At 68.4% G+C, this 55,776-nt stretch carries 58 protein-coding genes and 2 pseudogenes (1 of these 60 only partly in view); 20 read left to right on the top strand and 40 right to left on the bottom strand.

Annotation, left to right across the window (positions count from 1 at the left end; translation table 11 throughout):
- Window positions 1-38: the 5' portion of a glycosyltransferase gene (locus AWC16_RS04630; protein ID WP_085263618.1), read on the bottom strand. 1,135 nt of this gene lie to the left of the window's left edge; the window shows 38 of its 1,173 coding nt (coding positions 1-38); it begins with the start codon at window positions 36-38; its stop codon lies beyond the left edge, outside the window.
- Between the two features lie 42 nt (window positions 39-80).
- Between AWC16_RS04630 and AWC16_RS04625 the strand changes: the two genes are divergently transcribed.
- On the top strand, window positions 81-527 hold the full coding sequence (locus AWC16_RS04625; protein ID WP_085263617.1) for a limonene-1,2-epoxide hydrolase family protein: 447 nt from the start codon (window positions 81-83) through the stop codon (window positions 525-527).
- A 10-nt stretch (window positions 528-537) separates the two neighbouring features.
- Window positions 538-945, top strand: coding sequence for a DUF5313 domain-containing protein (locus tag AWC16_RS04620; RefSeq protein ID WP_085263616.1), 408 nt, complete (start codon window positions 538-540; stop codon window positions 943-945).
- Here AWC16_RS04620 and pspM read toward each other — a convergent pair.
- The 4 genes from pspM to pgsA all read right to left on the bottom strand — a co-directional run bounded on the left by pspM (window position 942) and on the right by pgsA (window position 3,835).
- The gene (gene pspM / locus AWC16_RS04615) at window positions 942-1,772 is read right to left on the bottom strand and encodes a phage shock envelope stress response protein PspM (protein WP_085263615.1); all 831 of its coding nucleotides are present in this window, start codon (window positions 1,770-1,772) and stop codon (window positions 942-944) included. The two genes, AWC16_RS04620 and pspM, sit on opposite strands and share 4 nt — an antisense overlap.
- A gap of 9 nt (window positions 1,773-1,781) precedes the next feature.
- Window positions 1,782-2,600: a phage shock protein PspA gene (gene pspA, locus AWC16_RS04610; protein ID WP_085263614.1), complete on the bottom strand. Its 819-nt coding sequence runs from the start codon at window positions 2,598-2,600 to the stop codon at window positions 1,782-1,784.
- Window positions 2,601-2,703: 103 nt separating this feature from the next.
- The gene (clgR, locus tag AWC16_RS04605) at window positions 2,704-3,036 is read right to left on the bottom strand and encodes a transcriptional regulator ClgR (RefSeq protein ID WP_085263613.1); all 333 of its coding nucleotides are present in this window, start codon (window positions 3,034-3,036) and stop codon (window positions 2,704-2,706) included.
- Between the two features lie 202 nt (window positions 3,037-3,238).
- Complete coding sequence (gene pgsA, locus AWC16_RS04600) at window positions 3,239-3,835, bottom strand: CDP-diacylglycerol--glycerol-3-phosphate 3-phosphatidyltransferase (RefSeq protein ID WP_085263612.1); 597 nt, start codon at window positions 3,833-3,835, stop codon at window positions 3,239-3,241.
- A 55-nt stretch (window positions 3,836-3,890) separates the two neighbouring features.
- Here pgsA and AWC16_RS04595 point away from each other — a divergent pair, with 55 nt between their 5' ends.
- Window positions 3,891-4,415, top strand: a complete 525-nt coding sequence (locus AWC16_RS04595; protein WP_234812131.1) for an amino-acid N-acetyltransferase — start codon at window positions 3,891-3,893, stop codon at window positions 4,413-4,415.
- Here the strand turns inward: AWC16_RS04595 and AWC16_RS04590 are convergent.
- Entirely contained in the window at window positions 4,412-4,933 is a 522-nt protein-coding gene (locus AWC16_RS04590) for a DUF421 domain-containing protein (protein WP_085263610.1), read from the bottom strand. The genes AWC16_RS04595 and AWC16_RS04590 overlap by 4 nt on opposite strands.
- A gap of 179 nt (window positions 4,934-5,112) precedes the next feature.
- Between AWC16_RS04590 and AWC16_RS04585 the strand changes: the two genes are divergently transcribed.
- Entirely contained in the window at window positions 5,113-6,480 is a 1,368-nt protein-coding gene (locus AWC16_RS04585; protein WP_085263609.1) for a wax ester/triacylglycerol synthase family O-acyltransferase, read from the top strand.
- Window positions 6,481-6,741: 261 nt separating this feature from the next.
- Window positions 6,742-10,035: a hypothetical protein gene (locus AWC16_RS25495; RefSeq protein ID WP_165759160.1), complete on the top strand. Its 3,294-nt coding sequence runs from the start codon at window positions 6,742-6,744 to the stop codon at window positions 10,033-10,035.
- 6 nt (window positions 10,036-10,041) lie between these two features.
- Here AWC16_RS25495 and AWC16_RS04570 read toward each other — a convergent pair whose 3' ends face one another.
- A complete protein-coding gene (locus tag AWC16_RS04570) occupies window positions 10,042-12,567 on the bottom strand; it encodes a DNA translocase FtsK (protein WP_085263608.1) in 2,526 nt (841 codons plus the stop codon).
- Window positions 12,568-12,700: 133 nt separating this feature from the next.
- Here AWC16_RS04570 and AWC16_RS04565 point away from each other — a divergent pair, with 133 nt between their 5' ends.
- Genes AWC16_RS04565 through AWC16_RS04555 form a run of 3 tightly spaced genes read left to right on the top strand, consistent with a single transcriptional unit; the run spans window position 12,701 to window position 14,718 of the window.
- Window positions 12,701-13,015: a putative quinol monooxygenase gene (locus tag AWC16_RS04565; RefSeq protein WP_085263607.1), complete on the top strand. Its 315-nt coding sequence runs from the start codon at window positions 12,701-12,703 to the stop codon at window positions 13,013-13,015.
- A complete protein-coding gene (locus AWC16_RS04560; protein WP_085263606.1) occupies window positions 13,012-13,845 on the top strand; it encodes a mycofactocin-coupled SDR family oxidoreductase in 834 nt (277 codons plus the stop codon). The genes AWC16_RS04565 and AWC16_RS04560 overlap by 4 nt, the downstream gene beginning before the upstream one ends.
- Before the next feature lie 3 nt (window positions 13,846-13,848).
- Window positions 13,849-14,718 carry an SAM-dependent methyltransferase gene (locus AWC16_RS04555; protein ID WP_085263605.1) on the top strand — a complete coding sequence of 290 codons (870 nt, stop codon included), beginning with the start codon at window positions 13,849-13,851 and terminating at the stop codon, window positions 14,716-14,718.
- A gap of 23 nt (window positions 14,719-14,741) precedes the next feature.
- Here the strand turns inward: AWC16_RS04555 and AWC16_RS04550 are convergent, their stop codons facing one another.
- The 4 genes from AWC16_RS04550 to AWC16_RS04535 are packed head-to-tail and all read right to left on the bottom strand — an operon-like array spanning window position 14,742 to window position 18,750.
- Entirely contained in the window at window positions 14,742-16,418 is a 1,677-nt protein-coding gene (locus AWC16_RS04550) for a ribonuclease J (RefSeq protein WP_085263873.1), read from the bottom strand.
- 7 nt (window positions 16,419-16,425) lie between these two features.
- Window positions 16,426-17,328: a 4-hydroxy-tetrahydrodipicolinate synthase gene (gene dapA / locus AWC16_RS04545; RefSeq protein ID WP_085263875.1), complete on the bottom strand. Its 903-nt coding sequence runs from the start codon at window positions 17,326-17,328 to the stop codon at window positions 16,426-16,428.
- Window positions 17,329-17,360: 32 nt separating this feature from the next.
- Entirely contained in the window at window positions 17,361-18,113 is a 753-nt protein-coding gene (gene thyX / locus AWC16_RS04540) for an FAD-dependent thymidylate synthase (RefSeq protein WP_085263874.1), read from the bottom strand.
- A 31-nt stretch (window positions 18,114-18,144) separates the two neighbouring features.
- Window positions 18,145-18,750: a sensor domain-containing protein gene (locus AWC16_RS04535; protein WP_234812130.1), complete on the bottom strand. Its 606-nt coding sequence runs from the start codon at window positions 18,748-18,750 to the stop codon at window positions 18,145-18,147.
- 289 nt (window positions 18,751-19,039) lie between these two features.
- Here AWC16_RS04535 and mbp1 point away from each other — a divergent pair, with 289 nt between their 5' ends.
- Window positions 19,040-19,282: a microaggregate-binding protein 1 gene (gene mbp1, locus AWC16_RS04530; RefSeq protein ID WP_085263604.1), complete on the top strand. Its 243-nt coding sequence runs from the start codon at window positions 19,040-19,042 to the stop codon at window positions 19,280-19,282.
- Between the two features lie 20 nt (window positions 19,283-19,302).
- Window positions 19,303-19,995, top strand: a complete 693-nt coding sequence (locus tag AWC16_RS04525) for a DoxX family protein (RefSeq protein ID WP_085263871.1) — start codon at window positions 19,303-19,305, stop codon at window positions 19,993-19,995.
- On the opposite strand, the gene AWC16_RS04520 is transcribed toward AWC16_RS04525, so the two are convergent.
- From AWC16_RS04520 to AWC16_RS04510, 3 genes are read right to left on the bottom strand one after another with little or no spacing between them, the layout of a single operon-like run.
- A complete protein-coding gene (locus tag AWC16_RS04520) occupies window positions 19,992-21,215 on the bottom strand; it encodes a winged helix-turn-helix domain-containing protein (RefSeq protein WP_085263603.1) in 1,224 nt (407 codons plus the stop codon). The two genes, AWC16_RS04525 and AWC16_RS04520, sit on opposite strands and share 4 nt — an antisense overlap.
- Entirely contained in the window at window positions 21,203-21,700 is a 498-nt protein-coding gene (locus AWC16_RS04515; protein WP_085263602.1) for a dihydrofolate reductase, read from the bottom strand. The genes AWC16_RS04520 and AWC16_RS04515 overlap by 13 nt, the downstream gene beginning before the upstream one ends.
- Complete coding sequence (locus AWC16_RS04510; protein WP_085263601.1) at window positions 21,697-22,497, bottom strand: thymidylate synthase; 801 nt, start codon at window positions 22,495-22,497, stop codon at window positions 21,697-21,699. Before AWC16_RS04510 ends, AWC16_RS04515 begins: the two co-directional genes overlap by 4 nt.
- Before the next feature lie 31 nt (window positions 22,498-22,528).
- On the opposite strand from AWC16_RS04510, the gene AWC16_RS04505 reads away from it, so the two are divergent.
- Complete coding sequence (locus tag AWC16_RS04505) at window positions 22,529-23,269, top strand: dienelactone hydrolase family protein (protein ID WP_085263600.1); 741 nt, start codon at window positions 22,529-22,531, stop codon at window positions 23,267-23,269.
- 7 nt (window positions 23,270-23,276) lie between these two features.
- On the opposite strand, the gene AWC16_RS04500 is transcribed toward AWC16_RS04505, so the two are convergent.
- The 10 genes and pseudogenes from AWC16_RS04500 to AWC16_RS04455 form a co-directional block, all read right to left on the bottom strand.
- Complete coding sequence (locus tag AWC16_RS04500; protein WP_085263869.1) at window positions 23,277-24,551, bottom strand: MFS transporter; 1,275 nt, start codon at window positions 24,549-24,551, stop codon at window positions 23,277-23,279.
- A 75-nt stretch (window positions 24,552-24,626) separates the two neighbouring features.
- The gene (locus AWC16_RS04495; protein WP_109561280.1) at window positions 24,627-25,655 is read right to left on the bottom strand and encodes a phosphotransferase family protein; all 1,029 of its coding nucleotides are present in this window, start codon (window positions 25,653-25,655) and stop codon (window positions 24,627-24,629) included.
- The gene (locus tag AWC16_RS04490) at window positions 25,652-26,434 is read right to left on the bottom strand and encodes an SDR family oxidoreductase (RefSeq protein WP_085263599.1); all 783 of its coding nucleotides are present in this window, start codon (window positions 26,432-26,434) and stop codon (window positions 25,652-25,654) included. The genes AWC16_RS04495 and AWC16_RS04490 overlap by 4 nt, the downstream gene beginning before the upstream one ends.
- Window positions 26,431-27,657: an acyl-CoA dehydrogenase family protein gene (locus AWC16_RS04485; RefSeq protein ID WP_085263598.1), complete on the bottom strand. Its 1,227-nt coding sequence runs from the start codon at window positions 27,655-27,657 to the stop codon at window positions 26,431-26,433. Before AWC16_RS04485 ends, AWC16_RS04490 begins: the two co-directional genes overlap by 4 nt.
- A gap of 22 nt (window positions 27,658-27,679) precedes the next feature.
- Entirely contained in the window at window positions 27,680-28,492 is an 813-nt protein-coding gene (locus tag AWC16_RS04480) for an SDR family oxidoreductase (protein WP_085263597.1), read from the bottom strand.
- A gap of 55 nt (window positions 28,493-28,547) precedes the next feature.
- On the bottom strand, window positions 28,548-29,198 hold the full coding sequence (locus tag AWC16_RS04475) for a TetR/AcrR family transcriptional regulator (RefSeq protein WP_085263596.1): 651 nt from the start codon (window positions 29,196-29,198) through the stop codon (window positions 28,548-28,550).
- A gap of 9 nt (window positions 29,199-29,207) precedes the next feature.
- Window positions 29,208-30,455 (bottom strand): DNA recombination protein RmuC, encoded by a 1,248-nt coding sequence (locus AWC16_RS04470; protein ID WP_085263595.1) that lies wholly within the window; start codon window positions 30,453-30,455, stop codon window positions 29,208-29,210.
- Window positions 30,456-30,491: 36 nt separating this feature from the next.
- Window positions 30,492-32,018 (bottom strand): class I adenylate-forming enzyme family protein, encoded by a 1,527-nt coding sequence (locus AWC16_RS04465; RefSeq protein WP_207572257.1) that lies wholly within the window; start codon window positions 32,016-32,018, stop codon window positions 30,492-30,494.
- Window positions 32,015-32,463 (bottom strand): annotated as a pseudogene (locus AWC16_RS04460) (hypothetical protein). The gene AWC16_RS04465 and the pseudogene AWC16_RS04460 overlap by 4 nt, the downstream one beginning before the upstream one ends.
- Before the next feature lie 54 nt (window positions 32,464-32,517).
- The gene (locus tag AWC16_RS04455; protein ID WP_085263594.1) at window positions 32,518-32,946 is read right to left on the bottom strand and encodes a VOC family protein; all 429 of its coding nucleotides are present in this window, start codon (window positions 32,944-32,946) and stop codon (window positions 32,518-32,520) included.
- A 61-nt stretch (window positions 32,947-33,007) separates the two neighbouring features.
- Between AWC16_RS04455 and AWC16_RS04450 the strand changes: the two genes are divergently transcribed.
- The gene (locus tag AWC16_RS04450) at window positions 33,008-34,519 is read left to right on the top strand and encodes an HNH endonuclease signature motif containing protein (RefSeq protein WP_085263593.1); all 1,512 of its coding nucleotides are present in this window, start codon (window positions 33,008-33,010) and stop codon (window positions 34,517-34,519) included.
- A 1-nt stretch (window position 34,520) separates the two neighbouring features.
- Here the strand turns inward: AWC16_RS04450 and AWC16_RS04445 are convergent, their stop codons facing one another.
- Window positions 34,521-34,730: a hypothetical protein gene (locus AWC16_RS04445; RefSeq protein ID WP_133055908.1), complete on the bottom strand. Its 210-nt coding sequence runs from the start codon at window positions 34,728-34,730 to the stop codon at window positions 34,521-34,523.
- 123 nt (window positions 34,731-34,853) lie between these two features.
- On the opposite strand from AWC16_RS04445, the gene AWC16_RS04440 reads away from it, so the two are divergent.
- A complete protein-coding gene (locus tag AWC16_RS04440) occupies window positions 34,854-35,159 on the top strand; it encodes a CDGP domain-containing protein (protein WP_085263591.1) in 306 nt (101 codons plus the stop codon).
- A gap of 98 nt (window positions 35,160-35,257) precedes the next feature.
- Here the strand turns inward: AWC16_RS04440 and AWC16_RS04435 are convergent, their stop codons facing one another.
- The 10 genes and pseudogenes from AWC16_RS04435 to AWC16_RS04390 all read right to left on the bottom strand — a co-directional run bounded on the left by AWC16_RS04435 (window position 35,258) and on the right by AWC16_RS04390 (window position 43,273).
- Window positions 35,258-36,244: a DUF4238 domain-containing protein gene (locus AWC16_RS04435; RefSeq protein ID WP_085263590.1), complete on the bottom strand. Its 987-nt coding sequence runs from the start codon at window positions 36,242-36,244 to the stop codon at window positions 35,258-35,260.
- 5 nt (window positions 36,245-36,249) lie between these two features.
- Complete coding sequence (locus AWC16_RS04430; protein WP_085263589.1) at window positions 36,250-36,705, bottom strand: flavodoxin family protein; 456 nt, start codon at window positions 36,703-36,705, stop codon at window positions 36,250-36,252.
- A 9-nt stretch (window positions 36,706-36,714) separates the two neighbouring features.
- The gene (locus AWC16_RS04425) at window positions 36,715-37,638 is read right to left on the bottom strand and encodes a restriction endonuclease (protein WP_085263588.1); all 924 of its coding nucleotides are present in this window, start codon (window positions 37,636-37,638) and stop codon (window positions 36,715-36,717) included.
- Window positions 37,639-37,681: 43 nt separating this feature from the next.
- Window positions 37,682-37,921, bottom strand: a pseudogene (locus tag AWC16_RS04420) (flavodoxin family protein); the annotation flags it as partial.
- Complete coding sequence (locus AWC16_RS04415; protein ID WP_276062374.1) at window positions 37,918-38,334, bottom strand: tetratricopeptide repeat protein; 417 nt, start codon at window positions 38,332-38,334, stop codon at window positions 37,918-37,920. The pseudogene AWC16_RS04420 and the gene AWC16_RS04415, both read right to left, overlap by 4 nt.
- A gap of 50 nt (window positions 38,335-38,384) precedes the next feature.
- Window positions 38,385-39,122, bottom strand: a complete 738-nt coding sequence (gene dapB, locus AWC16_RS04410; protein ID WP_085263586.1) for a 4-hydroxy-tetrahydrodipicolinate reductase — start codon at window positions 39,120-39,122, stop codon at window positions 38,385-38,387.
- Between the two features lie 105 nt (window positions 39,123-39,227).
- Entirely contained in the window at window positions 39,228-40,244 is a 1,017-nt protein-coding gene (locus AWC16_RS04405; protein WP_085263585.1) for an alpha/beta hydrolase, read from the bottom strand.
- An 87-nt stretch (window positions 40,245-40,331) separates the two neighbouring features.
- Window positions 40,332-41,408 carry a PDR/VanB family oxidoreductase gene (locus AWC16_RS04400; RefSeq protein WP_085263584.1) on the bottom strand — a complete coding sequence of 359 codons (1,077 nt, stop codon included), beginning with the start codon at window positions 41,406-41,408 and terminating at the stop codon, window positions 40,332-40,334.
- Between the two features lies 1 nt (window position 41,409).
- Complete coding sequence (locus AWC16_RS04395) at window positions 41,410-42,330, bottom strand: alpha/beta fold hydrolase (protein WP_085263866.1); 921 nt, start codon at window positions 42,328-42,330, stop codon at window positions 41,410-41,412.
- Window positions 42,331-42,364: 34 nt separating this feature from the next.
- A complete protein-coding gene (locus AWC16_RS04390; RefSeq protein WP_085263583.1) occupies window positions 42,365-43,273 on the bottom strand; it encodes a metal-dependent hydrolase in 909 nt (302 codons plus the stop codon).
- 303 nt (window positions 43,274-43,576) lie between these two features.
- Here AWC16_RS04390 and AWC16_RS04385 point away from each other — a divergent pair, with 303 nt between their 5' ends.
- The 5 genes from AWC16_RS04385 (at window position 43,577) to glnA (ending at window position 47,253) form a co-directional block, all read left to right on the top strand.
- Window positions 43,577-43,876, top strand: a complete 300-nt coding sequence (locus AWC16_RS04385) for a PE family protein (RefSeq protein ID WP_085263582.1) — start codon at window positions 43,577-43,579, stop codon at window positions 43,874-43,876.
- A gap of 31 nt (window positions 43,877-43,907) precedes the next feature.
- Window positions 43,908-45,068: a PPE family protein gene (locus AWC16_RS04380; RefSeq protein ID WP_085263581.1), complete on the top strand. Its 1,161-nt coding sequence runs from the start codon at window positions 43,908-43,910 to the stop codon at window positions 45,066-45,068.
- Between the two features lie 65 nt (window positions 45,069-45,133).
- Window positions 45,134-45,430: a WXG100 family type VII secretion target gene (locus AWC16_RS04375; RefSeq protein ID WP_085263580.1), complete on the top strand. Its 297-nt coding sequence runs from the start codon at window positions 45,134-45,136 to the stop codon at window positions 45,428-45,430.
- A 16-nt stretch (window positions 45,431-45,446) separates the two neighbouring features.
- Window positions 45,447-45,731: a WXG100 family type VII secretion target gene (locus AWC16_RS04370; protein ID WP_085262916.1), complete on the top strand. Its 285-nt coding sequence runs from the start codon at window positions 45,447-45,449 to the stop codon at window positions 45,729-45,731.
- A gap of 85 nt (window positions 45,732-45,816) precedes the next feature.
- Window positions 45,817-47,253 carry a type I glutamate--ammonia ligase gene (glnA, locus tag AWC16_RS04365; RefSeq protein ID WP_085263579.1) on the top strand — a complete coding sequence of 479 codons (1,437 nt, stop codon included), beginning with the start codon at window positions 45,817-45,819 and terminating at the stop codon, window positions 47,251-47,253.
- A 6-nt stretch (window positions 47,254-47,259) separates the two neighbouring features.
- Here the strand turns inward: glnA and AWC16_RS04360 are convergent, their stop codons facing one another.
- The 5 genes from AWC16_RS04360 to AWC16_RS04340 form a co-directional block, all read right to left on the bottom strand.
- Window positions 47,260-48,285 carry a nitronate monooxygenase gene (locus AWC16_RS04360; RefSeq protein ID WP_085263578.1) on the bottom strand — a complete coding sequence of 342 codons (1,026 nt, stop codon included), beginning with the start codon at window positions 48,283-48,285 and terminating at the stop codon, window positions 47,260-47,262.
- A 4-nt stretch (window positions 48,286-48,289) separates the two neighbouring features.
- Window positions 48,290-49,612 (bottom strand): M16 family metallopeptidase, encoded by a 1,323-nt coding sequence (locus AWC16_RS04355; RefSeq protein WP_085263577.1) that lies wholly within the window; start codon window positions 49,610-49,612, stop codon window positions 48,290-48,292.
- A complete protein-coding gene (locus AWC16_RS04350; RefSeq protein WP_085263576.1) occupies window positions 49,590-51,860 on the bottom strand; it encodes a polyribonucleotide nucleotidyltransferase in 2,271 nt (756 codons plus the stop codon). Before AWC16_RS04350 ends, AWC16_RS04355 begins: the two co-directional genes overlap by 23 nt.
- A 306-nt stretch (window positions 51,861-52,166) precedes the next feature.
- On the bottom strand, window positions 52,167-52,436 hold the full coding sequence (gene rpsO / locus AWC16_RS04345) for a 30S ribosomal protein S15 (RefSeq protein ID WP_085263575.1): 270 nt from the start codon (window positions 52,434-52,436) through the stop codon (window positions 52,167-52,169).
- Window positions 52,437-52,552: 116 nt separating this feature from the next.
- A complete protein-coding gene (locus tag AWC16_RS04340; RefSeq protein WP_085263865.1) occupies window positions 52,553-53,530 on the bottom strand; it encodes a bifunctional riboflavin kinase/FAD synthetase in 978 nt (325 codons plus the stop codon).
- A 24-nt stretch (window positions 53,531-53,554) separates the two neighbouring features.
- Here AWC16_RS04340 and mntR point away from each other — a divergent pair, with 24 nt between their 5' ends.
- The gene (mntR, locus tag AWC16_RS04335; RefSeq protein WP_085263574.1) at window positions 53,555-54,253 is read left to right on the top strand and encodes a manganese-binding transcriptional regulator MntR; all 699 of its coding nucleotides are present in this window, start codon (window positions 53,555-53,557) and stop codon (window positions 54,251-54,253) included.
- A gap of 141 nt (window positions 54,254-54,394) precedes the next feature.
- The coding region (locus tag AWC16_RS25490) for a PGRS repeat-containing protein (protein ID WP_337339132.1) at window positions 54,395-55,776 on the top strand (1,382 nt) is incomplete at its 3' end.

Raw genomic sequence — 55,776 nt, 5'->3', positions numbered from 1 at the left:
TGACCGGGATCCGGGCCGGCTACCACCACCACTCGCATCGGCCTACCGTGCCACAGCCCCTCGGGCCTAGGGTGTGAGGCATGACCGAATCGAGTGCCCCGCAGACCGCCATCGAGCTGGCCGAGAACATCCGCATCGTGGAAAGCTTCCTTGAGGCGCTCGCAGACGAGGATCTCGACACGGCAGCCGCCGCGCTCGCCGACGACGTGGTGTATCAGAACGTCGGGATGCCGACCATCTACGGCCGCAGCGCCACCATCAGAGTGTTCCGCCGCCTGGCCGGCCGGGGAACCTTCGACGTGAAGACCCACCGCATCGCCGCCGACGGCTCGGCGGTGCTCACCGAGCGCACCGACGCACTGACGTTCGGGCCGCTGCGCCTGCAGTTCTGGGTGTGCGGGGTCTTCGAGGTGCACCACGGGCGAATCACGTTGTGGCGCGACTACTTCGACTTCTTCGACATGTTCAAAGCGACGTTGCGGGCGGTGGCGGCAACCGTGTTCCCGGCGCTGCGGCCGACCTTTTAGAGCCGCGACCGTGCGTCAGCGGCCGAACCCGATCCAATACATCCGCTACTGCTACGGGCGCCCGTTACCGCCGGAGCTGCTGGACTGGGTCCGTAACGACCTGGCCGGCCGGGGTGCCACCATCCGGATGATCATGCGCGCCGTCGTGCCGACGACGCTGATCCTGATCCCGTTCTGGTTCATGCCGGCGGACTTCATGACGCATTTCACCATGACGTTTCCGATCTGGTTCATGGTGATTCTGTTCGCGCACGCGCTCAACAAGGTGTGGCGCAAGCACATGCTGCGGATGCACGGACTGGACCCGGAACTGGCCGACGAACGCACCCGCCAGCGTGATGCCCATATTCATCGGGCCTACGTCGAACGCTACGGTCCGCGGCCGGAGTCCGCCCCGCAGCGCAGCGACGATATCTAGACCACCCGGGGCAGCTCGGCGAGTTCGTCGAACGCCTGCGCCCAGCCCAGCATCCGGTCGGTCGCGCCGACCAGCTCTTCGCGGTAGCGCCGCTGGGACATCGGAGAGTTCGCCGGATCGCCGGCTGACATCGCCGACCGGTCGTTGGCTGAGGCCACCAGTTGCGCTGCGGCGGTGACCATTTCGTTGTATTGACGAACGCCGGCACTGAGCTGAGCGGTGAACGCGTTGATGGTCGGAACCAGGTACTCCCGCGACTGGGCGCTGTGTTGCACGGCGCGCTCCATCGAGACCACCTCGGCCGCGGTGGCCGCCATGGTCGAGGCGGCGCGGTTGACCGCGGCCGTCAGCTCGGTGATCTCGCCGTCCGGCAACAGCCGGCCGCGCTGCAACACACCCAGCAGCGACAGCATCCCGCGCTCGGAGGCGCCCAGCGCGTACATCGCCGGCCGTGCCGCCGAGCCGGGCGGCGGCAGGCGACGCGTGGCGGTGGGCCGTGCGGCCGGCAGCGGCGTCGAGCGCAGCCAGCGGTACCGCAGCAACAGCAGCGTCGCCGGCGCCGCCGCCCCCGCGGCGATCGACCCGGTGATCAGCAGGACCCACACCGGCGTGGACCACGACGCCAGCATGGCCGTCACCAGCATCCAGAAACCCGATGCGACACCGAAGAACAGGCCCAGGCGCAGCGCACACCGGCGCTTGCGCAGCATCCTGGCCCGCGGGTCGGCGATGGCGCCCAGCTTGTCGGCAAGGATGTCAGCGACCTCGCTGGCGCGGTCCACGGCGCGCTGCAGCACGGCCCGCCGCGTGCCGCCTCCGAGTGTCATGGCTGCCTGCTACCGGCCCAGCGGATTCTCGGGGGTCGGATTGGACTGCGGAGTTGCCGGAGTGGCCTGGCCCGGGGTGGTGGTGGCCCCACCGGCCGGCAACGACTCGCCCCGCATCGACGCCCGGATCTGCTCCAGCCGGGAATGGCCGGCCATCTGCACGCCGGCCTGCTCGACCTCGAGCATCCGGCCCTGCACCGACCCCTGCGCCAGCTCGGCCGCCCCGATCGCGTTGGCGTAGCGCCGTTCGATCTTGTCGCGCACCTCGTCGAGGCTGGGAGTGGTTCCAGGAGCGGCGATCTCGCTCATCGACCGCAGCGACGCGCTGACCTGCTCCTGCATCTTGGCCTGTTCGAGCTGGCTGAGCAGCTTGGTGCGCTCGGCGATCTTCTGCTGCAACACCATGGCGTTCTGCTCGACGGCCTTCTTGGCCTGCATGGCCGCCGACAGCGCCTGATCATGCAGCGTCTTGAGGTCTTCCACGTTCTGTTCGGCGGTGACCAGCTGGGCCGCGAACGCCTCGGCGGCGTTGTTGTACTCGGTGGCCTTGGCGGCGTCACCGGCGGCGGTGGCCTGGTCGGCCAGGGTCAGGGCCTGACGCACGTTCACCTGAAGCTTCTCGATGTCGGCCAGCTGCCGGTTGAGCCGCATCTCCAGTTGACGCTGGTTGCCGATCACCTGCGCGGCCTGCTGGGTCAGGGCCTGGTGCTGGCGCTGTGCCTCTTCGATCGCCTGCTGGATCTGCACCTTGGGATCGGCGTGCTCGTCGATCTTCGAGTTGAACAGCGCCATCAGGTACTTCCACGCCTTGACGAACGGGTTGGCCATCAGTCAGCTCCGTCTGCTTGTTCGAATGTTGTCGCTCTACCGGGATACCGGTGACCAATTTATCGGGTCAGCGGGCATCGGGTCGATGTTCAGGCTGGGCGCGTCACGCCGAGGCCATGGCCCGGATCGGCGGGATCACGACCTTGGTGCCGGCATCGATACGAGTCACGGTGGCGTTCAGCGCGGCCCGCTCGACCCGCTCGGCCCGCGCCAACCGGGTCCCGGCGTCGAAGAGCACCCTCGACAACGGGACCTCCAAAGCCGCGCAGATCGCGTTGAGCAGCTCGCTGGACGCCTCCTTGCGGCCCCGTTCGACCTCCGAGAGGTAGCCGAGGCTGACCCGTGCCGAGTCCGACACCTCACGCAGCGTGCGACCCTGCGCCGTCCGGGCCTGGCGTAGCACCTCGCCCACCGACTCCCGCAGCAATGTCGTCATCGCGCACTCCCCCTTACCGGGTCAACGAAGAAAACCGACAGTCACCAAGGTCAACGCGCGCGAGGCCCGTCCGAGTTCCCGGGTTCAGATTCGGCGGTCCCAGCTTCGCCTCTCCTCCGTCGAGCCTCGCTGAACCGCCGGGTTCAGATTCGGCGGTCCCAGCTTCGCCTCTCCTCCGTCGAGCCTCGCTGAACCGCCGGGTTCAGCTTCGGCCGGGTCCGCCGCGAAGATCGGTCACCGCCGAAACGACGTAGTCCAGGCCGGTCACCACGGTCAGAATCACCGCCACGGCCATCACCGCCCAGGCCGTCACCAGCCACGGGCCGTTCAGCGGCAGGATGAGCAGCCCGATACCGACGGCCTGCACCAGTGTCTTGAGTTTTCCGCCGCGGCTGGCCGGGATCACACCGCGGTGCAGCACGGCGAACCGAAGCAGGGTGATCCCGATCTCCCGGACCAGGATCAGCACCGTCACCCACCACCACAGGTCGCCGAGCATGGACAGCCCGATCAGCGCTGCGCCGATCAGCGCCTTGTCGGCGATCGGGTCGGCCAGGGTGCCGAACTCGGTGACCATCCCGTAGTTGCGCGCCAGGGCGCCGTCCAGCCGGTCGGTGATGATGGCGACCGCGAAGATGACGAACGCCGCGATACGGGTCTTGGCGTCGTGGCCGTGCTCGGCGAATAACGCCAGCAGAAAAACGGGAACCAGCATCAACCGCAGGACGGTCAGCGCGTTGGCGAGATTGACCACGGGGACGTGCGTCACCGCAGGACCGGTTTTAGGCTGCCCCGTCACGGCAGTCAGAATATCGGTTACCCAGCCCGAAATGAGAAACCGATACTGTGCAGCTGTGAATCTTGCGGCGGATGAACCGGCCGGGCGGCCCCTGATCCGTCGCGCGCGCACGTCCGACGTGCCGGCGATCAAGAAGCTGGTGGACGTCTACGCCGGCAGGATCCTGCTGGAGAAGAACCTGGTGACGCTGTATGAGGCGGTCCAGGAATTCTGGGTTGCCGAGGACGCCGACCGGCAGGTGGTGGGCTGCGGCGCCCTGCACGTGTTGTGGGCGGACCTCGGCGAAGTGCGCACCATCGCGGTGGACCCCACATGGACCGGTCGCGGTATCGGACACGCGATCGTCGACCGGCTGTTGCAGGTCGCCCGGGAACTGCAGCTGCAGCGACTGTTCGTGCTGACCTTCGAGACCGAGTTCTTCGCCCGGCACGGCTTCACCGAGATCGACGGAACACCCGTCACCGCCGAGGTGTTCGAGGAGATGCAACGCTCCTACGACGTCGGCGTCGCCGAATTCCTGGACCTGAGCTACGTCAAGCCGAACACCCTGGGCAACACCCGGATGCTGCTGGTCCTCTAATCCGGGAACAATCCGCGCTCAAATTCGGGGGCCCGACGAATCGCGCCGATCAGGAAGCTGAACTGCCCGTCGGATTCCATCCGCCCCTCACGGACCACCGCAAGGTCCGCTATGCCCTGTTTGCGGGCCTGCTCGCGGACCTGTTCCTCGGTGATCATCTCTTTGCGCATATTGCCGTGCAGGAATTGACCGTCATGAATCACCAGCAGCGGCCCCGGCCGCAGGATCCTCGCCATCCCGACCCAGCGATGCGCCATCCAGTTCAGCAGGTATGACCAGCCGATGATCACCCCCACGAGCATGATGCCGTCGCTGATCGATCGGTAGCCGCCGGCCATTCCGTTCTGCGCCGCGTCGGCGATCAGCACCACCACGATCAGATCCGTCATGCCGTTGGTGCCGGCCTCACGTTTCAACACCACCCGCAGCAACGCGTAAATCGCTATATAGATGACGGTCCCGCGGATAAAGATCTCCGAAGGCGGCGTATCGAAAGCGAAAAGTCGTGCCCAATCCACGAGGCGAGATTACGCGCCCACCGGCCCCCGATAACCGCGGGTGTCCGGTCCGTATCCGGTACGTGTCCGGTGCGTGTCTCATGAGGGCCCAAGGCGCCGAATCGGGGACTTCCGGCCCTGCCGCGAGCAGCCCGGACACGCGATAGTGGTACTGACAGTTGCAGTAACTGGAGGTAGCCATGGCCGAGCACCTGACCCCCTTGGACGCGGGTTTTCTGGGCGTCGAGGACTCCGACCACAACGTCAGCATGGCCACCGGCACCTTGGCGGTGCTTGACGGACCCATCCCCGACCACTCGGAGGTGGTGGCGACACTGGCTGAGCGGCTGCGCGGGTGCCCCCGGTTCGGGCAGCGGCTGGTGCGCCACGCCTTGGATCTGGGCGCACCGGAATGGGTGGACGACCCCCACTTCGACATCGCCCACCACATCGGCCGGGTCGCGGTGCCCGCTCCGGGCGGAGACGCTGAACTACACGGCGTGGTCGCCGACGTGATGTCCTGGCGGCTGGACCGTGACCGTCCGCTGTGGGAGATCTGGGTGATCGGTGGGCTCAGTGGCGACCGCTGGGCGCTGCTGATGAAGGTCCACCACTGCATCGCCGACGCCAACGCAACCGCACACATGCTGAAGGGCCTGTCGGACAACGGCTTTGCCCGCGGTGCGGCCCACGGCCCGCCGAACGCCGCCGAGGTTCCGCACGATGCGCCGCGGTCGGCGCGACCGTTGCTGGACCTCAACCCCGTGCATTGGCTGTACAACCTGCGCGGCGTCGTCGAGTTCGCGGCCGGCGTGCTGCAACCAGCCGCGTCGTCCCTCAACGGGCCGATCACCAGCCGGCGCCGCTACAGCGCCGCGCGGGTCTCGCTCGATGACGTCCAGCAGGTCTGCCAGGTGTTCGGCGTGACCGTCAACGACGTGGTGTTGGCGGCCCTGACCGACAGTTATCGCGACTTCATGATCCGGCGCGGCGAAGTGCCCCAACCCGATTCGCTCCGCACCCTGGTGCCGGTATCGATGGGGTCGGCAGAGCCGCAGGACAGTGACAACCGGGTTTCGCTGCTGTTGCCGAGCCTGCCGATCGAGGAGTCGAACCCGGTTCAGCGGCTGTTGACCGTGCGCTATCGGCTGTCGCAGGCGAAGGCCGGCGGGCAACGGCACGCCGGACGCGCGGTGATGTCGGCAGCTGGTCTGCTGCCGGTCGCGTGGTCATCCTGGGCGGCGCGGTTGCTCGGGCGGCTCCCCCAGCGTGGCGTCGTGGCGTTGGCGACCAGTGTCCCCGGCCCCGTGGAGCCATTGCAGATCATGGGTTGCGACGTGGTTCAGGTGCTGCCGGTGCCACCGATCGCGATGCAGCTTCGCACCGGCGTGTCGATTCTCAGTTACGCCGGGAACCTGTTCATCGGGGTGCTGGCCGACTTCGAGTTCGCCGGCGTCGACGAACTGGCCCGAGGACTGGAATCCGCGGTGGCTCGGTTGGTGGCGCGCAGCAAACGACGCAAGCCGCTGCGGGACTGGCATGGGCTCACCCTGGTGCACAGCGCGTAGCTGCCTTACGCCCAGGCGCGGCCAAGGCGCCAGAATCACATCCGTCACTCGCGCCCCGAATCTCGGGGGCCGTTCGGTGTTGGAAAACGCTAACGGCAGCGATATCACGTCGTGTACTGCCGCCAACGGCTTGGCTACGGCGGTCACCCCGGTCTACAGACCCCAGAAATCCAGGGAAATCCCTGTATCCCTGCCGTCGTCACAGTGGTTAGCTTCCACACAGGAAACCACTGGGTTTTGACTTGGGAGGACTCAGGAACCATGGCTGCTGATCGGGTTCGCGAACGCAAGGGCACTTCGGGCAGTCGTGGGGTGCGGGTGGTGGGCGCCGGCGCGGCGGTGGGGGCATTGGTGGCACTCGGGCTGACGCCGGTCATCTCGGCACCGGCGGCACGGGCCGACTTCGGTTTCGAGGACCTATTCGATCCGGGCTTCTGGGAGAGTCTGATCCCGCTGGAGCCGCAGGATCCGTGGGCTGGATTGGATCTGCCGGCTGCCGCCGAGGCCGATCCGCTGGCCGCCGCGTGGCACGACGACTGGTACCTGCCGCTGTACAACGACCTGCAGAACATCATCACCGACCCGGTGAATACCTGGTGGCTGAACATCCTCAACTGGCCGTCGGAGCTGCTGTTCGGCCGCACTCTGATCGGTAACGGTCTGGATGGCTTCGCCGACGCCAATACCTCGCTGTTCGGCTGGCTTCCGAGCATCGGCGATATGGGTGATGGCGGATTCCTGTTCGGCGACGGCGGCGCCGGAGTGGCCGGCACCCTCACCGATCCCGACGGTGGGGCAGGCGGGATGGCCGGCATGTTCGGCAACGGCGGAGTCGGCGGAGCGGGTGCGTCGGCCTGGCTGAGCGACGACACGGTCATCGAGGCCGGAAACGGCGGCGCCGGCGGTACCGGTGGCTGGCTGATGGGCGATGGCGGCACCGGCGGTGTCGGTGGAACCGGCTGGAGCGGTCACGTCGGCGGCAATGGCGGGGTGGGTGGCGATGCCATCGCCATGGGCTTCGGCGGCAACGGCGGTGTCGGTGGCGCCGGGTTTGCCGGGGTGGCAGCCACCGCGGGCAACCCGGTGGGCTTGGCCGGCGGGACCGCCGGCAATGGCGGAAACGGCGGCAACGGCGGGCTCATACTCGGCAACAGTGGCAACGGTGGCGCCGGGGGCGCGGGCGGTGCCGGCGGCAACGGCGCCGACGGCATCTCGGGCGGGCTCACCGACGGGCAGGACGGCACCGCCGGCGGCGACGGCGGCAACGGCGGCAGTGCCGGCAGCGGAGTCGGCTGGTTCGGGTCGGCCGGTGCCGACGGGGCAGGCGGTGTCGGCGGCAACGGCGGCAACGGCGGTCACGGCGCCGACGGCGCGGCCGGTCTCGACGGGACAGCGGAGCACGTCAACGGCTACGACGGGCAGGACGGCGGCCGAGGGGGCAACGCAGCCGTCGGCGGGGCGGGTGGCCTCGGCGGTGACGGCACCGTCGCCGCGAGCGGCAGCACCGGAGTGGCCGGCAACGGCGGCGACGGCGGAGCCGGCGGCAACGGCCTGACCTCCGATAACACCCTGGCGACCCACGGTGGCCGCGGCGGCAACGGGGGTGCCGCTGGTAGCGCCCCGGCTGCCGAGGGCAACGGCGTCGCCGGTAACGGGGGCGCCGGCGGTGACGGCACCTACGCCGGCGGTGACGGTGGCAACGGCGGTCACGGCGCCGACAGCATCACCGGTAACGGCGGTGCGGGCGGTGCCGGCGGTACCGGCGGCGTGGCCACCGGCTGGCTCTCCGACGGGACCGACCCGAATTTCCCGAACGTGCCAGGTCTGAGCGGTGGCTATTTCGGTGCGGGCGGCAACGGCGGCGACGGCGGCAGCAGTGTCAGCGGCAACGGGGGCGCGGGCGGAACCGGCGGCGCGGGCGGCACTTCCAACCACACGGTGGACGACGCCGTCCTGGTTTGGGGCGGCCGCGGTGGCGACGGGGGCGCCGGCGGCTCCACCACCAGCGGCAACGGCGGTGCCGGCGGTGCCGGTGGCAGAGGCAGCACCGGCACCGTAATCCTTGCCGGCGGTGACGGCGGTCGCGGCGGTGACGGGGGCTTCAGTGGCACCGGCAACGGCGGTGCCGGCGGTGCGGGCGGTGACAGCGGCGACAGCATTCTCGCCGGCGGTAGTGGGGGTCGCGGGGGCGACGGCGGCGCGAGCAGTACCGGAAACGGCGGCAACGGCGGCAACGGCGGTAACGGCGGCAACGGCATCACCAGCAACGGCGGCAGCGGTGGTGACGGGGGCGCCAGTGTTGCCGGCAAGGGCGGCAATGGCGGCAATGGCGGCAGCACCGAAGCCGGCGGCCTTGACGGTGGCCACGGCGGCAACGGCGGCAACAGCGAAACCGGCGACGGCGGCAACGGCGGCAACGGCGGTGTCGGCGGCTGGATCAGCGGCAACGGCGGAGATGGGGGCAACAGCGACACCGGGAACGGCGGCCATGGCGGCAACGGCGGTGTCGGCGACGCCGGCATCGACACCGGAGGTGGCGGCTTCGACGGTGGCACCGGCGGCAACGGCGGAAACGGGGGCAACGGCCACAACGGCGGAAACGGCGGGTACGGCGGAAACGGCGGCAACGCCAGTCCTGGCGCTTTTGACGGTGGCGGTGGAAACGGCGGAAACGGGGGCAACGGCCACAACGGCGGAAACGGCGGGAATGGCGGCTACGGCGGAAACGGCGGCGCCAGCGGCTACGGCGGCGGCCCGGGTTGCTGCGGCAACGACAGCGGCTATGGCGGCAACGGTGGAAACGGCGGGAGCGGCTACCACGGCGGACACGGTGGCGACGGCGGCAACGGCAGTAACGACATCTACGACCAGAACGGCGGCGGCGACGGCGGCAACGGTGGCGCCGGGGGCAGCGGCACCTTCCACGGCGGCAACGGCGGCGCGGGCGGAAGCGGCGGCGGTGGTAACGGCACAGGCGGCGGCGACGGCGGCGCGGGCGGTATAGGTGGCAACGGCAATGTCTCGGGCGGCGACGGCGGAAACGGTGGCGAGGGCGGACACAGCTACTTCGCCAGCGGGTTCGGTGGTGACGGCGGCAACGGCGGAAACGGCGACACCGGCGACGGTGGAAATGGCGGCAACGGCGGCAACGGCGGCGACGGCGCCTTCAACCTCTGGCCGTTCGGGGCCGGGGGCGACGGCGGAAGCGGAGGGCACGGCGGGGCCAGCAACACCGGAAACGGCGGCAACGGCGGCAACGGAGGACACGGCGGCGCCGACATTGACGGTTCGGTCGTCGGCAGCGGTGACGGCGGCGGCAACGGAGGACACGGCGGCAACGGTGGCAACAGCAACGCCAGTGGCGGCGGAAACGGCGGAAATGGCGGCAACGGCGGCAACGGCGACGGCAACGACGGCGGCTGGGGCGGAGACGGCGGAGACGGCGGTGACTCTGTCATCGCCGGGAATCCCGGCACACCCGGCACACCGGGCGCCGGCCCCACCGGCTCCATAGGCGGCACCGGCGGCACCGGCGGCGCGGGCGCCACGCCGTAGCGGCCGCTAGAGGTCTTCGGCGTCCTCGGTGTCCGGCTCGCCGCCGCCCCGGATGGCCATCAGCGTCGCCGCCAGCTCGTCCGGCTTGACCAGTACCTGGCGGGCTTTGGAGCCCTCGGACGGGCCGACGATGCTGCGGGTCTCCATCAGGTCCATCAGCCGGCCGGCCTTGGCGAAACCCACCCGCAGCTTGCGCTGCAGCATCGAGGTGGAGCCGAACTGGCTGGACACCACCAGCTCGACGGCCTGCAGGAAGACCTCCATGTCGTCGCCGATGTCGGGGTCGACGTCGGCGCGTTCACCGCTGGGCTTCACCGCGGTGACGCCCTCGGTGTACTCGGGTTCGGCCTGGTCCTTGCAGGCGCCGACCACGGCCTGGATCTCCTCGTCGGAGATGAACGCGCCCTGCAGCCGGATCGGCTTGTTGGCGCCCATCGGCAGAAACAGCCCGTCGCCCATGCCGATCAGCTTCTCCGCGCCCGGCTGATCCAGGATCACCCGGGAATCGGTCAGCGACGAGGTGGCGAACGCCAGCCGGGACGGCACGTTGGTCTTGATCAGCCCGGTGACCACGTCCACCGACGGCCGCTGGGTGGCCAGCACCAGATGAATGCCGGCGGCGCGGGCCTTCTGGGTGATCCGCACGATGGCGTCTTCGACGTCGCGCGGCGCGGTCATCATCAGGTCGGCGAGCTCGTCGACGACGGCGAGAATGTACGGGTAGGGCCGGTACACCCGTTCGCTGCCCAGCGGCGTGGTGATCTCCCCGGAGCGCACCTTGGCGTTGAAGTCGTTGATGTGACGCACCCGGGACGCCTTCATGTCCTGGTAGCGCTGCTCCATCTCCTCGACCAGCCAGGCCAGCGCGGCGGCGGCCTTCTTCGGCTCGGTGATGATCGGGGTGATCAGGTGCGGAATACCTTCGTACGGCGTGAGTTCCACCATCTTCGGGTCGATCAGGATCATCCTGACCTCTTCCGGGGTGGCCCGCGCCAGCAGCGACACCAGCATCGAGTTGACGAAGCTGGACTTGCCCGAGCCGGTGGAGCCGGCCACCAGCAGGTGCGGCATCTTGGACAGGTTGGCGCAGATGAAGTCGCCCTCGATGTCCTTGCCCAGACCGATCACCAGCGGATGGTGGTCACCCCGGGTGGACGGCGCGGTGAGCACATCGGCCAGCCGCACCAACTCGCGGTCGGTGTTGGGCACCTCGATGCCGACGGCGGACTTGCCCGGAATGGGCGCCAGCATCCGCACGCTTTCGGTGGCGACCGCGTAGGCGATATTGCGCTGCAGGGCGGTGATCTTCTCGACCTTGACCCCCGGGCCCAGCTCCACCTCGTAGCGGGTGACGGTCGGACCGCGGGTGCAGCCGGTGACCGCGGCGTCGACCTTGAACTGCTCCAGCACCGAGGTGATGGCATCGGCCATCTGGTCGTTGGCGGCCGTACGTTTCTTCGGCGGGTCACCGGCGACGAGCAGGCTCAGCGCCGGCAGTGTGTACGGGCCTTCCACCACCCGGTCGAGCACGACGGTGGTGGCCTGCGCAGCGGGCTTGGCCGCCTTGGCGGTCTTGCGTCGGGCGGGCTTGACCGGCGGCGCGGGCGGTTCGTCGAGCGGGTAGTTGTCCAGCGGGGTGCGCGACTGCCAGTCCGGGCCGTCATCGACGGCGCCGGGATCGACGGCCGCGACACCGGCGTCATAGCCGGCCTCTTCATAGTCCGCGTCGTAGTCAGCGCCGTCGTAGGCGTCTTCGTCATAGTCGCCGTAGTCGTCGTAGTACTCGTCGTCGTAGTCGCCGCGGAACATGGTGCGCAGGGTCTCGGGCGCCTCACGCAGGGTGGTCCCGGTCAACAACAGCACCCCGAACAGCACTCCGATGCACAGCAGCGGCGCGGCGATCCACGCCGTCAGCCCGTCGGCGAGCGGACCGCCGATGACGAACCCCACGAAACCGGCGCCGTGCAGGCGGCCTTCCGGAGTCTGCGGCGAGCCGGACCACAGGTGCCACAGCCCCAGGATCGGCAGCGCGACCATGGCCGATCCGAGGATCAGCCGGGGCCGGTTCTCCGGGTCGGGTTCGGTGCGCATCAGCAGGACCGCACCGACGGCGGCGAGCACCGGCAACACCACCACCGCCCCGCCGATCACCGTGCGCAGACCGGTGTCGATCCACGCTCCGACCGGTCGTGCGGCATCCAGCCAGCAACTCGCCGCGGTCACCACGGCCAGCCCCAGCAGCGCCAGTGCGATCCCGTCGCGGCGGTGGCCCGGGTCGATGTCGTGCGCGCGGCCGACGGAGCGGGCAGCGCTTCCGGCGCCCTTAGCCATCATCAGCCACGTTGCGCGGCCCAGCCGTCCGCAGGCCAGCCCGACCGCCACCGGTCGGGAATGCTGCCGGGTGGCGCGACGGGCCTTGGCCGCCTGTCGGGGCTTGGCCACCGGCCGCGATCCGCCCCGGGCGCCGGCCTTTGACCTGGTCGTTCGGGCACCGGAACGTGCGGGAGTCCTACTAGCGGTCTTACTAGCCATGACGGCAAGCCTAGTCGCAATTGCCCCATCTGCACCTTAAGCCACACTGGCCCCCGCCGATCGGTTCACCGCGCATTCGGCTTGCGGCTGGGTATCGTGGCCCGAGAACCCCCCAACTGCCAAGGAGTCGCATATGCCCGTGGTCGTCGTCGCCACCTTCGCCGTCAAGCCGGAATCGGTCGAGACCGTCCGCGAGATCTGCGCCAAGGCGGCGCCGCAGGTGCACGAAGAACCGGGCTGCCAGCTGTACTCCGTACACGAAGCCGACGGCGCCTTCGTGTTCATCGAGCAGTGGGCCGACGCCGACGCGCTGAAGGCTCACTCAACCGCCCCGGCGATCGGCGGGCTGTTCAGCAGCCTCAGCGAGCATCTGGCCGGCGCACCGGACATCAAGATGCTCGCCCCCGTGCCCGCGGGCGACCCGGCTAAGGGCCAGTTGCGGCCGTGACCGCCCGGCCATCCGGCGGCGCCCTGCGCGGAAAGGTCGCGCTGATCACCGGCGCGGCCCGCGGCCAGGGCCGGGCCCATGCCCTGCGACTGGCCGCCGATGGGGCCGACATCATCGCGGTGGACCTGTGCGAGCAGATCGCGAGCGTGCCCTATCCGCTGGCAGACGCCGAGGACCTGGCGGGCACGGTCAAGCTGGTCGAGGAGACCGGGTCCCGCATCGTGGCCCGCCAAGCCGATGTGCGTGACCAGGCGGCACTGAGCGCCGCAATGCAGGCCGGCCTCGACGAGCTGGGCCGGGTGGACATCGTGGTGGCCAACGCGGGCATCGCCCCGATGGCCGCCGCCGACGGCTGGCACGACGTCATCGACGTCAACCTGACCGGCGTCTACCACACCATCGAGGCCGCGATTCCAGCCATGATCGACCAGGGCGACGGCGGGTCGATCGTGCTGATCAGTTCGGCCGCGGGCCTGGCCGGCATCGGCAGTCACGATGCGGGGGCCATCGGTTACGCCGCGGCCAAGCACGGGTTGGTCGGGTTGATGCGGGTCTACGCGAACCTGCTGGCGCCGCACAGCATTCGGGTGAACTCGGTGCACCCGGCCGGTGTCGACACGCCGATGATCAACAACGACTACGTCCGAGGGTGGCTGGCCGAGCTCACCGCCCAGACCGGTGCGCCACCGGATATGGGCAACGCGCTGCCGGTACAGATCCTGCAGCCCGAGGACATCGCCAACGCGGTGGCCTGGCTGGTGTCGGACGCGGCCCGCTACGTCACCGGCATCACCCTGCCCGTCGACGCCGGATTCATCAACAAGAGGTAGCCCTTGGCACGCAATCCGGCAGCGCAGACGGCCTACGGCCCGATGATGCTGGCCGCAGTCGAGCACCATGAGCCGCCGGCGCGCCGCTTGGTCGACGACGACCTGGCGGCGTCGTTCCTGCCGGCCCGGATGCGCTGGCTGGTGGCGGGATTGCGGCCCGCACTGCTGCGGAGGTGGTTCATCTCCGCGATGGACCGCTCCGGGACGGGGTTGTGGGCCAATCTGACCTGCCGCAAGCGGTTCATCGCAGACCGGCTCGATGAGGCCGCCGACGATGTGGATGCGGTGGTGATCCTCGGCGCCGGTCTGGACACCCTCGGCTATCGGCTTGCCCGGCGCACCCGCATCCCGGTCTTCGAAGTGGACCAGGCGGTCAACGTCGCCCGCAAGGCCGCCACCGTGCGCCGGGCGCTGGGCGCCCCGCCCCTGTCGGTTCGGCTGGTAGCGCTGGATTTCGAGCGCGACGACCTGTTGACCACGCTGGTCGAGCACGGTTACCGAACCGCGTTCCGCACCTTCTTCGTCTGCGAGGGGGTGACCCAGTACCTCACCGAGGCCGCGGTCCGCAGAACCCTGGAGGGGCTGCGCGCGGCGGCCCCGGGCAGCCGACTGGTGTTCACCTATGTCCGGCGTGACTTCATCGACGGCACCAACTCCTATGGCGCGCCACGGTTGTCGCGCATGGTCCGCTCCAAGCGGCTGTGGCATTTCGGGCTGCAACCCGAGGAGGTCGCCGATTTTCTGGCGGGATACGGCTGGCGACTGATCGAGCAGGTCGGTCCCGAACAGCTCTCCCAGCGCTACGTCGAGCCCGCCGGCCGCGACCTTGCCACCAGTGACCTGGAATGGTCGGCGTACGCCGAAAAGCTCTGAGGCAGAGCCCCTTTTAGGCCCCTTTAGACCTCGATCACCGTCGGCACGATCATCGGCTGGCGTCGGTAGACCTCGCCCACCCATTTGCCCACGGTGCGGCGCACCGCCTGGGCGATCCTGGTGGGATCGGTGATCTGCTCGGCGGCCAGGGATTCCAGCTCCGCCTCGACTTTGCGGGCCGCCGGCTCCAGCGCCTTGGGGTCTTCGGAGAAACCCCGCGAATGCAGATGCGGCGGCACCACGGGCTTGCCGGTCCCGCGGCGCACCACCACCGTGACCGCGACGAACCCGGAGGACAGGATCAGCCGCTCCCCCAGCGTCGCGTCGCCGACGTCGCCGTCGACGAGCCCGTCGACGAACATCTTGCCGACCGGAACCGCCCCGGCGATGCTGGCCTGCCCGGCGACCAGGTCCACGCTGACGCCGTTCTCGGCCAACAGGATCGACTCCTCCGGCACCCCGGTGCGAGCGGCCAGGGCGGCGTTTGCGCGCAGCATCCGCCAGGTGCCGTGTACCGGCATCACGTTGCGGGGCCGGATCCCGTTGTAGAGGAACAGCAATTCGCCGGCGTAGGCGTGCCCGGAGACGTGCACCCGGGCCGCGGCGTTGGTGACAACCCGAGCGCCGATCTTGGCCAGCGCGTCCATCACGCCGTAGACGGCTTCCTCATTGCCGGGGATCAGCGACGACGACAGCACCACCAGATCACCGGCGGTCAGTGTGATGGACCGGTGCTCGCCACGAGACATCCGCGACAGCGCCGACAGCGGCTCACCCTGGGTGCCGGTGGTGACCAGCACCACCTTCTCCGGCGGCATCATCTCGGCGGCCCCGATGTCGACCAGGTCGGAGTCGGCCACCCGCAGAAAGCCCAGCTCCTTGGCGATACCCATGTTGCGCACCATGGATCGGCCGACGAAGGACACCCGGCGGCCCAACGCGACCGCGGCGTCGACGATCTGCTGGACCCGGTCCACATTCGAGGCGAAGCACGCCACGATCACCCGGCCCTCGGCCCCGCGGATCAGCCGGTGCAGGGTGGGGCCCACCTCGCTCTCGCTGGGCCCGACACCGGGAATCTCGGAGTTGGTCGAGTCGCACAGGAACAGGTCGACGCCCCGATCGCCCAGACGCGACATGCCGGGCAGGTCGGTGGGGCGCCCGTCGGGTGGCAGTTGGTCGAGCTTGATGTCGCCGGTGTGCAGCACGGTGCCCGCGCCGGTGTGCACCGCGATCGCCAGCGCATCCGGAATGGAGTGGTTCACCGCGAAGTATTCGCACTCGAACACCCCGTGGGTGCTGCGCTGGCCCTCGGCCACCTGGACGAACACCGGCTTGATGCGGTGCTCCCGGCACTTGGCGGCTACCAGGGCGAGGGTGAATTTCGAACCGACCACCGGGATGTCGGGGCGCAGTTTGAGCAGAAACGGAATAGCGCCGATGTGGTCCTCATGGGCGTGGGTGAGCACCAGCGCCTCGACGTCTTCAAGCCGGTCTTGGATGTGCCGGATGTCCGGCAGGATCAGGTCGACGCCGGGCTCGTCGTGGCCCGGGAACAGCACCCCGCAGTCGATGATCAGCAGTCGGCCGAGGTGCTCGAAAATGGTCATGTTGCGACCGATTTCGCTGATACCGCCGAGCGCGGTGACGCGCAGCCCGCCTTCGGTCAGCGGACCCGGCGGTTTGAGATCCTCAGTCACCCGCACCTCACCCGAGGACGGACGCGGCGCGCATGTCGATGGCGAGCTCGTCGGCCTCGGCCGCGGTCGCGGGCACCATCGGCAACCGTGGGTCGCCGACGTCGAAGCCCTGCAGCCGTAGACCGGCCTTGACGAAGGTGACCCCGCCGGTGCGGCCCATCGCGTTGCACAGCGGTGCGATCGAAACGTTGATCTTGCGGGCGGTGTCGACATCACCGGCGGCGAACGCGGCCAACATGTCACGCAGCTGGCTCGCGGCGAAGTGCGAGATCACACTGACGAAGCCGGTGGCGCCCATCGCCAGCCACGGCAGGTTCAGGGCGTCGTCGCCGGAGTAGTAGGCCAGCCCGGTCTCGGCGATGATCTGCGCGCCGGCGTGCAGATCCCCCTTGGCGTCCTTGATCGCGACGATGTTCGGATGCTCCGCCAGCTCGAAGATCGTGTCCGGGGCGATCGGCACCACCGACCGGGCCGGAATGTCATAGAGCATCACCGGCAGCGCGCTCGCGTCGGCGACCGCGGTGAAGTGTGCGAGCAGACCCGCCTGCGAGGGGCGCGAGTAGTACGGCGTGACCACCAGCAGACCGTGCGCACCCACCCCGGCGCAGGCCTCGGCAAGCCGAACGCTATGCTCGGTGTCGTTGCTGCCGGCCCCGGCAATGACCCGGGCCCGGTCGCCGACCGCCTCCACCACGGCGCGCAGCAGGGTGAGCTTCTCGTAATCCGCCGTGGTGGGCGACTCACCGGTGGTCCCGGAGACCACCAGGCCGTCGCAACCCGCGTCGACCAGGTGATTCGCCAAGCGCCCCGCGGCCTCGGTGTCCACCGCGCCGTCCGCGCCGAAAGGGGTCACCATAGCGGTGAGCACGGTGCCCAACTGCGCTTTGGCGTCGAATCCGCTGCTGCTCACGGCCATAAGATTACCTGGCGCCGCGGACTGGCTCAGACCTCGGTGGCGAGCGGACTGGTCGCGACTTCGGTGCCGTCGGCCAGGGCGCTGATCTCGAAGTCTCCGAATGCCGCCGGGGCCACCTCGGTGAGCTGCCGCAGGCACTCGATGGCCAACCTGCGGATCTCGACGTCGGCGTGCTCGCTGGCCCGCATCGCGATGAAATGCCGCCAGGCCCGGTAGTTGCCGGTGACCACGATGCGGGTCTCGGTGGCGTTGGGCAGCACGGCGCGAGCGGCTTGCCGGGCCTGCTTGCGCCGCAACACCGCATTGGGTTGATCTGCGAGTTTGGCTTCCAGCCGAGCCAGCAGCTCGACGTAGGCGGCGCGGCTGGCATCGGCGGCCTCGGCCAGGATCTGCTGCAGCTCCGGGTCGTCGGCCATGGCCGGGGGCACCACGATCCGCGAATCCGGTTCAGGGACGTAGCGCTGCGACAGCTGGGAGAACGAGAAGTGCCGGTGCCGGATCAGCTCGTGGGTGGCCGATCGGGAGATTCCGGTGATGTAGAAGGTCACGCCGGCGTGCTCGAGCACCGAGAAGTGCCCGACGTCGATGATGTGCTTGAGGTAGGCGGCGTTGGTGGCGGTTCGCGGGTTGGGCTTGGACCAGCTCTGGTAGCAGGCGCGACCGGCGAATTCGACCAGGGCCGGGCCGCCGTCGGCGTCGGTGCTCCACGGCACGTCCGGCGGCGGAGTGAACTCGGTCTTGGCAATCAGTTGCACGCGCAGCGGCGCCGTCTCAGCCACGGCATTCACCTTAAGGCGTGCGGGACCGGCGTCAGCCGTTCGGCACTTTCGCGGCGATTTGCCCGGCGATGACGACCGCGGTGTCCCTCGGGTCCGCACTGCAGGTGTTGACATCGACGACGACGTTGTTGGCCACGGTCAGTGCCCGCCCACACGCCCAGCTGACGTCGTTGCCGGCGTTGTCCTGTGACGCGACGGTGCTCAGCATGCCGTCGGCGTTGACGATGGGTCCCGCGGTCCAGGTGGTGCCGCTCTGGATATGGCTGTATTCATGGCAGGCGGGCCACTGTTGGGCGGCGCTGGCGAAGAACGCGGCAGCCTGCTTGGCCGACGGAAACGCGATGACGGCCTGATCGACGAAGTGCTCGAATTCGTCACCCTCGCTCAGCATCTGCTCGCGCACTCCGGTGTAGCCGCTGCCGGCGTACACCTGCTCCTGGGCCGCGCCGTCGATGGCCAGGCATTCCAGGGGCTCCATCGTGGCACTGTCGTCGGACAGGGCGGTGTGGGTGCGGGTGACGGCCATGTCAGTCGCCTCCATGATGGGATTGACCTGCTCAGGAGTGAGCAGCAGCGCCCGCAGGGCGTCCTCGGCGACGGGCGCGACCGTGGTGGTGGTGGTTGGCAACGACGTCACGGCGACGGGCTGAGGCGTCTTCTCGGGATCGCCGCATCCGGCCGCCAGAACGCAGCCGACAACCACGCAAACCCACAGAACAGAACCCCGCACCCGACCCACCCCGAATCCCGACCCCGGATCGGTGCACCCAGTCCTCGGCGGCACCGATCAGCTCCCGGTCGTCACCCTAGCGCGGTCCGGGAAGCCGCGCCGGTCAAAAACCGGCGAAGTTTACGTTGTAAGCCCGCCGGGTATTCCGAGCGAACCGGGCGGGCCACTCCGGCCTGCTGAGTTAGGGAGGCACCACATGAGTGACAGTGACAAGGACAGCGGGCCCGAGGCCGGTATCAAAGGCGTCGTTGAAGACGTCAAGGGCAAGGCCAAGGAGGCCGTCGGCACGGTGACTGGTGACGACTCGCTCAAGCGGGAAGGCCAAGCCCAGCAGGACAAGGCCGAGGCCCAACGCGAGGTTGCGGCCAAGGAAGCGGAGGCTGAGAAGGCCCGCGCGAAGGCCGCCGCCGATGAGGCACGCCAGCGTGCCGAACAGTAGTAGGGGGACCGTGCGTGTTGATGCGTAAGATCGCACGTCCGCTGCTCGCGGCGGCGTTTGTCGGTCAGGGCGTCCAGGCGCTTCGCCAGCCGCAGCAAGCCGGGCAGACGGCCCGTCCGGCGTTCGAGGGGCTCAAGCAGTTGCCCGACGAGATAGCGGCGAAGGTGCCGTCGGACGTCGAAACTTTCGCCAGAGCCAACGCGCTGGTGCAGATCGGCGGGGGTGTTCTGCTGGCCAGCGGCCGACTGCCGCGGGTCGCGGCTGCGGTGCTGGCGGGCACGGTCATTCCGGGTAGCGCCGGGGGGCACCGGTTCTGGGCGGAGCCCGACGCGCAGCGCAGGGCCGACCAGCGCCAGGCGTTCCTGACCGACGTGAGCCTGATCGGCGGATTGATGATCGCGGCCGCGGACACCGAGGGGAAGCCTTCGCTGGGCTGGCGGGCCCGTCGCGTTGCGCGTCGCGCCTACCGCCAGGCAGCCGAGGCCTTGCCCATCACGTCCGGTGATGGCGCGCTGGAGACCGTCGGGGAAAGGGTGAGCGCGGGCTTGCTGGCCGGCGCCGAACACGCCGGACCGCTACTCGAGGCGGCCGGCGAACGGGGAGCGCAGCTCGCCGAAGTCGCCGCCGAACGCGGAACCGAGCTGGCGCACGCGGCCCGAGAAGGTGCGACCAAACTGGCTGACAGCGCGCGCCGCCGCATTCACCGCGCCTAGCCGTCCGCCCGTCGGAGCAGCTCGGCCGCCAGATCCCCGCGCTGCCCCACGCTCACCCGACTCAACCCGAGCCAGGACGCCATCGACCTCAGCTCGGCGACGAGTGCCTCGGCTACCCGTTGGCGGGATCGGCCCTCTTCGGCGAACGCGCCCACGACGTGCAGGGCATCGTGGGCCCGGTCGGCTTTGAGGTCCACCCGGCCGACCAGCTCTCCGTCCAGCAGGAAGGGCCAGACGTAGTAGCCGTGCCGACGCCTGTCCGCAGGGGTGTAGATCTCGACGCGGTAGTGGAAGTCGAACAGCCGCTGTACCCGGGGCCGGAAGAAGATCAGCGGGTCGAACGGGCAGAGCAGTGCGGTGCCTCGGTCGGTCCGTGGAATCGTCTGCCCGGCACGCAGGTATGCCGGTGCGTTCCAGCCGGTCACGGTCACCGGCTGCAGTTCGCCGGCGGACACCAGCTGCGTGATCGCCGGTCTGGTCTGGGCGGCCGACAGCCGGAAGTAGTCGCGCAGGTCGGCCTCGGTGCCCACCCCCAGCGCGCCGGCGGCGCGGCGCACCAGTTCACGGACGGCTTCGTCGTCGTCGACCTCGGTGGCCAGCACCTGCGGCGGGAGCACGTTCTCCACCAGGTCGTAGTGCCGGGCGAACCCGACCCGGGTGGCGGTGGTCAGTACCCCGGCGGCGAACAGCGCCTCGGCCACCCATTTGGTGTCGCTGCGGTTCCACCAAGGACCCTTGCCCGCGCGCCCCGATACTGACCACTTAGCCGCCAGGTGCTCTTCGATCTGGCCGGCGGTGGCAGGGCCGAGTTCGGCGACCGCGGCGGTGACGTCGGTGACGAGCTGCGGGTTGGCCCGCACGATATTGGCGCCCCACCGGCCATGCGGCCATTGCCGCATGCGCCAGCGCATCAGCGGCCAGTCGTCGACGGCCATCAGCGCCGCCTCGTGCGCCCAGTATTCGATCAGCAGCCGCGGAGAGCGGGCACTGTGGCTCCACGCGGCCCGGTCCAGCACGGTGCGGTCATACGGGCCGAGCCTGCTGAACACCGGGGCGTAGTGGGCGCGCACCGCCACCGAGACCGAGTCCAGTTGCAGTACCTGGATGCGTGAGATCAGCCGTTTCAGCTGCGCCCGGGTGACGGCGGACCGCTTGGCTTCGGTGAATCCCTGTGCGGTGACGGCGATTCGGCGTGCCTGCGCCGCGGTCAGGACGGGCACGCCGGCCGGTGGTAATGCACGTACCGATAGCGCAGCCCGGTTCGGCTGGTCAACCAGTCCCCCGCGCTGCGCACCCAGGATTGGTCCAGCACCGGGGCCACCGCGTCACCGTCGGCGACCGGCAGGTCGATGTCGATCTCGGTCGCCTCGCAGTGGCTGGCCAGCGGCAACGCCAACGCGTAGATCTCTGCGCCGCCGACCACCCAGATGTCGTCGTCGCCGTCGAGTGCGTCCTGCAGCGACGTCACGACCGTGGCACCGTCGGCCACATAGCCGGGGTGCCGGGTCAGTACGACGTTGCGCCGGCCCGGCAGCGGCCGAACTTTGGCGGGCAGGGATTCCCAGGTCAGGCGCCCCATGACCACGGTGTGGCCCATGGTGAGCTCCTTGTAGCGGGCCTGATCCTCCGGCACCCGCCACGGGATGCCGCCGTCACGACCGATGACACCGGAAACGGATTGCGCCCAGATCAGGCCGATCGTCATACCGCCACGGGCGCCTTGATCGCCGGGTGCGGGTCGTAGTCCCGGATCTCGATGTCCTCGAAGGTGTAGTCGAATATCGAATCCCGTTGCGCCAGAACCAGTTGTGGGTAGGAACGGGCTTGCCGGGACAGTTGCTGGCGCACCTGCGCGACGTGATTGTCGTAGATGTGGCAGTCCCCGCCGGTCCAGACGAATTCACCGACGCCCAGCCCGGCCTGCGCGGCCATCATGTGGGTGAGCAGCGCGTAGCTGGCGATGTTGAACGGCACGCCCAGGAACAGGTCGGCACTGCGCTGGTAGAGCTGGCAGGACAACCGCCCGTCGGCGACGTAGAACTGGAACAGCGCGTGGCAGGGCGCCAGTGCCATTTTGTCCAGTTCGCCGACGTTCCACGCCGAGACGATGATGCGACGTGAATCCGGATCGGTGCGCAACAACTCCACCGCCCGCGCGATCTGGTCGATGTGTTCTCCGGACGGGGTCGGCCAGGACCGCCACTGCACGCCGTAGACCGGACCCAGATCACCGGTCTCAGAAGCCCATTCGTCCCAGATGGTGACGCCGTGTTCATTCAGCCAGTCGATGTTGGAATCGCCGCGCAGGAACCACAGCAACTCGTAGACCACCGAGCGGACGTGCACCTTCTTGGTGGTGATCAGCGGAAAACCGGCGGACAGGTCGTAGCGCAGCTGGTGGCCGAACAGGCTGCGGGTGCCGGTGCCGGTGCGGTCGGCCTTCGGGGTTCCGCTCTCAAGCACCAACCGCAGCAGATCCTCGTACGGTGTGGCGATCGGCACGCCTGCAGCTTACGGGAGTAGAACGGAGGCCATGCCAAGCCACGCTGACACCATCACCACTCCCGACGGCGACTGCCCGGTTCGCCTGTTCACCCCGGAGGGCACCGGCCCCTGGCCGGGCGTGGTCATGTACCCCGACGCCGGCGGGGTCCGGCCGACGTTTGAGGAGATGGCCGCCGAACTTGCCGGCTTCGGCTACGCCGTGCTGCTGCCGGATGTGTACTACCGGCACGGCGACTGGGCGCCGTTCGACATGGCCACGGCGTTCGGCGACGCCGAGGAACGCGGCCGGCTGATGTCGATGCTGCACAGCGTCACAGCCGACCGGATGGCCGTCGACGCGGCGGCGTTCTTCGACTACCTGGCCGGCCGCCCCGAGGTGCGCGGTGAGCGGTTCGGGGTGTGCGGCTACTGCATGGGTGGCCGCACCTCGGTGGTGGTGGCCGGACGCGTGCCGGACCGGGTGGCAGCGGCGGCGTCGTTCCACGGCGGCGGGCTGGTCACCGATGCCGCCGACAGCCCGCACCTGCTGGCCGGGAAGATGCGCGCCACGGTCTATGTGGCCGGAGCCGAGAACGACGCATCGTTCACCGAGGAGCAGGCCGCGACGCTGGACGAGGCGCTGCGCACGGCCGGCGTTGCGCACACCGTCGAGTTCTACCCCGCCGCGCACGGTTTCGCCGTACCCGACAATCCGCCCTACGACGCCGACGCCGCGGCCCGGCACTGGGCGGCGATGCGCGAGGTGTTCGGCGGCGCGCTGGGCGGGTAGGTGGCGGTTAGACGTCCACGAGTTCGGTGTCCCTGGTCTCGCGCATCGCCAGCAGCGCCGCGAACGAGCACGCAGCCGCAACCGACAGATAACCGCCCACCCAACTCACACCGTGTTCGGCGGCCAGCCACGTGGTGATGAATGGCGCCACCGCTGCCCCCAGAATGCTCGCCGCGTTGTACGCGACGCCCGAACCGGTGTAGCGAACATTGGTCGGGAACAGTTCGGGCAGCAGCGCACTCATCGGACCGAACGCCAAGCCCATCAACGTCATTCCGACGATCAGGAAGATCAACATCGTGCCGGTGGAGGCGGTCGGCCTCAGGAACGCGCCGAAGGTGGTCCCGTACACCAGAATTCCGGCTGTGAAGATCAGCAGTAGCGGGCGCCGGCCGAAGCGGTCGGCCAGCCTGCCCACGATCGGCAGCACGGTGACGAAAAACACCACGGCGATCAACTGGAGCTCGAGGAAGTCAGCGTAGCCGTAGCCCAGCCCGAAGCCCTCGGGCGGACGTTTGGCAGTGCCGTAGCTCAGGCTCCAGGTCGTCACGGTGTAGAAGAGCGTGTAGGGCACCACCATTACCAACGTGCCGATGACCAGCTGGCGCCAGCTGCCCCGCAGGAGCGCTGCGATAGGAGCGTTCACCGGCGCACCGGCGGCGACCGCCCGCGCGAAAACCGGGGTTTCGGTGAGCCGCAACCGGACATACAGCCCAACGACCACCATCACGGCGCTCAGCAGGAACGGGATGCGCCAGCCCCAGGTGAGGAACGGCCCGGTCCCGTCCGCGCCGGCGGGCAGCCACGTGAACAGAACCAGGAAGATCGCCGTGGCTAGCAGATAGCCCAGGGGCGCACCCAGTTGCGGCCAGATTCCCGCCGTCGCCCGGCGTCCCGGTTCGGCGGTCTCGGTGGCCAGCAGCGCCGCACCGCTCCATTCCCCGCCCAGTGCCAAGCCCTGACTGAACCGCAGCACGGCCAGCAGTATCGGCGCGGCCAGACCGATGTGGTGATAGGTCGGCAGCACACCGATGAGGAACGTCGCGACCCCCATGAGCAGCAACGACGACACCAGGGTGGTCTTGCGGCCCACCCGATCGCCGAAGTGGCCGAACAGGATCGAGCCCACCGGCCGGGCCACGAACGCCAGGCCGAATGTCGCCAAGGATGCCAACAGCGCGGCCGTGGGATGACCCGACGGGAAGAACAGATGCGGGAATACGGTGACCGCGGCGGCCGCATACACGTAGAAGTCGTAGAACTCGACCGTGGTGCCGACCATCGACGCCACCGCAATTCGCCGGCGCGGAACCCCATCGACCAGCTCGGGTTCGCGGGTGCGAGTCACCGACCGATCTTAGATTCCCGCCTCGTCGGCAACCTCGCGTGCCTTGTCCACGAGAGCGTCGATCCAGGCGGTGATCGGGGTGCCGGCGGCGGCCTTGTTCGCCGGGTTGTCCAGTACCCGCCGCACGATGCCCTCGGCGATGATCGCGACCTTCCACAACCCGAGCGCATGCCAGTACTGCAACGTCTCCGCGTCGCGCCCGGTTTCTTCCAGATACACCCTGGCCAGCTCGGCCCGGTCCGGGAAGCCGTCCAGCGTGCTGATCACGAACTCCCCGGCGATGTGCTCCTCACCGGGCTGCGGCCAGTACGCCAGCAGGCTGCCCATGTCGGCCAGCGGGTCACCGAGGGTGGACAACTCCCAGTCCAACACCGCGATCACCTCACCGCTGTCCGGCGAGGTGATCACGTTGCGCAGGTGGAAGTCGCCGTGCACCAGGGTCAGTTCCTGCTGCGACGGGACGGCAGCGGCCAGGCGCCGGGTCAGGTCGTCGAGTGCCGGCAGCTCTCGCGTCTTGGATTTCTCCCATTGGCCGGCCCAGCGTTTGAGCTGTCGCTGCGCGTAGGGCTTGTGGCTGGCCAGATCATCGAGGCCCACCGCGGTGATGTCGACGGCGTGAATCTTGGCCAGGGTCTTGGGCATTGACAGCCCGATCTGCCGCCGCCGCTGTGGCGTCAGCGACTCCGCCACCGCCATCCGATCCACCACCACCCCGTCGACGTACTCCATCAACAGCAGCGGGGTGTCGTCTGTATCTCGGGTGAGCCCGTACACCCGCGGGGTCGGCACGTCGGTGTCGCCGAGCGCCGAGAGGATCCGCGCCTCCCGGGCGACATCGTGGGCCGAGGCCAGCAGCGTGCCCAGCGGCGGCCGGCGCAGCACCCAGCTGTTCCCGGCGCCGTCGGAGACCAGGTAGGTCAGGTTGGACTGTCCGATCCCGATCCGCTCGAAGCGCACCGGCCCCTCGGCCGGCAGGCCCAGCTCGATGATCCACCTGGCAACCGCTGCCGGGTCGATGCCCAGCGGCTGGTCAGTCACGCCAGACCTGCCCGGAATCCGGTTGCGTCCCCGAGGATTCGGCCGCCGTCCATGACCAGGGTCTGGCCGGTGATCCAGCTTGACGCATCCGAAACCAGGAACAGCACCGCCTCGGCCACGTCGGCTGGCTCGCCGATCCGGCCCAGCGGCGTCGTGACCGACAGCCCCTGTTCGTGTTCCTTCCACAACACCTCGGCCATCTTGGTGCGCACCACGCCCGGACAGATCGCGTTGACCCGTATCCCGGGGGACAGCTCAAGCGCGAGCTGCTTGGTGATGTGAATCAGCGCGGCCTTGGTGGCGTTGTACATGCCCATCAGCGGCGCGAAACTCATTCCGCCGATCGAAGCCGTGTTCAGCACCACCCCGCTGTGCCCATCACGCTCTCCGAGTCCCGCCTTGACCGCGCAGGACGTCCACAGCAGTGGTCCCCACAGGTTGACGTCGAAGATCTTGGCGAACCGGCCGTGGTCCTGGTCGATCAGCGGCCCGTAAGCGGGGTTGGTGCCGGCGTTGTTGACCAGGATGTCGATGCTGCCGAACCTCTCCAGGGTGATTTCGATGCACCGCCTCGCGGCAGCGTCTTCCGCGACGTGGGCGGCCACACCCAGCGCGTTGCCGTTGACCTGGGCCGCCGCGGCGTCGGCGCTCTCCTGGTCGCGTGAGGTGAGGACCACGTTGGCGCCCGCTTCGGCCAGCCGCTGTCCGATCGCAAGCCCGATTCCCCGCGACCCGCCGGTGATGATGGCGGTGCGCCCGGTGAGATCCTGCGCCGTCATCGTGCGTCCTCGCGGTATTTGCGCAGTTCCTGGCGGGCGATGGCGCGCTGGTGCACCTCGTCGGGGCCGTCGGCGAGCCGCAGCGTGCGCAGGTGGGCCCAGAAGCCGGCCAGCGGGAAGTCGTCGGTGACGCCGCCGGCGCCGTGTACCTGGATGGCCCGGTCGACGATCTTGAGCGCGATGTTGGGCGCGGCGACCTTGATCGCGGCGATCTCGACCTGCGCTGCCTTGTTGCCGACGGTGTCCATCAGATAGGCGGTCTTCAGCGTCAGCAGCCGGATCATCTCGATGTCGATGCGCGCCTCGGCGATCCAGTCGCGGATGTTGGCGTTGTCAGAGATCGGCTTGCCGAAGGCGATCCGGGACTGCGCGCGCCTACACAGCAACTCCAGTGCCCGCTCGGCCATGCCGATGGCCCGCATGCAGTGGTGGATCCGGCCCGGGCCGAGCCGGGCCTGGGCGATCGCGAATCCCTCGCCTTCGCCCTTGAGCACGTCTTTTGCCGGCACCCGAACATCTTTGAAGTCGATCTCGGCGTGGCCTTCACGGTCCTGGTAGCCGAAGACCGGCAACCCGCGCATGACGGTGACGCCCGGGGCGTCCATCGGGACCACCATCATCGACTGCTGCCGGTGGATGGCGGTGTTCGGGTCGGTCTTGCCCATCACGATCATGACCTTGCAGTTCTGGTGCAACGCGTTGGAGGCGAACCACTTCCGGCCGTTGAGGACGTAGTCGCCGGCTGCGTCGTCCTTGACCATGGCCAGCTGCACATTGGTGGCGTCCGAGCTGGCCACCTGCGGCTCGGTCATCGCGAAGGCCGACCGGATGGTGCCCTCCAGCAGCGGTTTGAGGTATTTCTCCTTGTGTTCGTCGCTGCCGAACAGCGTGAACACCTCCATGTTGCCGGTGTCCGGGGCGCTGCAGTTGCAGGCTTCCGGTGCGAGATGCGGACTGCGGCCCATGATTTCGGCCAGCGGCGCGTACTCCAGGTTGGTCAGGCCCGGGCCCCATTCCGGGTGGGGGTGGAACAGGTTCCACAGGCCGCGCTTGCGCGCCTGCTCCTTGAGCTCCTCCAGGATCGGTGGTTGAAAGTGCGGGTTGCCGGATTCGGCCATCTGCGACTCGTAGACGGGCTCCGCCGGATACACGCAGCTGTCCATGAACTCCAGCAGATCAGACTGGTATTTCGTTGCACGCTCCGACATTTCAAACAGGGACATGCAGACTCCTCACCTAGGACACTTACGGGTTGACCAGGCCGCGCTGGTAGCGGCGCATGCCGCGCAGCCAGCGGTCGTAATCGGCGGCCTTGTGCCGGTACATCTCCAGCACGGCCGGGTGCGGCAGGATCAGGAAGCGTTCGTCGTCGATGGCGGCGAGCACCTCCTCGGCGACCTCGGCCGGTTCCAGGACGTTGCCGGCTGCCGTGACCGCGCGGGTGGCCAGATCGCCCTGCGGGTCACCGGACTGTTCACCGGCGTAGAGCAGTTTGGTGTTGACGCCCATCGGGCACAGGCAGCTGACCCGCACACCCTGGTCGCCGTAGGTGATGTTGAGCCATTCGGCGAAGCCGACGGCGGCATGTTTGGTGACCGCGTAGGTGGCGCCGCCGAGTTGGGTGAGCAGGCCGGCCGCCGATGCGGTGGATACGAAGTATCCCTCTCCCCGGCGTACCCAGTCGGGAATCAACAGCTGCGCGGCGCGGATGTGGGAGCGCAGATTGACGTCGATGGCCAGGTCCCAGTCCGCCTCGCCGGGCAGTCCGGGTGCACCGGTGATACCGGCGTTGGCGAAGTAGAAGTCGACCGGCCCGAACTCGCGCTCGGCCAGTGCGATCAGTTCCCGGATGGTCTCGGTGTCTGCGACGTCGCCGCCGCTGCCGACCGCGGAACCCGGATGTTCGGTGTTGACCTGGTCGGCCACCGCCGACGCGGCCTCGGCGTCGAGGTCGGCCACCACGACTTTCGCCCCCGCCCGGGCGAGTGCGGACGCCAGTGCGCCACCGATACCGCCACCGCCGCCGGTCACTATGGCAACCCGCTCGGCAACCTTCATGGGCACCTTCCTCGCTGTCGGTAGTTCGTCACCGTAGTTGAATCCGGTTTCAACTTCAATGGCCGCCTGTGGAGAATTTCAGCGCATTGGCCCACAACCGGGTCACCGTGTCGACCAGCGCCTCGAAGTCGACGTCCGAGCCGCCGGGGACCTCCGCCGCCACGAATATGCTGTACGCCAGCCTGCTCACCATCCCCGACAGCGCCCGCGAGGCCAGCAGCGGATCGACGTCGGCGCCGGCGATCCCCCGCTCCTGCAGGTCGGCGATTCCGGCGGCGTTGCGCTGGATGAACGCATCGGCGCGCCGGGACCGGAAGGCCCGGAACTTGGGATCGATCTGGGCTACCTGCTCCAGCAGCCCCATCAGCTGGGCATTGCGCCGATACGCCTCCAGATAGGCACGATTGCTCGCCTCGAGCACCGCGTAGGGGTCGTCGGTATCGCTCACCCGGCCCATCCCCGGATGCATCATGTCCTGCTGCGCCTGCTCGAGGACGGCCGCGAAGATCTCCTCTTTGTTCGCGAAGTAGGTGTAGAACGACCCGGTCGCGCACCCCGCCGCTTTGGTGATGTCGGTCAGCTTGGCGTCGAGGTAGCCGTCCCGCTCGAACACCTTGCGGGCCGCCGCCACCAGGCCCGCCCGGGTCCGCGCCCCGCGCACCGTCGCCGGTGGCTGGCGGACCGGGGCGGCCGGAACGGCATCCATGCCGGGAGCTTAACTGAATTCGATATCAAGTTCACTGAATTCCTCGGCACCGCCGGCGAGCTCACCCAGCATGGCTTCGGCCTCCGGCTCGGGCAGTGATTCCACCCCGCGCAGCTTGCGTTCGATGGCGCGGGTGCGGACTCCGGCGGTGTCGATGGTGTTGCGAGCGGTGTCGAGTTGCTTGCGGGTCTTCTCCAGCACGGCCGCGAACTTCCCGAACTCGGTCTTGACCGCTCCGAGCACCTGCCACACCTCACTGCTGCGCCGCTCGATCGCCAGGGTGCGAAAACCCATCCGCAGGCTGTTGAGCAGGGCGGCCAATGTGGTGGGCCCGGCCAGTGTGACCTTGTACTTGGCCTGGATCTGCTCGAACAGCCCCGGTTGGCGCAGCACCTCGGCGTAGAGGCTTTCGGTGGCCAGGAACAGGATCGCGAAGTCCGTGGTGTGCGGCGGCTCGAGGTACTTGTCACAGATGTCGCCGGCTTCGGCTTCGATCCGCCGGATCAACGCCTGCCGCGCGGCGGCCTCACCCGCGGCGTCGGCGTGCTCCTGCGCATCGAGCAGGCGCTCGAAGTCCTCACGCGGAAACTTGGCGTCGACCGGCAACAAGACCTCACCGGCACCGGTGGCACCGGGCAGCCGGATCGCGAACTCCACCCGCGCGTTCGAACCGGGCACGGTGACGACGTTGGTGGCGTACTGCTCGGGCGTCAGCGTCTCGGCCAGCAGCGCCGCCAGTTGCGCTTCGCCGAAGATGCCGCGAGTCTTGACGTTGGTCAGTACCCGCTTCAGGTCGCCCACCCCGGTGGCCAGTGTCTGCATCTCGCCCAGGCCCCGCTGCACGGCTTCCAGGCGCTCCGAGATCTGCGTGAAGGATTGCGCCAGCCGGGTTTCCAGCGTCGCCTGCAGTTTCTCGTCGACCGTGGCGCGCATCTTCTCCAGTTGCGCGGTGTTCTCGGTCTGCAGGCTCCTGAGCTGCCGGTCCAGCGTGGCACCCAGCTTGTCCTGCGTTCCCTGCAGAGTCGAGCCGAAGCGGTGCAGGGTCATCTGCCACTGGTGGAAGGCCTGCGCGAGTTCGGCGCGACCGGCGTGCTGTTCTTCACGCAGCGTTCGCTCCACACGCTCACTGTCGCCGCGCAGCGCGGCGAGCTGCTCGGGCGATATCGCGCTGCCGCCGGGACGTACGAGTATCACCACCTGCAGGATCACCGCCAGCAGCGCCAGCGAGGTCAGGAGGATCAGCAGTGCTGTGTCCATGCCGGCAACCTAGCGCGAGCCACCGACATTTCCCGGTCACCGCAGCGGCGGGCCCCACCGCACTTGCTCACGCAGCCGCGTTTTGAGCAGTTTGCCGCTGGCGGTGCGTGGCAGTTCCTCGGTCACCACGGTGATGTACTGCGGCACCTTGAAGTCCGCCAGTTGGCCCCGACAGTGGTCGACCACCGCGGCCACGTCGATGTCTTCGCCGAGCAACACCGCGCCGACCTTCTCGCCCATCACGTCGTCGGGCACCGCGAGCACGCAGGCGTCGGCGACCCCGGGCGCCGACAGCAGCGCGGCCTCGACCTCGACGCTGGAGACGTTCTCGCCACCACGATTGATGATGTCCTTGAGGCGGTCGATGATGTGCACCCGGCCGGCGTCGTCGACGCGCACCACGTCGCCGGTGTGCAGCCAGCCGTCGACGATCGTGGCGGCCGTGGCATCGGGCCGGTTCCAGTACCCGCCCATCACATTCGCGCCGCGCACCACCAACTCACCGGTGGCCGGGTCGTCACCGAGCGGGGCAATACCGATGTCGCCCGACGGCACCGCGTAGCCGACCGAATCCGCATGCGCCACCGCATCGGAGTCCGGCAGCACCGTCATCAGCGACGCCGTCTCGGTCATGCCGTACCCGTTGAACACCTTTGCCGCGCCGAACGCCTCGCGCAGCGAGCGGACCAGCGCGGGCGCCGTCGGGGCGCCGCCGTAACCGACCCACCGCACCCCGCTCACGTCGAGCCGGGCGAACTCCGGGTGCCGCAGCAGCAGCGCGTATATCGCGGGCACCGTCACCATCGATGAGATCCGTTGCGCAGGCAGCGTTGCGATCAACTCGGGAAGATTCAGCGACGGCATGATGACCGCCGTGCCGCCGGTGTACGCGGCGACCAACAGTTGGGAGTTGCAGCCGGTCACGTGAAACAGCGGGACCGAGATCAGCGTGCGGAACTGCTCGCCCAGCTGCCGGGACCGGCCCAGGGTGCGCATCATGTTCTCGGCGTTGGTCAAGAACGCCTCGTGGGTGGTGGGCACTCCCTTGGGACTGCCGGTGGTGCCGGAGGTGTAGAACAGTGCCGCGGTGTCGGCCGATTCGAGTCCGTCCACCACATACGGTTCGCCGTCGGGCAGCGCGGTGCCGGGCGCCAGGTCCACGCGAACGCCCGCGTCGGCCAGCACGAAGTCGACTTCCGGTACGGCCGAACGGGTATTGACGGCCACCGGTATTCCGCCGGCCATCAGGGTCCCCCAGAACGCCAGCACCCAGTCCAGGCCCGCGGAGTAGCGCAACCCGACGCGGTCACCGCGCCCCAGGCCGTCGGCACGCAACCCGCCGGCCACCCGGGCCGCTCGCTGCCACAGCTGCCGGTAGGTCAGCCCTCCGGCGCCGAGTTCGACCGCGGCCTCGCTGTCCGGCCGCTGTTCGGACTGCTCGGCAAGCAGATCCAGCAGGGTCGCGGGCAGCTGCCGGTAGTGCGCGACACCGTTGCGGTCGCGGTCCACCCCGGTCGTCGGAAAAGGGTTGTGGCTGCGTGGAATTTCGACGATTCCGGTCATCGCCGGCGCCGCCGGCTGTGCGCCAGGCTCCGCAGCGTCCCGCGCAACGCGTAGACCGCTGTCGTGACGGACACCAAGATCAACACCACGAACATCGGCAACCAGTTGCCGCGCTCATGGTTGACGTGCCACCAGACATAGGTGAACGCACCGAGCACGCGAACAACACCACGTCGCGCCAGTTGCCCTGATATGAGATCGCCGCGGCCCGCAGTGCCCTGCTCCGGTCGGACGCGGCCACCAGGTCGTCGATGCGCTCATCGATGGTGCGTTGCAGGTCCGCTCGTCGCTGCGTCTGCTCCGCCGGGATCCGGTCGAGCAGGTCGAGGTCCTGTTTGATCAGGGCGCGCAGGTCGGGGCCCTTCAGCTGCCCGGCCGCCGCGGTAAGCAGGGCGCCACCGAAAACCGGTGCTGCGCCCAGCGCCATGCTCAGCAGAGAGGGCATCGTGCTGTCCTTTCGCGCTACTCCCCCCGGGCCACCCTACGACGCCCGGTCGCCTCAGCCGAGGTGCACGGCGCCGTCGGCCGAGATTCGCCAGCCGGGATTGTGGGCGATCTCCCAGATCAGTCCGTTCGGGTCCTGGATCTGCGCGTGGAACACCCCGCCGAACTGGCCGGGTTGCGGCGGTTTGACGACGGTGCCACCCGCGGCGGCCATGGCGTCGGCCAGCGCAGTGACCTCGTCCGGACTGTCGACGTTGTGGGCCACGGTGACCCCGGAGACCCGGGAATGATCGCCGGGCAGGGCCAGATCTTCGTTGAACTTGTCGGCCAGAAAAAAGCCCAGCACCTGCCCCGGCGCCGTCTGGTAGAACACGATCTCGCCCTCGACGTCCAGCAGCGGGCTCCAGCCCAGCGCACCGTAGAACCGCCGGGTGGCGGCCAAATCGATCGCGGCCACGGTGACGAAGTGCACCTGCTGTTCCATCCGGCCCAGCGTAGAGACGCAGCGCGGCATCTTGTCAGTCCGCCCAGGTACAGTCGCACATATGTTCGATACGAAGGATCTTGACCTGGCCGAGCTGGCCAGCGCCGACGACGGTGCGGTGGCGGCGTCCGTGGCGGGTTGGGCGCGGATCGAGGCGGCGGCGGCCGCTCGCCGGTTGGCGGCGATCGCGGAGTTGGTGCGCCGGCGCACCGACATCTCGGCGGATCGTGCTCACTGGGCCTGTGATGAGTGGGATGGCGCGGCGGCCGAGGTCGCAGCCGCGCTCGGGGTCAGCCACGCCAAGGCGTCCCGGCAGATGTATCTGGCCTTGGCGTTGCGGGAGCGGTTGCCGCGGGTAGCGCAGTTGTTCGCCGAGGGCAGGCTGTCAGCACAACTGGTGTCGGTGATCTCGTGGCACACCACACTGATCAACGACCCGGACGCTTTGCGGCAGGTGGATGCAGAGGTCGCCGCCGAAGCTCGACGCTACGAGCGGATGTCGGCGCCCAAGACCGCCCAGGCCATCGATGCGATCGTGGACCGTCACGACCCGGCAGCGCTGCGCCGCACCCGCGACGCTGCCCGCAGCCGGGAAGTGGTGATCGACCGCAGCAGTGATATCCAGACCGGAACCACGGCATTGTGGGGCCGGCTCTACGCCGCTGACGCCGAGGTGTTGGAGCGACGGTTGATGGCGATGGCCCATGAGGTCTGCCCGGACGATCCGCGCACCCTGGCCCAACGCCGCGCTGACGCCCTGGGTGCGCTGGCCGCCGGCGGCGACCGGCTGGTCTGCGGCTGCGGCAACACCGCGTGCGCGGCGGCCGATCCCGGCGAGCGTCGCAGCGGGGTGATCATCCATGTCCTCGCCGAGCAGGCCAGCGTGCAGACCCCGGTCGACCCGCGCAACCACGGCCAAGACCCCGACCCTGAGCCCGATCCCGATCCCGATCCCGCCGTTAGTGCCCCACCGGCGGTCATCCTGGGTGGTCCGTTGGTCCCCGCACCCCTGCTGGCGGAGCTGATCGCGGCCGGCGCCACGATCCGCCCGCTGATCATCCCCGGCCCCGACACCTTGGCCGAGCCGCGGTATCGGCCCTCCACCGCACTGGATGAGTTCGTTCGATGCCGCGATATGACCTGCCGATTCCCCGGCTGTGATCGGCCGGCCGAATTCTGCGACATCGATCACGCCATCGCCTACCCCTGGGGGCCGACCCACCCGTGCAACCTGCGTTGCCTATGCCGCAAGCATCACCTGTTGAAGACATTCTGGGGCTGGCGCGATCAACAATTCCCCGACGGCACCATCACCTGGACCAGCCCCAGCGGGCAATCCTTCACCACGCACCCCGGCAGTCGACGGCAGTTTCCCGTGCTGTGTCTCCCCACCGGGGAGCTCCCCCAACGCACCGAGGCTCCACCCACCACAGCCAACCGCACCCTGATGATGCCCGCCCGCCGCAGAACCCGAGCGCAAGACCGGGCCCAACGCATCAACGCCGAACGCGCACTCAACGCCGACTACGCCGCCGAACGAATCGCCGAACGCAACCAGCCCCCGCCGTTTTGACCTAGCTCTTGAAGGGCAGCACCTTATTGAGCTGGTCGAGCTGCCTGCGCAAGTCATGGATCAGCGCGGTGCCCCTCGCGGTCTGCGCCACTGCATAGATCCCGTCCTGGTGCCGAGCCAGCTCCGCGATGTCCTCGTAGGCCGCGCGCACGGACGCCAGGGTGCGCGCAAGCAGGTCCGTGGTGGACCCAGTGTCGTTTGCTTGAGTCACGGCATCGCAGCCTATCGCCTCACGATAGAAACTGCGCGAAAACGCCGGAGTGCACAACCTGGCCAACACCGGTGACATCCGGCGTAGTCTCTCGAAAGCAGCCGAGACGGGAAGGGGACGACTGTGAAGCGCTACCTCACCGGGGGCCTGACCGGCGCGCTGGTGGCCGCCGGCTTGGCGGCCGGGTCGCTGATCGCCTCGGCACCGACGGCCCATGCGGGTTGTCAGGACAATCCGCTGCTGTTCTTTCACACAGCCCAGAAGTGCGACGGCCCGATTCAGCCCGACGGTAGCTGGCAGCGTTGCGTGATCTACTACTACGAACCGCCGAAATCACCACCGTCGCAACAGGACTGCCACTCGATGGGGCCGGGGCGAGACTACCCGTTCCACTCGTTCTACATGCCGGAGAACCACATCGACCCGTAGCGGGGTTCAACAGCTTGGCGCGCCACGCCACGAAGGCCATTTGCCGTCACCGCCCGCTTGGATGACCCGTAGGGTCGGCGGCTAGCACACAGGTACGCCTACTCAGATGAGAACAATTCGGCTAGCGCCTCAGGGCTCGGTCCGGTGATGTTCGTCAGCGTCGGCTCGGGTAACGGCGACGGCAAGGCTTCCCCGTCATCTGGGTGGTGATACAGGTATTCGCTTGCCGAGTGAACGGTGACATCGTTGATGAACTTCGCCAACCGTGTCGTAGCAGGCTCCACTCGATCCAGCTCGCCCGCACGCACTCGTTCCACCGGAACGTTCGCCTCAGCCAAAGATTCAACGTCGCCCATAATCAATCCGAGCCGCCGCGTCAACGGAAACGTGATACCCCAAGCTGTCAAGAAGCCCACCCCTCGACCTGGACCGCTGCCCGGTCGAGGCACCAGGCCCACTGGTGAGTCGCTTGTGATCAGGGATCGGCGACCAAACCGAATCAATGTCCACGGCCTGCACCACACGTACCGCAATAGCTCCTGGGCGGTTTGCAGCATCTCCTTGATGTGCTCGGCCGGCGAGATGGTGACTGGCGGGCCGCCGGGCTGACTTGCCTGTTGCCACACCGCCTCCGCTTCGTCCTCGTCCAGCTTCAAACCATAGCGATCCTTCACCCAGTCTTGAACGTTCTCACGACCGATCGCGGCCGCTTCGAGGCTGATCATTTGGCCGCCGAGATACTCCAGCGTGCGGCGGTGGTCCGGCCCGCGCAGGTACTGCACCACCAAGAAGGTGGCTAGCGCCGCGCGCTGCTCCTCCGACAGCGGCCATATCCGTCGCTCGATCATCCGCAGAATCGACGCGGCGGTGCCCTCAAGGTCCGACAACGCCTTCTCGAAAGCATCTGCCCCATCGGGGTGCCCGTCTATGGAGTAGAAGCGGTTGATGGCGGCTGTGTTCTTGACACGCGACGTGTACCTCTTCTCACCGGGCAGCCGTACGGTGGTGATCCGCGCCGCGTCATCCGCGAACCCCCGCAGGTAGAACTGCGGCACCGTATGGTGCAACTTGGCCTCTTCGGCCATGACTGTTACGCCCCCATCAACTGGGCGGCCACCGTCGCCCCGAGCTCCCAGCACGCCTCCAGCTCCGCCTTGCCGGGCTTGGCCGAGACCACCACGTAGTCGGCGGCTTTCACCCATCCCAGCCCGGTCGTGATGGTGTCAACGGCACGCTCGGCTCCCTCGGTGCCCTCATTGCCGTGCAGATAGAGGCCGAACGGCCTGCCGCGGGTCGCGTCCAGGATCGGGTAGTAGCAGACGTCGAAGGCGTGCTTGAGGGCGCCGCTGACGTAGCCCAGGTTGGCGGGGCTGCCCAACAGGTAACCGTCGGCGGCCAGCATGTCGGTCGGCGACACCGACAACGCCGGGCGGCGAACCACCTCGACCCCCTCGATCTGCGGATCGGTCGCCCCAGACAGCACCGCCTCGAACATGGCCTGGCAGTAGGGCGACGGCGTGTGGTGAACGATCAACAATCGGGGCATCGGCGAGCCTCAGATCGAATCGAAGAAGTCTTCATCGAGCCGGTAAAGCGTCACTGACTGTTCCAGTTGAACCCCGACGCCGTGCTCCACCAGCAATTCAGCGAGCCGCGTACCGTCGATCAGCTCTATCCGTGCGTTGATGCGTTCCGCCTCATCGATCGCACCTTTCGTAAACCGCGAGGTCGTAATGAAGACCCCTCGGTCGCCCTGCTTGGAGAGAAGCGCCCCCGCGAAGCCGTGAATCGCTGGACGATCGACCGGTGCGTCGGTATAGCGCTTCGCCTGCACGTAAATTCGATCTAACCCAAGCGGGTCCTGGCTGATGATGCCGTCGATACCGCCGTCGCCAGTAGCCACTGTCCGGTCCGCCGAACCCTTTCGTCCGTAGCCCATGCGGTTGAGCAGCCGAACGACTAGTTCCTCGAACCCGGTCGGTGTCAGGTTGAGCGCCGCAGCGAGCACCTCCCGCTCCACGGCTGCGCGGTTGATCCGTTCCGCCTGTTCAGCTAGGTCGTTTGGTGTGCTCTGCTCGTCGTCGGCCGTCGTCTTCTTCTGGTCCTCGTTATCCCCGTCGGCTGTGGCGCGGCCCCGCTTCCGATTGCGAAACTCCACAAATGCGGGGTACGCCTCAAGAGCCTTCGTATCGATCCGCTCTGGAAATCTGTCAAGCGCGGCACGGCCTTCATCCGAGATCTGAACCAGTCCGCGTCCAGGCCGCTCGATCAGCCCAGACTGAACTAGGTAGGACAACGCCCAACCGGCGCGATTGTCTATGCGTCGCTGCCCGCTCGGCACCTTAGCCGCCCGCTCCTCAGGCGTGAGATCGAACTCGTCGGCCATCCCCTCAATGACCTCCCGAGACCGACGAACCGCGCCATCAGCCAGAGACGCCAGGACGGGCCGCATGAGTGTCTGATAGTCGGGAATCGTCACATCACAACCTCCCAGCGGAGCGACGACATACGTCGCAATTTGATAGTGAGTATCTACCGCAAATTTGCTTGAGGGCGCCGCTGACGTAGCCCAGGTTGGCCGGGCTGCCCAACAGGTAACCGTCGGCGGCCAGCATGTCGGTCGGCGACACCGACAACGCCGGGCGGCGAACCACCTCGACCCCCTCGATCTGCGGATCGGTCGCCCCAGACAGCACCGCCTCGAACATGGCCTGGCAATGGGGCGACGGCGTGTGGTGCACCACCAGCAGCGTCTTGCTCATCGGCCCTCCTGCAGTCGGACCGCGGTCTTCATCGCCTCCCGCGCGCGACGACGGTCCCCGGCGAATTCATAGGCACGGGCCAGCCGGTACCAGCGCTGCCAGTTGTCCGGGTCGGCGTCGAGTTCGTCGCGAACGGTGTGGAACAGGGCATCGGCGGCATCGCGTTCGATGCGTCCGGACGGCCGCCGCGGGAGCGTACCGGCGTCGAGTTCCATTCCGTCCTCGGCGATCAGCCGGGACAGCCGCTGGTGGGCGAACCCGTCGCGCAGGGTGGCGGTCATCGCCCACAGCCCCAGGAACGGCATGATCAGCAGCGCCACCCCCATCCCGATGGCCGGCACCGATCCGGAGCCGATCAGCAACACCGCGATCCGGCCCAGAAACGCCAGATACATCAGCAGCGCCAGGCACATGAAGGCGATGAGCACCTTCACCCTGGTGGCCGGCGACACCTTGACCACGCTTACTTCAGGTCGAGGAGGGGCTCGATACCGATCGTGAGCCCTGGGAATTCGGCGACCCGGCGCACCGCCAGCAGCACTCCGGGAACGAACGAGGTTCGGTCGATGCTGTCGTGCCGGATGGTGAACGTCTCCCCCATGGTGCCGAACAGCACCTCCTGGTGGGCGACCAGCCCGGCCAGCCGGACGGAATGCACCGGCACGCCGTCGACGTCGGCGCCGCGCGCCCCGGGCAGGCCGGTGCTGGTGGCGTCGGGGTTGGGCGGCAGTCCTTTTCGGGCTTCGGCAATCAGTTGGGCGGTGCGGGTCGCGGTGCCCGACGGCGCATCGGCCTTCTGCGGGTGGTGCAGTTCGATGACCTCCACCGACTCGAAGTACTTCGCGGCCTGGACCGCGAAGTGCATCGACAGCACCGCACCGATGGCGAAATTGGGTGCGATCAGCACCGCCGCACCGGGTTTGGCTGCCAGCCAGGAACGGACCTGAGCCAGCCGTTCCTCGGTGAACCCGGTGGTGCCAACTACGGCGTGAATCCCGTTGTCGATCAAGAACTTCAGGTTGTCCATCACGACGTCCGGGTGGGTGAAGTCGATCACCACCTCGGTGCCGCCGTCGGTCAACAGGGTCAGCTCATCACCGGCGTCGACCTCGGCGGACAGGGTCAGATCATCGGCGGCGCGTACCGCCCCAACCATCGTGGCACCGACTTTGCCCTTGGCGCCCAGCACTGCAACTCGCATGGCTGCCACCCTAGTGGTGATCGCAAGCGCGACGAAGCCAGGGCGCTGGGGGCACACCTCCCGCTTGCGGGGGACGGGTCACCACCATCAAAACGGCAGCGGGCTTCAGGACACCTCCCGGCGGGCCTCACCGGACCCGCCGGCATTGGACCGGCATTCGGCCACGAAACGGGCCATCAGGTCGAACGCCGCCCGGCTGTCCGGCAGGAACGGGAACAGTGCCGGGAACGCGTGCAGTTCACTGGCCCACAACTCAAGTCGGTTGGGCCGGCCGACCTGCTGCAGCGCGGCATGCAGCCGTTCGGCATCACAGCGCAGGATCTCCGATTCGGCCGCGATCAGCAGCGCCGGGGGCATGGTCTCCAGTCGGCCGTTGATCGGGGACAGCTCGTGCCGCAACCTCGCCGAGGGGCAGACCAGGTCGACGAGGTCGGGCAGCACCGCCGGGATGCCGAAAGCGTCGGCGGTCATGTTCGAGTGGGTACTCCGAGCGACGCCGTCCAGTTCCAGCAGGGCGGAGATACCGATCACCCCGGCCGGGGCGAGCAGACCGCGCTGTTGGCTGCTGAGCGCGGTCGCGAACGCCAGGAATCCGCCGGCGGAGTCGCCGGCCAGCACTGTCTTGTCGGGGTCGGCACCGCGATCGAGCAGCCAACGGTAGGCGCCGACGCAGTCGTCCACCGACCCGTCCACCGTCACCTGCGGATACTGCCGATAGTCGACGTGTACCACCGGCAGCCCGGTGCGCCGGGCAAGCTTGGCCACCACATGCAGGTGGGTGTCCAGGCCTCCGGTGACAAAACCGCCGCCGTGGAAGTACAGGATGGCGCCGTCGCCGAATGCCTCGTCGAGCGGCCGGGCACGATCAACTCGGCGGACCACCTCGACCGGGACTCCGGCGGCATCGGCACGGGTGAAACCCACGCGCCAAAACGGCCGCACGCGTTGCAGCCTGGCGAGGGTGTTGATCCGCCGGCCCATCGTCGTGATCCGAGCCGCGATCGTCCCGCTGCCGGCGTGCAGGACCAGACGGCGCACCAACCGCGGGGTGATGGCGTGGGCGACCGCGTAGATGAGCTTGGCGGGCAGGGATGCGGAGTGAATCGGACCGGTTTCAGTCACCCGGGCAGTCTAGGGGCCGATCAACGGCGAGCACCATGATTTGGGCCAACCGCGGGGTTCTCAGGCCGTGCCATCAAGCGGCGCCATTCAAGCGTCGATGACGATCCGTCCCCCGTTGGCCCGCGAGACGCAGACCAGCATCTCATCGGCGCCCTCCGCGGTGCGTCCGCGCCGGTCGACGTCACCGGCGATCACCTTGACCTTGCAGGTACCGCAGAATCCTTGCCGGCAGGAGCACGCGGTCGTCGGATCGACGTCGAGCATCACGTCCAGCGCAGAGCGGTCCGCAGGAATCGCCAGCAGACGCCCCGACCGGACCAGCTCCAACTCGAACGGCACCCCGTCGACCACCGGTGGCGGGCTGAACCGCTCGTAGTGCAGCGGCGCGTCAGCATGTTCGTTGCGGGTGGTGCGCACCGCTTCGAGCATCGCGGTCGGCCCGCACACGTATACCGCGGTCTGCGGACCCGCACCCGCCAGCAGTTCGTCGGTGCCGGCGAAGCGCCCGTGTTCGTCGTCGGCCCACACCGTGACCCGCTCGGGATCCACCGCCAGCACCTCGTCCAGCAGCGGCATGTCGGCACGCGTGCGTCCCGCATACACCGCGCGCCAATCGATTCCGCGCTGCGCGGCCTCACGGAGCATCGGCAGCATCGGGGTCACCCCGATCCCACCGATGACGAACAGCACATCACTCTCGCCGGTGCCGAGGTAGAACGCGTTTCGCGGCCCCTCGAACACCAGTGTGTCGCCCTCGGCGTAGGTCTCGTGCATCTCGACCGAGCCACCGCCGCCGTCGTCGAGCCGGCGCACCGCGATGCGGTACTCGGTGCGGCGACCGGGTATCCCGCACAGCGAGTACTGCCGGCGACGACCCGAGGGCAACTGCACATCGATGTGACCGCCCGGCGTCCAGGACGGCAACAGCCCACCGTCGGGATCGGCGATGGTGAGAGCCACCACGTCGCTGGTCAGCATCTCCCGCTTGGTGACGACGGCCGCGATGGTCCGGGAGACCGGCGCCACCCGGGACGGCTTCCACCTCGACAGCGCGGAGACACCACCGAAGAGCGTGACCGCTGCCCACAGCATGTTGTAGAACCGGTCGTGTTTGCGCCGGCCGTAGAGGTCGGCCGGACGGGAGTCCCAGATCTCTTGCGGCATATCAGCTTTGCCGGATATCCGGCGCGTCGGACCTGCCGGTCACGCTCCGTTGCACCCATTCGTCGGTGAGCCGGGCGATGATCTCCGGGCGATCGGTCACCACCCAGTGCCCACCGTCGATGTCGAGCACCCGGTGGCGGGGCGGGATCTGACCGGTGTAACGCTGCGCGGCAGGGCTGACGAAGAGGTCCAGGCGCGGGGCAAGAACCTGCACCGGGACATCGGTGGTGGGAAGCGGCGCGGCGGGTTTCAGAAACGGCCGCGGCATGTTGGCGCGATACAGGTTCAGTCCGTTGACGTAGTCGTTCTCCGCGCGGGGCATGGCTCGCTGCGTCTTACCGGAGCGACCGATACGGTCAAGCAGGTCAAGGACTTTGACGCCGATCCCCGACCGGAACAGTGCCTCGGGCAGCCGAGGGGTCAGAAACAGCCAGATGTAGGAGGACTCCAGCACCTGCCGAATCACATCGACAAGCGTGCGCAGGTTGCGCGGCGACCGCAGGAAACGACCGGCGTAATCCAGCTGGGGACCCGAAATCGAAGTGTAGGAACCGACTTTGGCCGCAACAACCGGGTCGGTTACGGCCGCCCAGCCCTGGATCGAACCCCAGTCGTGGCCCAGCAGATGGACCTGGTCCACACCCAGGTGCTCGATCACCGCACCGACGTCGGCGATCAGCTGGGGAAAGCGGTACCCCGACCTGTCCGCCGGTGCCGACGACGCGCCCGCTCCGCGCACGTCATAGGCGATGACGTTGTACCGGCCCGGGTAGTTCTCGATCAGTTCTTCGGCAACCCCGTCCCAGACGTGGTGGTTGTCCGGGTAGCCATGGATCGCCAGGATCGTCGGCCGCTGCGGGTCCAGATCTGTGTAGGCGTGCACCGCCAGGTTCACACCGTCGGACGCCGTAAGGGTCTTCATCGACTGCACTCCTCGTTGTTCCCGCACATGCCGATCAGTGGGTGGCGCGGGCAGCCGGCGACACCGCCAGGTAGTTGACCGCCTTCTCCACCCCGCCCAGTTGCGCCGGGTGGAAGCCCGGGCGGTAGTAGGACGCGATGGCCGGTAGGAACTCGAATGGTGAGGGAACCAGGCCGCGGCGGGCCGCTATGAACCAGTCCCGCCAGCGCGGCTTGGTCCCGGCCGGCAGCTCCGGATCCACCTTGTACATGAACCGCAGCCCGCGGATCCACAACCACAGCATCAGCGGCGTGACGGCCAGCTGCGTGCGCACCTGCCGGAGGTACCCGGCCTGCAGGTGCTTCATGACGTCGAAGGCCACCGCCTTGTGCTCGACCTCTTCGGCGCCGTGCCAGCGCAGCATGTCCAGCATTGCCGGATGCGCCCCGATCGCGTCCAACGCCGGGCTGTCGAGGACCCACTCCCCCAGAATCGCCGTGTAGTGCTCGACGGCGGCCACCAGTGCCACGCGTTCCAGCAGCCAGCGCTGCTGGCGACGCTCGCTCCAGTGCGGCCGGTCTCCGACCAGCTTCGCGAACAGCCACTTGATCTGGGCGGTGAACGGTGACATGTCGACGCCACGGGCGGCCAGATGATCGACGACACCGGCGTGCGCCTGGGAGTGGGTGGCCTCCTGGCCGATGAATCCCTGAACGTCGAGCCTCAGCTGGTCGTCCTTGATCAGCGGCAGCGCCTGCTTGAACACCTCGACAAAGAACTCCTCCCCGGCGGGCAGCAACAGGTGCAGCACATTGCAGAAGTGGGTGACGAAGGGCTCGCCGGGCACGTAGTGCACCGGCAGGTCCGACCAGTCGAATCCGACGTCTCGGGCCTGCAGAACGATGCGCTCGTGGTCCAAGGAACCGTCGTGCGGACCGGCGGCGGTGTCGTCAACGCTGAGCATCAGGACCTCCTTTTTGACAAATATACGTCAAATGTCAAGCTCGGAACCGGGCTCGAATGCCGCGGCCGCCCGCGCCAAGTCAGTGACCCCGGACACCTTCCCTCACGGTCGACCTGAGGATTCCTGTGAGGTTTTGTAAACAGTTCGCGGCAATCGTTAAGAGGCTGTTAACCCGCTTGGAGCTGGGCGGTGCTGTCAGGAAACCTGTGGGTTGTCGTCAGAAAACGTTGAAGCAAGCAGGGGTCCGACTCCGAAAGAAGCCGGCCCTTTTTTCTGCCTTGCTGGTGTTCTAAGGAGAGGCAATTGTCGTTCGTAACCGCACAGCCTGAAGCTTTGACGGCCGCTGCCGACGCCCTGTCGAGCACCGGTTTCTCCCTCGCTTCCCTCAACGCGGCCACTCAGGTCCCGACGACCGCCGTGGTCCCGCCGTCCGCCGACGAGGTCTCGGCGATGCTGGCCACGCGATTCACCGCCCAGGCGCAGCTGTACCAACAGTTCAGCGCTCAGGCCATGGCAATCCATGAAACGTTCGTGGCCACCCTCAACGCCAGCGCCAGCACCTATGAAGCTGCTGAGGCCGCCAACGCGATTGCTGCCGGCTGAGACCGGCTAAGAAACGAAAGGAGGCGCAGCAATGGATTTCGCAGCGCTACCGCCAGAAGTCAACTCCGCACGCATGTATGCCGGCCCCGGCGCCGGCTCGTTGCTGGCCGCCTCGGCGGCCTGGGATGAACTGGCCGCCGAACTGCACACCGCGGCGGCAAGCTACCGAGCCGTGGTCACCGAGCTGACCAGCGGTGCGTGGGTGGGCGCGTCCTCGACCAAAATGGCCGCGGCGGCGCAACCCTATGCCACCTGGCTCACCGCCACCGCCGAGCAGGCGGAACTGACCAGCGCACAGGCCAAGGCCGCGGCCACGGCCCACGCGAGCGCATTCGCCATGACCGTTCCGCCGCCCCTGATCGCCGCCAACCGAATCCAGTTGGCGACGCTCGTGGCGACCAACTTCTTCGGTCAGAACGCCCCGGCGATCGCCGCCACCGAGGCCCACTACGCCGAGATGTGGGCTCAAGACGCGGCCGCGATGTTCAGCTACGCCGCGTCCGCGGAGATCGCATCGCAGGTGACGCCGTTCGGGCCGCCGCCGCAGACGGCCAACCCCGGTGGGGTGGCTACCCAAGGCGCCTCGGCCGTCCAGGCATTGGGGCAGGGAGCCGCGCAGGCCACCGTTAACGGGTTGATGGAGGCGGTGCCTGGCGCAGCGCAATCGGTGATTCCCCCGGTTATCGCCGACATTCTCGCCGATTTCGGGGCGTTTGGCGTCACTCCGGTAGGAACTGCCCTGACCGTCGCCATCATCGCCGCTTTCATCCCCGAGTACCTCATTGCGGGCGCCGCGCTTCCGTCACCGTTCGGCTTGGGAGAGGCCTCACCGATGGCCGTCGCGGCGGGTATACCTCTCGGTCTGACACCGACATTGTCGGCAACTGGGTCGGCCGGCCTGGCCTCGGCGATGTCGGCTGGGCTCGGCAACGCTTCCTCGGTCAGCGGCCTGTCGGTACCCAAGGCCTGGGCCACGGCAGCACCGGAGATGCGCTTGGCCTCCGCCGAACTCCCGGCACCGGCGCTGGCCACCGCGGGCACGCCGATGATGGGTGGCTCGCCGCTGCTGTGCGCTCCTCCGCTGATGGGAGTGGGCCCACGCGGCACCGCTTCGTCCAATCTCAAGGAGGACAAAGCCGAAGAGGCCAAGCGCAAAGCCGCAAAGGGACGGCGGTCATCCATGTGGGACTGAATCGCACCACGCTGCCGCCAGGAAGCCGCTCTACACACCACATTTCAGGATAGGAGATCAGTTTCATGACCACCCGTTTTATGACCGACCCCGACGCCATGCGTACCATGGCTGGTCGTTTCGACACCCACGCCCAGACCGTTGAGGACGAGGCCCGCCGGATGTGGGCGTCCTCGACCAACATCTCCGGCGCCGGCTGGGGCGGTCTGGCCGAGCGCACCTCGATGGACACCATGGGCCAGATGCAGACCGCGTTCCGCAACATCGTCAACATGCTGCACGGAGTGCGCGACGGCCTGATTCGTGACGCCAACCACTACGAGCAGCAAGAAGCTGCCTCGCAGCAGATCCTGTCGAGCTAGAAGGAGAACCGCAAAGATGTCAATCAACTACATGTTCGGTGATGTCCACGCCCACGGTGCCCTGATCCGCGCCCAGGCCGCTTCCCTGGAAGCAGAGCACCAGGCCATCGTGCACGACGTGCTGGCCGCCGGGGACTTCTGGGGCGGCGCCGGCTCGGTGGCCTGCCAGGAGTTCATCGGCCAGCTCGGCCGCAACTTCGCAGTGATCTACGAGCAGGCCAACGCCCACGGCCAGAAGGTGCAGAGCGCCGGCAACAACATGGCCAACACCGACGCCTCGGTCGGATCCAGCTGGGCGTAGTTTCGGTGTGAGCCGCAAGGCGAAACAACCGAGTCCATAGCACGACACCGAAATCCCAACCAACAATTTCTAGGAGAGCACCGCGGTGACCGACAAGACAGCTGACGACGTCCTGAAGCTGATCGCCGACGAGAAGGTCGACTACGTCGATGTCCGATTCTGCGATCTGCCTGGTCAGATGCAGCACTTGTCGATTCCCGCCTCGGCGTTCGACGAGACCGTGTTCGAGGATGGGCTGGCGTTCGACGGATCATCGATCCGCGGATTCCAGTCCATCCACGAATCGGACATGATGCTGCTGCCGGACGCCAACACCGCTCTGATCGACCCGTTCCGGGCTGCCAAGACCCTGAACCTGAACTTCTTCGTGCACGACCCGTTCACCCGCGAGCCCTACTCGCGTGACCCGCGCAACGTCGCCCGCAAGGCAGAGAACTATCTGGCCAGTACCGGTATCGCCGACACCGCTTACTTCGGTGCCGAAGCCGAGTTCTACATCTTCGACTCGGTGAGCTTCGACTCGCAGATCAACGGCTCATTCTATGAGGTCGACTCGGTCTCCGGATGGTGGAACACCGGCCAGCCCACCGAGATCGGCGGTGGACCCAACCGGGGCTACAAGGTCCGGCCCAAGGGCGGCTACTTCCCGGTGGCGCCCAACGACCAGTACGTCGACGTGCGCGACATCATGACCACCAACCTGATCAACGCCGGCTTCACCATCGAACGCGGTCACCACGAGGTCGGCAGCGGTGGGCAGGCCGAGATCAACTACAAGTTCAACACCCTGCTGCACGCCGCCGACGACCTGATGCTGTTCAAATACATCATCAAGAACACCGCCTGGCAGGCCGGCAAGACCGTCACCTTCATGCCCAAACCGCTCTTCGGAGACAACGGCTCCGGCATGCACGTCCACCAGTCCCTCTGGCAGGGTGGCCAACCGCTGTTCTACGACGAGGCCGGCTACGCCGGACTGTCCGACACCGCCCGGCACTACATCGGCGGCATCCTGCACCACGCCCCGTCACTGCTGGCCTTCACCAACCCGACCATCAACTCCTACAAGCGACTGGTCCCGGGTTATGAGGCACCGATCAACCTGGTCTACAGCCAGCGCAACCGCTCCGCGTGTGTACGCATCCCGATCACCGGCACCAACCCGAAGGCCAAACGCCTGGAGTTCCGCTGCCCGGACTCCTCCGGCAACCCGTACCTGGCGTTCGCCGCCATGATGATGGCCGGCGTCGACGGCATCAAGAACAAGATCGAGCCGGCCCCCCCCATCGACAAGGACCTCTACGAACTGCCCCCGGACGAGGCCGCCGACATCCCCCAGGCCCCGACCACGCTGCCCCAGGTGATCGACAACCTGGAAGCCGACCACGAATACCTCACCGAAGGCGGCGTGTTCACCACGGACCTGATCGAAAACTGGATCAGCTACAAGCGCGACCACGAGATCGCCCCGGTGAACCTGCGCCCACACCCGTACGAGTTCGCGCTCTACTACGACTGCTGAGGGTGGTCAGCCCGCGGCCAGGGCTGCGATCACGTCTGCGGCCGGGGCCGGGCGGACAGTCCGGTAGGCGGTCCCGGCCCACAGGCTGGTTCCGTGCGGGTCGTCCATCCCCACCGCCGCCGCCCGGATCGGTGTGGTCATGTGGTTGACCTCCGGGTATCCCACCGGTGCCACATCATTGAAGGTGCGAGTGAAGTCGTTCTCCAGGCTGCGCGCGTAGCGACCGGAGAACGCGCACGTCACCGTGGTGTTGGCGAATTCCGGGTTGGTCAGCGCCGCTCGGTGCGTCGGGTTCGTCCCCGCCTCGTCGGCAAGCAACAGCGCAGTGCCGACCTGGGCGGCCACCGCACCGCGCTTCAGAGCGCCTGCCACGTCGGCCGCGGTGCCCAGCCCGCCCGCCGCCACCAGCGGGACGTTCCCATGGGCGTGGCGGATCTCGGCCAGCAGCTCCTCCAGGGTGACACCGCCCGGCTCCACGTCCGGCGCGAACGTGCCGCGATGCCCCCCGGCACCGGGGCCCTGCACCACCAGCGCCTCGGCGCCATGCCCCAGGGCGACGCCGGCCTCGTAGGCCGACGTCACCGTGACCACCGTCAGGATGCGCAGCGCACGCAGTTTCTCCAGGTCGTCGGGTGAAGGGGTGCCGAACGTGAACGACACCACCGTGGGCCGCAGATCGGCGATCACCTCGAGCTTCTCCGGCCAGCAGTCGTCGTCGCCGAAGCGGGGCAGGCCCAGTTCGACGCCGTAATGCTCGGCCACTGGATCCAGCAGTTCGGCGTACTCGTCGAGCAGCACCATGTCGGCTCCGCTGGGTTGCGGCACAAACAGATTGGCGCCGATCGGGCCGCTGGTGGCAGCCCGCGCGGCCGTGATGTCGTCGGCCAGCTGTTGCGGGGTACGGTAGCCGCCGGCGACGAATCCCAGTCCGCCCGCCTGCGACACCGCAGCCGCCAGCGCCGGTGTGCTGGGACCGCCGGCCATCGGCGCGCCAACCAGCGGGACCGCGAGTTCGGAGAAGCTGAACGCCATCCCTCTAGCCTGCCATCGACCGCAAACGCCGGGGCAGCGCCCCTTTCGAGCGGTACGGTCCCATGACCGCAATACCGTAAGGCTTGCGCAACAGTTGCCTGGCCACCGCGTTGACCTCCTCGACGGTGACCGCGCTGAGCTCACGCAGCGTGCGGGCCACGGGCCGGTGCCGACCGTAGTTCAGTTCGGTGCGGCCCAACCTGTTCATCCGCGAGCCGGAATCCTCCAGGCCCAGCACCAACCCGCCGCGCAGCGACCCCTTCGCGATCCGGCACTCTTCGGCGGTGATGCCGTCGCGGGCCACCGAGTCGAGCACCTCGGCGGTCACCGCCGCGACTTCGGCGAACCGCTCCGGCTGGCAAGCGGTGTAGACCGACAGTGCGCCCGCGTCGGCGAAGGTGTCCACCGATGAGTAGATCGAGTACGCCAAGCCGCGGGATTCCCGAACCTGTTGGAAGAGCCGGGAACTCAGTCCCCCACCGAGGGCGGTGTTGAGCACCGCCAGCGCCTGGCGGTGCTGCCAGTACCGCCCCGGGGCGCGCACGCCCAGGGACATATGGGTCTGGTCGGCGTCGCGGTTCACCACGGTCAGCCCCGGCGCACCCGGAACCCGTGCCGCACCGCGACGCGGCGCGATGGGCTGCTGGCCGCGAATCAGCCGATGCCCGAAGTGTTCCCGCACCAGCGCCACCACCGTGTCGTGATCGACATTGCCGGCCACCGCCACCACCATGCGTTCCGGGGTGTAGCGGCGCTGGTGAAACGAGCGCAACTGGGCGCGGGTCATGGCCGACACCGATTCGACGTTGCCGATCACCGGCCGTCCGATGGGGTGATCGCCGAACAGCGTCGAGGCGAACACATCGCCCAGGGCGTCCTCGGGATCGTCGTCACGCATGGCGAGCTCCTCCAGGACCACGTCACGCTCGAGGTCGACATCCTCTGCCGCGCAGGACCCGTTGAGCACCACGTCGCTCACCAGGGCAACGGCCAGCTCCAGATCGGTGTCCAGCACGTGCGCGTAGTAGCAGGTGTGCTCTTTGCCGGTGAACGCGTTGAGCTCACCGCCGACGGCGTCCATCGCCTGGGCGATACCGGCGGCTGTGCGGGTCGGGGTGGCCTTGAACAGCAGATGTTCCAGGAAGTGCGCCGCCCCGGCCACCGTGGCGCCCTCGTCGCGGGACCCGACGCCGACCCAGACGCCCACCGACGCCGAACGAACCGCAGGAAGGTGCTCGGTGACCACCCGCAGTCCGCCCGGCAGGGTGGTGCGTCGCAGTGTGGCGCCCGACGGCGCCCCGGTGTCAGCTCTCGACGGGCGCGGCATCGGCAGGCTCAGCCGTGTCCGCCGCGTCTGCCGCGTCCGCTGCGTCTTCGACGGGCACCAGTGAGATCTTGCCGCGGTTGTCGATGTCGGCGATCTCCACCCGCAGCTTGTCGCCGACCTTGACCACGTCCTCGACCTTCGCCACCCGCTTGCCCTTACCGAGCTTGGAGATGTGCACCAGCCCGTCCCGGCCCGGCAGCAGCGACACGAACGCGCCGAAGTCGGTGGTCTTGACCACGGTGCCCAGGAACCGCTCGCCGATCTTCGGCAGCTGCGGGTTGGCGATCGCGTTGATCTTGTCGATCGCCGCCTGGGCCGACGGGCCGTCGGTGGCGCCGACGAACACCGTGCCGTCGTCCTCGATGGAGATCTGGGCGCCGGTTTCCTCGGTGATCGAGTTGATCATCTTGCCCTTGGGCCCGATCACCTCGCCGATCTTGTCCACCGGAACCTTGATGGTGGTGACCCGAGGCGCATACGGGCTCATCTCGTCGGGGGCGTCGATGGCCTCGGCCATCACCTCCAGGATGGTCATACGCGCGTCCTTGGCCTGCGCCAGCGCTCCGGCGAGCACCTGGGACGGAATGCCGTCGAGCTTGGTGTCGAGCTGCAGCGCGGTGACGAAGTCCTTGGTGCCGGCGACCTTGAAGTCCATGTCGCCGAACGCGTCCTCGGCGCCCAGGATGTCGGTGAGCGCGACGAACCGGCGCTCGACCTTGCCGTCAACCTCGACGTCGTCGGAGACCAGTCCCATCGCGATACCGGCCACCGGAGCCTTCAGCGGCACCCCGGCGTTGAGCAGTGCCAGCGTGGACGCACAGACCGACCCCATCGAGGTGGATCCGTTGGAGCCCAAGGCTTCCGACACCTGCCGAATGGCGTACGGGAACTCCTCGATGCTGGGCAGCACCGGGACCAGGGCCCGCTCGGCCAACGCCCCGTGGCCGATCTCGCGGCGCTTGGGCGAGCCGACTCGGCCGGTCTCACCGGTCGAGTACGGCGGGAAGTTGTAGTGGTGCATGTAGCGCTTGGACTTCTCCGGCCCCAGCGAGTCGATCTGCTGCGCCATCTTCATCATGTCCAGCGTGGTCACGCCCATGATCTGGGTCTCGCCACGCTCGAACAGCGCGCTGCCGTGCGCCCGTGGCACCACAGCCACCTCGGCGGACAGTGCCCGGATGTCGGTGATCCCGCGACCGTCGATGCGGAAGTGGTCGGTCAGGATGCGCTGGCGCACCAGCTTTTTGGTCAGGCTGCGGTAGGCCGCGCTGATCTCCTTCTCGCGGCCCTCGTAAGTCTCGGCGAGTCGCTGCACGACCTCGGCCTTGATCTCCTCGGTGCGCTCGTCACGCTCGGCCTTGCCCGCGATGGTCAGGGCCTTGGCCAGCTCGTCGGTGGCGATCGAGGCCACCGAGTAGTAGACGTCCTCGCCGTAGGCGGGGAAGAGCGGGTACTCGACCGCCGGACGCGCGGCGGCCTCGGCGAGCTCCTGCTGGGCCTTGCACAGGGCTGCGATGAACGGCTTGGCCGCCTCCAGACCTTCGGCCACCACGGTCTCGGTGGGCGCCTGGGCGCCGGCCTCGATGAGCTCGATGACGTTCTCGGTGGCCTCGGCCTCGACCATCATGATCGCGACGTCTGTGCCCCCGTCCGCGGACTCGATTGCCCGGCCGGCCAACACCATGTCGAACGCCGCGCGCTCGAGCTGCTCCACGGTGGGGAACGCCACCCAGGTGCCGTCGATGAGCGCCACCCGCGCGGCGCCGACCGGACCGGAGAACGGCAGGCCGGCCAGCTGGGTGGAGGCCGACGCGGCGTTGATCGCCACCACGTCGTAGAGGTCGTTCGGGTTGAGGCTCAGCACCGTCACGACCACCTGGATCTCGTTGCGCAGACCGTCGACGAACGACGGGCGCAGCGGGCGGTCGGTGAGCCGACAGGTCAGGATGGCGTCGGTGGACGGCCGCCCCTCGCGGCGGAAGAACGAGCCCGGGATACGGCCGGCCGCGTACATCCGCTCCTCGACATCGACGGTGAGCGGGAAGAAGTCGAAGTGCTCCTTGGGAGCTTTGCTGGCGGTGGTCGCCGACAGCAGCATGGTTTCGTCGTCGAGGTAGGCGACGACACTGCCGGCGGCCTGCTGGGCCAGCCGGCCGGTCTCGAAGCGGATGGTGCGCTTGCCGAAGCTGCCGTTGTCGATCACGGCAGTGGACTCGAATACGCCTTCTTCAATTTCAGTTGCAGACATGGACGCCCGTGCGGCCTTTCCTGATTCGTTCTGCTGTTTCGCAGTGTCAGACGTGCGCCAGCGACGGACCTGGATGCGGCTACGGTCGTCGATCGAAGCGGCCGGATCCTCAAAGACGAACTTTGCGACCCGGCTGCCACTACCGAAGACCGCCCGACGCAGGTCTGGCTGATCGCAGGAACATGTCCCGTCGTGACGTGCCGGAGTGGCGCGCGCAGGTTGCGGGGCCACACCGATGTCCGGGCCTTGTCGGCCCGGAACGGTCTCACTCTACACGGCGGCCACTGTCGCCGATCCGGTTCGCCGTCAGCGACGCAGGCCCAGGCGCTCGATGAGCGAGCGGTAGCGCGCCACATCGATCTGGGCCAGGTACTTGAGCAGCCGACGCCGCCGGCCGACCAGCAGCAGCAGACCGCGCCGCGAGTGGTGGTCGTGCTTGTGCTGCTTGAGGTGCTCGGTGAGGTCGACGATCCGCTTGGTCAGCAGTGCGACCTGAGCCTCCGGCGAGCCGGTGTCGGTCTCGTGCAGGCCGTAGCTGCCCAGGATCTCTTTTTTCTGCTCGGTGGTCAGCGCCACGTAGAATCTCCATCAATCGGTCCCGCGAATGTCATTTCGGCGGCCACCGCGGACTGCAGCACACCGAGCGGCGAGTCTAGCAGCGCCGTGGCGCTTGAACCCAATCCGAGCCGGCGTCAGTCGCCGGCAAGCAGGCCGCGGGTCTTCTCGACATCGGTGTTCATCACCGCCACCAGATCCGCGACGGAGTCGAACTTCTCCTGCCCCCGGATCCGGCTGACGAAATCGACGGCCACCCGCTGTCCGTACAGGTCGGCAGCCTCGTCGATCACGAACGCCTCCACGGTGCGGGCCCGCCCGGAGAAAGTCGGGTTGGTGCCGACCGACACCGCGGCCCGACAGCGCTGACCTGCCACGACGCTGCCGGGCACCGGGCCGTGTCCCAGCACGGTGAACCAGGCGGCGTACACCCCGTCGGCCGGAATCGCCGCATAAGCCGACGGCGCCACGTTGGCGGTCGGGAAGCCCAGGTCGCGTCCGCGGCCGTCGCCACGCACCACCAGTCCTTCGACCCGGTGCGGCCGGCCCAGCGCTTCGGTCGCGGCCCGCACGTCGCCGGCGTCCACGCAGGACCGGATGTAGGTCGAGGAGAAGGTGACCGCCTGGGCGGCATCGGCCTGCTCGGCCACCAGCGACACCGACTCCACCGCAAAACCGAACTGCTCGCCGGCCCGGCGCAGCGTCTCGACGTTGCCGGCAGCTTTGCGGCCGAAGGTGAAGTTCTCGCCCACCACCACCTCCACCACGTGCAGGTGCTCGACCAACAGCTCGTGGATGTAGCGGTCCGGGGTGAGCTTCATGAAGTCGGGGGTGAACGGAATCACCAGGAAGACGTCGATCCCGGCCTGCTCCACCAGCTCGGCTCGGCGCGCCAGCGTGGTGAGCTGCGCCGGGTGGTTTCCGGGGTAGACCACTTCCATCGGATGCGGGTCGAAGGTCATCAGCACCGTCGGCACCCCGCGGGCCTTGCCGGCCTTCACCGCATGCGCGATCAGTTCGGCGTGACCGCGATGCACACCGTCGAACACCCCGATGGTGAGCACACACCTGCCCCAGTCTGTGGGGATCTCATCCTGCCCCCGCCACCGCTGCACGCCCACAAGCCTAAACTGTTCCCTGTGAGCCCTTGGGAGCAGTCGGATGGGCTGAGCAGCGTCGCCCAGGACTATCTGAAAGTCATCTGGACTGCCCAGGAATGGTCGCCCGACAAAGTCAGCACCAAGATGCTGGCGGAGAAGATCGGCGTGTCGGCCAGCACCGCCTCGGAGTCCATCCGCAAGCTCGCCGACGCAGGCCTGGTGGATCACGAGAAGTACGGTGCGGTGACCCTGACCGACAACGGTCGCCGGGCCGCACTGGCGATGGTGCGCCGGCACCGGCTGATCGAGACGTTTCTGGTGTGCGAGCTGGGCTACGGCTGGGATGAGGTGCACGACGAGGCCGAGGTGCTTGAGCACGCGGTCTCCGACCGGCTGGTCGCGCGTATCGACGCCAAACTGGGGTTCCCCCAGCGCGATCCGCACGGTGACCCGATTCCGGCCGCGGACGGGCAGGTGCCCACTCCCCCGGCTCGCCAGTTGTGGGCGTGCGCCGACGGCGACTCCGGCACGGTGGCCCGCATCTCCGACGACGACCCCGAGATGCTGCGCTACTTCGCCGAGGTGGGCATCAGCCTGGATGCCCGGCTGCGAGTGCTGACCCGGCGCGACTTCGCCGGGATCATCTCGGTGGCCCTGGAATCACCCGACGCGCCCGCAGGCGAGCAGGCCACGATTGACCTGGGAAGCCCTGCCGCTCAGGCGATCTGGGTGGTCTGAACCGCGGTCGCGCCGGCCGCTACGTAGAACAGACTCGCCAACGACCCGAAAATGCAGTAGTCGACTACTGCATGCACTCCTTCTCAGCAGCCATAACGTCTGCGCTTATCAGACTGTCAGGCGTTTGAGGAGGAACAGGTCATGTCTGAACAACGCGGCAAAACGGGTCCACGCCTGATCGGGCTGGGCAGCGCGGTGGGCGCCTTCCTCGCGGTCGGGATGAGTCCGCTGGCCAGCGCACCGCCGGCCCAGGCCGACCCCCTCATTGACTGGATGTTCGACCTGTTCGAGCCGGCGAACTGGGGGTGGCTGGGCTTCGAGAGCGAGCCGGCGCTGTCGGCAGCAGCCGACCCCACCCTCGCCGAGTTGTTCGGCACCTGGGTCTACGCCCCGTTGTACCAGGCCGGCCAGGACTGGCTGGCCACCCAGTCCGGTGTCGAGATCAGCACCTGGATCAATGACACGTTCGGCAACGGGCAGATGCTGATCGGCAACGGCGCTGACGGCATCGACGGCGGCACCCTGGAACAGGCCAACGGCCAGGCCGGCGGGCTGTGGTTCGGCGACGGCGGCGACGGCGGCACCGCCGTCGGCGGTGTCGGCGGGGCCGGCGGTAACGCCGGGTTCTTCGGTAACGGCGGCACCGGCGGCGACGACGGCCCCGGTGGAGCCGACGGGTGGTTCGGCCGCGCCGGCAACGGCGGGAACGGCGGCAGCTTCATGGGCCACGGCGGCGACGGCGGGGCCGGCGGCGTCGGTGTCGACGGCGGCCGGGGCGGCCAGGGCGGCGACGGCGGGCACGCCGTGGGCTGGCTGTTCGGCAACGGTGGGGCCGGTGGGGCCGGTGGGGCTGGCGACGTCGGCGCGGCCAGCACCGTTGGCGGTGACGGTGGCTACGGCGGTGAAGGCGGCAGTAGTGCGTCGCTGTTCGGTGACGGCGGCATCGGCGGAGCCGGCGGCGCGGGCGCCGATGGCGGGGCCGGCGGCAACACGGGCGACGGCGGCGACGGCGCCTTTGGCGGCAATGGCGGTCGCGGCGGTGACGCGGCTGCCGGTATCGCCGGCGGCGGCGGTGCCGGCGGCAACGCCGGCAACGGCGGGCACGGCGGCACCACCTCCGGCAACGGCGGCTATGGGGGCACCGGCGGGCACGGCGGCAGCAGCGGCTCCGGCCCGAGCTATCACAACACCGGCGACGGTGGGGCCGGCGGCGCCGGCGGGCATGGCGGCGACGGCGTCGGCGACGGCCACGGTGCAGGGCGCGGCGGCGAAGGCGGCTCGGGCGGCTTCGGCAATGTCGGTGGGGCCGGCGGTGACGGCGGCAACGGCGGCGACGGCACCGCGGGCGCCTTCGGACACTTCGGCGGCGACGGCGGGTCGGCCGGGTTGGGCGTCACCGCGGTCGAGGCGGGCGGCGACGGCGGGCACGGCGGTGCCGACGGCGGCGGAGTCGGCGGGCTCGGCGGTATTGGCGCCGCCGCGGCTACCGGCAGCAACACAGGCGGGGGCGGCGGCGCCAATAC

This window comes from Mycolicibacter longobardus (assembly GCF_002102265.1).
GTDB classification, from domain to species: domain Bacteria; phylum Actinomycetota; class Actinomycetes; order Mycobacteriales; family Mycobacteriaceae; genus Mycobacterium; species Mycobacterium longobardum.
The sequence above is the reverse complement of the archived record's forward strand: the minus strand, read 5'-3'. Positions and strand labels throughout refer to the sequence as shown.

What these genes read in the sequence shown, in the direction of transcription:
- AWC16_RS04625 (WP_085263617.1), top strand. Translation starts at nt 81, where the DNA reads ATGACCGAATCGAGTGCCCCGCAGACCGCCATCGAGCTGGCCGAGAAC.
- pspM (WP_085263615.1), bottom strand. Translation starts at nt 1,772, where the DNA reads ATGACACTCGGAGGCGGCACGCGGCGGGCCGTGCTGCAGCGCGCCGTG.
- pspA (WP_085263614.1), bottom strand. Translation starts at nt 2,600, where the DNA reads ATGGCCAACCCGTTCGTCAAGGCGTGGAAGTACCTGATGGCGCTGTTC.
- clgR (WP_085263613.1), bottom strand. Translation starts at nt 3,036, where the DNA reads ATGACGACATTGCTGCGGGAGTCGGTGGGCGAGGTGCTACGCCAGGCC.
- AWC16_RS04585 (WP_085263609.1), top strand. Translation starts at nt 5,113, where the DNA reads ATGGCCGAGCACCTGACCCCCTTGGACGCGGGTTTTCTGGGCGTCGAG.
- AWC16_RS25495 (WP_165759160.1), top strand. Translation starts at nt 6,742, where the DNA reads ATGGCTGCTGATCGGGTTCGCGAACGCAAGGGCACTTCGGGCAGTCGT.
- AWC16_RS04570 (WP_085263608.1), bottom strand. Translation starts at nt 12,567, where the DNA reads ATGGCTAGTAAGACCGCTAGTAGGACTCCCGCACGTTCCGGTGCCCGA.
- AWC16_RS04565 (WP_085263607.1), top strand. Translation starts at nt 12,701, where the DNA reads ATGCCCGTGGTCGTCGTCGCCACCTTCGCCGTCAAGCCGGAATCGGTC.
- mbp1 (WP_085263604.1), top strand. Translation starts at nt 19,040, where the DNA reads ATGAGTGACAGTGACAAGGACAGCGGGCCCGAGGCCGGTATCAAAGGC.
- AWC16_RS04525 (WP_085263871.1), top strand. Translation starts at nt 19,303, where the DNA reads ATGCGTAAGATCGCACGTCCGCTGCTCGCGGCGGCGTTTGTCGGTCAG.
- AWC16_RS04515 (WP_085263602.1), bottom strand. Translation starts at nt 21,700, where the DNA reads ATGACGATCGGCCTGATCTGGGCGCAATCCGTTTCCGGTGTCATCGGT.
- AWC16_RS04505 (WP_085263600.1), top strand. Translation starts at nt 22,529, where the DNA reads ATGCCAAGCCACGCTGACACCATCACCACTCCCGACGGCGACTGCCCG.
- AWC16_RS04500 (WP_085263869.1), bottom strand. Translation starts at nt 24,551, where the DNA reads ATGGTCGGCACCACGGTCGAGTTCTACGACTTCTACGTGTATGCGGCC.
- AWC16_RS04490 (WP_085263599.1), bottom strand. Translation starts at nt 26,434, where the DNA reads ATGACGGCGCAGGATCTCACCGGGCGCACCGCCATCATCACCGGCGGG.
- AWC16_RS04485 (WP_085263598.1), bottom strand. Translation starts at nt 27,657, where the DNA reads ATGTCCCTGTTTGAAATGTCGGAGCGTGCAACGAAATACCAGTCTGAT.
- AWC16_RS04480 (WP_085263597.1), bottom strand. Translation starts at nt 28,492, where the DNA reads ATGAAGGTTGCCGAGCGGGTTGCCATAGTGACCGGCGGCGGTGGCGGT.
- AWC16_RS04475 (WP_085263596.1), bottom strand. Translation starts at nt 29,198, where the DNA reads ATGGATGCCGTTCCGGCCGCCCCGGTCCGCCAGCCACCGGCGACGGTG.
- AWC16_RS04470 (WP_085263595.1), bottom strand. Translation starts at nt 30,455, where the DNA reads ATGGACACAGCACTGCTGATCCTCCTGACCTCGCTGGCGCTGCTGGCG.
- AWC16_RS04465 (WP_207572257.1), bottom strand. Translation starts at nt 32,018, where the DNA reads ATGACCGGAATCGTCGAAATTCCACGCAGCCACAACCCTTTTCCGACG.
- AWC16_RS04455 (WP_085263594.1), bottom strand. Translation starts at nt 32,946, where the DNA reads ATGGAACAGCAGGTGCACTTCGTCACCGTGGCCGCGATCGATTTGGCC.
- AWC16_RS04450 (WP_085263593.1), top strand. Translation starts at nt 33,008, where the DNA reads ATGTTCGATACGAAGGATCTTGACCTGGCCGAGCTGGCCAGCGCCGAC.
- AWC16_RS04435 (WP_085263590.1), bottom strand. Translation starts at nt 36,244, where the DNA reads ATGGCCGAAGAGGCCAAGTTGCACCATACGGTGCCGCAGTTCTACCTG.
- AWC16_RS04430 (WP_085263589.1), bottom strand. Translation starts at nt 36,705, where the DNA reads ATGCCCCGATTGTTGATCGTTCACCACACGCCGTCGCCCTACTGCCAG.
- AWC16_RS04415 (WP_276062374.1), bottom strand. Translation starts at nt 38,334, where the DNA reads ATGTGCCTGGCGCTGCTGATGTATCTGGCGTTTCTGGGCCGGATCGCG.
- dapB (WP_085263586.1), bottom strand. Translation starts at nt 39,122, where the DNA reads ATGCGAGTTGCAGTGCTGGGCGCCAAGGGCAAAGTCGGTGCCACGATG.
- AWC16_RS04400 (WP_085263584.1), bottom strand. Translation starts at nt 41,408, where the DNA reads ATGCCGCAAGAGATCTGGGACTCCCGTCCGGCCGACCTCTACGGCCGG.
- AWC16_RS04395 (WP_085263866.1), bottom strand. Translation starts at nt 42,330, where the DNA reads ATGAAGACCCTTACGGCGTCCGACGGTGTGAACCTGGCGGTGCACGCC.
- AWC16_RS04390 (WP_085263583.1), bottom strand. Translation starts at nt 43,273, where the DNA reads ATGCTCAGCGTTGACGACACCGCCGCCGGTCCGCACGACGGTTCCTTG.
- AWC16_RS04380 (WP_085263581.1), top strand. Translation starts at nt 43,908, where the DNA reads ATGGATTTCGCAGCGCTACCGCCAGAAGTCAACTCCGCACGCATGTAT.
- AWC16_RS04375 (WP_085263580.1), top strand. Translation starts at nt 45,134, where the DNA reads ATGACCACCCGTTTTATGACCGACCCCGACGCCATGCGTACCATGGCT.
- AWC16_RS04370 (WP_085262916.1), top strand. Translation starts at nt 45,447, where the DNA reads ATGTCAATCAACTACATGTTCGGTGATGTCCACGCCCACGGTGCCCTG.
- AWC16_RS04360 (WP_085263578.1), bottom strand. Translation starts at nt 48,285, where the DNA reads ATGGCGTTCAGCTTCTCCGAACTCGCGGTCCCGCTGGTTGGCGCGCCG.
- AWC16_RS04355 (WP_085263577.1), bottom strand. Translation starts at nt 49,612, where the DNA reads ATGCCGCGCCCGTCGAGAGCTGACACCGGGGCGCCGTCGGGCGCCACA.
- AWC16_RS04350 (WP_085263576.1), bottom strand. Translation starts at nt 51,860, where the DNA reads ATGTCTGCAACTGAAATTGAAGAAGGCGTATTCGAGTCCACTGCCGTG.